A 45135-nucleotide genomic window follows, 5' to 3' on the forward strand; every position below is an offset into this window, starting at 1 on the left:
TCCACCGAGAATGACGACGGTCCACCCCATGACTTCGGGTGGATCAATCATGCGCATGCCACCTTCGTAGATCAGGTAGAAGCCGATCACGATCAGGGTGGTGTAGTTGATCAGGGCAGCGACGATTTCGACCCGGCCATAGCCGAAAGTCATGCGCTCATCGGCCGGGCGGCGCGCGATCTTGCGCGCGGCGAAGGCAATGACAAGCGAGGCCATATCGGAAAAGTTGTGCAGCGCATCGGCGATAAGTGCTAGACTGCCCGACAATATGCCCCCGACGATTTGCGCAACAGTAAGTAGCCCATTCGCCCAGATCGCGATCGCAACCCGTCGATCCCCAGAATTCGGATCGATATTCGCGTGCCCGTGATCATGCGGCATTGGCAGGCTCCTCATGCGCGTGTGTCGCGCGTCGGTCAGTCTTCAGGCGGCCGCTGCGGAAACCACGTACGCGCGCATTCATCCAGTGGCGTATTATATGACGGTAAAGGGCACCACGCAGCCTTCCAAAGGATTGCTCATGGGACAAATAGAAGGCGTCGGGCGTATCGTACACGCCGAAATCTTGCACGATGCCGGTTTTCTGAATGTAGGTATCTTCTCCGTTCCAGGCGACGGGAGGTGCGCCAAGGCAATCTGTGCCCGCGCCATAACCGCAGAGACTGTCCGTGTCCGAGAACGATCTTTGCAGGACTTCGAAGAAAGCGTCATCCAGGATGAAGCCTTCAAGGTTGATCCAGGCCCCTTGAAATTCGATCTCTACCCACGAATGGAGAATTTCCTCTGGAGCAAGCGGATACACCAACTCTGGGACAACACCGCGCTGCAAGCCTTTGTGGATCGTAAACCCATGCAACCGGCAACGAACGCCAACACCACGCAGCAGCGCCATTAAGAGCGTGCCTTTCGTATTGCACTGCCCGTAGCCGTCGGAAAGTACCTCGGATGCGGGGATGTCGTCAGCTCGATTGTATCCGAACGAGATTTCATTTCGAACGAAATCATAGGCAGCTCCGATCCGATCGTATTCGGATAAGTCGCGCCAGCTGCGGCTCTCTATTAGATGCGCAAGAGGCGCGGCATCAAAATCCAGTAGTTTGGTGGGTGCAAGTAGGGGGTTGGTTATCTGCAACGGAGTCGCTCCTCGAATCGTCTTGGAACAGACTAGTCTCTATAGTTACTGCAGCTTCAACCCCTTCTTTTAGAAACGATCTCTCGCAACTACTTGTCCGTGTGAACTGCTTTGTGGTGTTCACCGTGTGCGTCGCGTAGGATATTGACGCCGCCCCAGGCCGCGATCCCGGCGATAATCACACCGACGACTAGGTCGGGCCAGTTCGTTCCCAGCCAGGCAACGAGGCCACCTGCGACCACGATTCCGAGGTTTGCCGCAAAGTCGTTCCAGCTGAAAGTATTGGCCGCGCGGATGTTGACGTCCGGATCTTTGAGCCGAGCGAGCAACCAGACACAAACTGAGTTGATGGCCGCCGCGCTCAGCGCCATGACGATCATAACGGTGCCAAGGGGATCCGACCCACCGACATAGCGGCGCCAAGCATCATAAAGGATCCCGATGGCGAACACGATCAGCAAGCAGCCCGAGACATTCGCCGCACCACGTTTCCATTTCGCAGACCGCGACAATGCAAACAGACTGATTGCGTAGACCAAGCTGTCTGAAAGGTTGTCGAGCCCGTTTGCGATCAGGGCACTGGAATCCCCGAAGGCCCCGGTCGCAAAAAAGGCCATGGCAAGACCCACGTTTAGACCGAGAACAATCCAAAGGGTGCGTCTTTCGCTTGCTCCTTTTCCTGCAGTCATACTTCCCATTCCGCTTGGTCGACTATGATCCTTCAACCTCTCGGGCAGATCAGAGTTCCGGATTGATTAATAATGGTCAGTTCCATTTACGACCGCCGGGAGCTGTCAGTCAGGCGTCTCAACCAAAGTAGAGTATAGCCCTTTTTATGGGGCGATGAGATCGCGATTTGAGACGGTTTCAAGTTCAAACCATAAAGTTCAATTGGTTCATGGCGCGGCCAGTATTATAGCTGCGCCGAGCAAGCAAACGGCTGTGCCAAGCGTATCCCACCTGTCCGGTCTGTGACCCTCTGCAAGCCACATCCACAGTATCGAAGCCGCAATGTAGACTCCGCCATAGGCGGCAAACGCGCGGCCCGCAGCAACCGTTTCGACTTGCGCCAGAAGCCACCCGAATACCACCAAGGCTACAATACCGGGTACGAGCCAGGCCGCGGATGCGCCGAGGCGCCACCAACTCCAGATCGCGAAACACCCGGCGATCTCGGCCAAGGCCGCAAGCGGATAGGCAAGCGCGGCAGGCATCTCAGGCACCGATCTCGTCGTGTTCGGTCAAACATTCGGAATGATCCCGCAACACCTCAAGCACCTTGCAATCGGCGGTACGTCCACCGCTGCATTCGTGAACCATGCGTTTCAGTTCGGTGCGCAGCGCCTTCAGACGGGCCATGCGCTGCTCCACCTGCTTTAGCTGGCGACGCGCAATCGCGTCGACTTCTTCGCAGGGCCGATTGGGCTGGTCGCTGAGGTCGAGCAGCTCGCGGATCGCATCAAGCGAGAAGCCGAGTTGTCGCGAATGGCGGATGAAGGACAGTCGGTCGAGCTGTGCATTGTCATAGCGCCTCTGTCCGCCTTCAGTCCGGCCAGGTTCGGGCATGAGCCCGATCTGCTCGTAGTACCGAATGGTCTGCACCTTTGTGCCGGTCTTCTTTGACAGAGTGCCGATCGTGAGCATCTTCGCCTCCATGAAAAGTTACAGTCTGTGTAGGTTTTGCCGCCTCAATAGACAAGTGCCGGATTCACAGACGCGTGAGTTTAAGCCACAACGTGATTTCGCGCTTGAACCTCTAGTAGCTAGAGGATGTAAACGCGACAATAATCAAGAATCAAAATCAGGCGCGCAGGTTTGTCCCTTACATCGGCACAGAAATTTCTTTGGGTTTTGGCAGGCGTCGCGTCGCTTGCCTTCGTATGGCTTTTGCTCTGGTCGGACTATCGCGCTGACCGCGCCCGAACCGACAACGATCCAGCGTTTGTCGCTGCATTCGAATTGACGGACCACCAAGGTGTGGTTCGCACGGAAGAAGACTTTTCGGGGCGTTGGATGTTGGTATTTTTCGGCTTCAGCAACTGCCCCGATGTCTGCCCGACGACACTGTCTGAGGTCGCGGCGGTGATGGACGGTCTGGGCGACAATGCCGCGAGGGTCCAGCCGATTTTCATAACCATCGACCCCGAACGGGACACGCCCATGGCACTCGCCGAATTCGTTCCGCTGTTCGATGCGAACATCATCGGGCTGACAGGTACGCCCGAACAGATCGCCGCTACATCCGAAACGTTTCCGATCTTCTTTGAACGCATCGAAGAGGCTACAGCTCCGGATGGCTACACAATGGGCCACACGTCACATCTGTTTCTATTCGATCCCGAGGCAGGCTTTGCAGACTCATGGCCCTATGGCACGTCCGCTGAAGAGATTCTCGCCGATCTGGAAGAGAGGATCTGACCGACATGAACCGCGTACCCGCAGAAACCGCCCTCGGGCTGGCATGGATCGTTGCCCTCGTCGCCTCGCTTGCTGTACTTTTCATCGGCGAAGTGATGGGGCAGACACCCTGCGTGCTGTGCTGGTTCCAGCGCGCCTTCATGTTCCCGCTCGCGATCATTCTCGGCCTCGGCCTTTGGTGGCGAGACGGCAGCGTCGGGCGCTATGGCATCGCTCTGGCGCTTGGTGGTGGCGTGGTCGCCCTGTGGCACATGGGCCTCTACGCGGGCCTGATCCCCGAACGCATCCAGCCCTGCACGGCCACCGGCCCCTCTTGCACCGATGATAACCAATTGGTCTTCGGCATTCCGATCCCGCTGATGGCGCTGGTCGCCTTCGCACTGATCGGGTTCCTGTCGGCACTTTCATTGAAGGAAACACAAACATGAATCGACGCGGCTTAATCCTGTCCGTTCTCGCCCTCGGCGTTGCCGGTTTCGGCGGAGCCACTTGGTACGCGACTCGCCCCGGCCCCGCGGCCGAAGCAAAAACCGTTGCGCCGGAACTCGCGGACGCGATGATCCGCTCTTACTCGCCCATCCTCGGACCTGCCGACGCGCCCGTCACGATTGTCGAATTCTTTGACCCGGCCTGCGAGGCTTGCCGCGCCTTCCATCCGATCGTGAAGGACATCATGGCACAGCATGGAGATGCCGTCCGCGTCGTTGTCCGCTACACCGCGTTTCATGGCGAGGCATCCGAGGAAGCGATCCGCGTGCTCGAGGCAGCACGCATGCAAGGCGTTTACGAGCCGGTGCTCGAAGCCGTTCTGCGGGATCAGCCGAGATGGGCGTCGCACGGCGCGCCTGAGCCCGGTCTGATCCTCCAGATCGCCGCCACTGCCGGACTCGATGCAGAGGCCGCGCGCACGCAAATGCTGGCACCGGATGTCGTTGCGATCCTGAATCAGGATCGTGCGGACGTCGAAACCGTGGGAGTTCGCCAGACTCCTACTTTCTTTGTAAACGGCAAGTCGCTCGATCCATTCGGGGAGGCAGAACTGCGTCGATTAGTGGCCGCGGAAGTTGCCGCCGTGCAAAGCTGAATGGAAAAGGCAGGACCAAAACGATGAAAAAGATTATTATGACGGGCACACTGGCCGCGCTCTTGACCTTTGGAGGGCTCTCAGTACCCGCACTAGCCGGACCCGTGGATGTCGTCGTCGAAAGCGCCTGGTCCCGCGCCTCCATAGGGATGAACCGCCCCGGGGCCGTCTACATGACGATCCGCAACACTGGCGACGAGCCGGTGACGCTGATTGGTCTTTCAACACCCCTCGCGATGATGCCCGAGATCCACGAGACGAAGACCAATGCCGAAGGTGTGAGTTCCATGAGCGCGGCAGGTGAGATCGCGATCGCCCCGGGCGAGAGCGTCGCGCTTGAGCCGGGCGGCCTCCACGCGATGTTGATGCGGCTACAACAACCCATGACGGAAGGGGAAACCTTTCCGCTGACCCTACTTTTTGTCGACGGGGGCGAGGTGACAGTCGAGGTGCCGATCCTTGGCATCGCCGCACGCGGACCGGAAGACTAATGCGACGAAGGACGATCGCAGGATACGGCGCGGCCGGTGCCGGTGCAATTGCCTTGACGCTCTTCGTCGGTTGGTGGCGGGTCGACGGACCCGGTGCGCCCGAACCTATTGAGCAGCGGCCTATGGCTCTGACCGAGATGGATTTCCGCCTGACTGACCATGAAGGCAACGAGGTCGGGCCGGAAACCCTGATCGGGCGACCGACGATGGCGTTCTTCGGTTTCACTTACTGCCCCGATGTCTGCCCGACCACGCTCTCGGACATTTCAGGTTGGCTCGACGATTTAGGAGACGAAGCCAAACAGCTGAACGTGGTTTTCATCACGGTCGATCCCGAGCGCGATACCGTCGAGGCGATGGCAGAATATGTCAGTTATTTCCACCCAGCGATCCGCGGCTGGACGGGACCGGAGGGGCAGATTGCGCGCATCGCGGACGGCTTCCGCGCTGCCTACGAGCGGGTGCCCACGGAAGGCGGCGACTACACGATGAACCACACGGCCAGCGTCTTCCTGTTCGGTGCCGCTGGACGGTTCGTCACCATGATTGACTATCATGAACCGAGGGAATTCGCGGTACCGAAGATCCGCCGCGCGTTGGAAGAAGAAACGGAGGGAGCGACATGAGGCTCAGAACTTTTGCGGCAGGTGTCGCGCTTGCGGGGACCGTTTCGGGGGCGGCTATCGCATTCTTCGATGTTCTGTCGAAAGAACCCGTGCCGCCAGAACTTGCCCAGGCAGGTAGCTGGATGCCCCAGCGTCCTGAAGCTCCCCGGAGCCTGGATATTCCGTTGTCGCTGCCAGCTACGGCGTGGGCGGAAGATACACCCCGCCTCGGCCCCTTGCCCCTGCTGCAGGCCGCTGTTGTTGACAGGCCGATGCAGGCGATCGAACCGCCCCTGTTGACTTGGTCTCGCGACATATCTTCTGGTGAAACGCTCGACTCCTTGCTTTCCGAAGCCGGTCTTGCGGGAGCCGACCGGGCGGAAGTCGCCCTTGCGCTTGGCGCGGAATACGATCTGCGACGGTTGCGGCCGGGGAATTCGGTCACTGTTGTTTCGACTATGGATGGCAGCCCCCGCACCGTCTCGCTCGCCGTCGAGGACGGGGTGCGGATCGAGGTGCTTTTTGGCGAGCAGGTGTCCACGCAGGTCGTGGCGCCGGATCCGGAGATCGTAACCCTTGCTGGGGAGGCCGTGATCGACACCTCGATCTTCGCGGCACTCGACAATGCCGGCATCCCCGCCCGATTTGCCGTGGACCTTGCGCAAATGCTGGGTGGAACCGTGGATTTCCGCCGTGAGATGGCTGGAGGCGAGACACTAAGGCTTCTCTGGCGCGAGACGCGCGTCGGCGATGACAAGATCGGACAGCCGGACCTCGCCTTCGCCGCACTGGAAATCGGCGATTCGCTTTACGAGATCGTTTGGCCGGACGACGGCAGCGGTCAGGCGACGATCTACGTCGATGGCGAGGTGCTTCGCGTCTTTGCACAGCCGGTCGAGGGCGCGCGCCTCAGCTCGGTGTTCGGGCGCCGCACACATCCGGTCTACGGAAACGTCCGGATGCACACCGGCGTCGATTTTGCCGCGGCAAGCGGGACGCCGGTACGGACGACGGCACCGGGCCGGGTCAGCTTCATCGGCTGGCGAGGCGGCTATGGACGCGTGGTCGAAATCTCCCACGGCTCCGAGACCATGACGCGCTACGCGCATCTCAGCGCCGTGCCGGAGGGCCTATCACAGGGCCAACGCGTGGCGGCGGGAGATGTGATCGGCCGCGTTGGCGCAACCGGCACAGCGACAGGTCCCAACCTGCACTACGAAGTCCTCGTAGATGGGCGTCCGACTGACCCTCTCTCTGACGACCGGCTCGCAGAAGCCGCAGAGAAAGAGGTGGATGATACCGCCGCGCTGTTGCGTCTGACCGAGGCGCGCGCGCTTCTGACTGAAAACCTTGACAGCGAAATTGCCCAGACGACAACCGAAAGGCTCTGACCCATGAAACGCATGACCCAAGCTCTGACCATCGCGCTCGCCCTGTTCCCGGCGGCCCAGGCCCTCGCAGAGGCAACAGCGATAGACGTCCGCAAGACCAACGGATGCGGCTGCTGCCTGTCCTGGATGAACCATCTCGAGGAAAACGGATTCGCGCCGACGGGCGAGAACATGTTTGGCGGGTCGCTGGTTCGTTTCAAGCTCGACAACGGCGTGCCGCAGCGCATGGTCTCCTGCCATACCGCGCTCATAGAGGGCTACGTGATTGAAGGCCATGTCCCGGCCGCTGATATCCGCCGCCTTCTTGAGGAACGCCCGGACGCCGTCGGCCTCGCCGTTCCGGGAATGCCCTATGGCTCGCCCGGCATGGGGCCGGAAGAAAACCGTGAAGCTTATGATGTCTTCCTCATCCGCGAGGACGGGTCGACCGAAGTCTTTTCAAGCTACGCCGAAGGATAATCTGGCCCGCTTATGGAAAACCTGTCTCCGATAATGCTCGGCTTTCTCGGAAGCCTTGCCGCCGGATCGCTCACGGCAGTCGGAGCAATTCCCGTGCTGTTCGGGCGCATCCCGTCGCGGGCGACGCGCGATCTGTCGCTCGGCTTCGCTGCCGGCGTCATGCTCTCAGCCTCGTTCTTTTCTCTGATCATCCCGGCATTGGATGCGGCGGAGCCGATGTTCGAAAACGGCGCGATGCCTGCGGCCATCGTTTGCGTCTCGATCCTTTTGGGCATGGGGGCCGTTGCATTGATGAATGAAAGGCTGCCGCACGAGCATTTCAGAACGGGACGCGAAGGGCCCGAAGCGGCGTCCTTACGGCGGGTCTGGCTGTTCATCATCGCGATCACGATCCACAACTTCCCCGAAGGCCTCGCGGTCGGAGTTGGCTTCGGTTCCGGAGGTATGGAGGGCGGTCTGCCACTCGCTATCGGCATCGGACTTCAGAATGCGCCTGAAGGGCTGGCCGTCGCGGTATCCCTGTTGGGCGAAGGATATCCGAAGCTGCGCGCATGGGGCATCGCCGCGCTAACGGGCATGGTCGAGCCGATTGGCGGTTTGCTCGGGGCGGGCATCATCACACTGTCGGAACCGCTGCTGCCATGGGGCTTGGCCTTTGCCGCAGGCGCCATGCTCTATGTCATCAGCCACGAAATCATCCCCGAAACCCATCGCAGCGGCCATCAGAACAAGGCAACGCTCGGCTTGGCCGTCGGGCTCGTTTTGATGCTTTTTCTCGATGTTTGGTTGGGGTGACGCAATGCCAGTGCATAAACTATCTCCGGTGATCGGTATTTTTGCGGCGCTTACCGCTTTCGTAATCGATCAGATCACAAAAGCCATTGTTGTGGCGAATGCGGCCTCCTTAAGCACTGGAATCGCCGTGTTTCCAGGTTTTAACCTTGTCTTTTATCGCAATGATGGCGTCACTTTCGGACTACTTGGCGGCGCACCATGGTGGAGCCTCATAGCTCTCGCTCTTGCCATCTGCGGCTGGCTGGGGGTTATGCTGTTTCGCGCCGAAAATGCGGTTGAAACGCTCGCTTACGGAGCGATCATCGGTGGGGCCTTGGGCAATGTCTTTGATCGTGTGCGGTATCGGGCTGTAACGGACTTCCTGGATTTCTACATCAACTCAACGCATTGGCCTGCCTTCAACATGGCCGATGTGTTTGTCGTCAGTGGCGTGGGGCTCTTGCTCGCCGCACCCTGGATCAGTGCGCGGCGTCCGATCAAGTCGTGAAGCCGGTAATTCTGAACTGCTTCGCTCTGCGCAAACGTCTGCTCTCGCGGATGACGCTTGGTTTCGCCGCCGGGGCGCTGACCGTTCTAACCTTCCCGCCTTTCTCGATTCTCCTGCTTGTTCCCGTTGCCTATTCTGCGTTGTTTGTCGGTCTTCGCGACCTCTCCTTCGGGCGTGCTTTTCTCGTCGGCTGGGCGTTTGGTCTCGGCCAGTTCGGTTTCGGGATTTCGTGGATCGCGGAAAGTTTCTACGTCGAGGCCGAGCGTTTCGGGGCGCTGGCGATCCCGGCCGTCGCGGGATTGTCCGCAGGTCTCGCGATTTTCCCGGCCATTGCCGCCGTGCTCTTCGTCGAAATCGCGCGGCGCGGAGCCATGGGCAGTCTCCTGGCCTGCCTCCTGTTCGCGACCTCATGGACCGCGGCCGAGTGGTTGCGCGGTCACGTTCTGACAGGTTTTCCGTGGAACCTCGCCGGCTACGCTCTTGTTGATTACGCCGCCCTTCGCCAGCCCGCCGCCTGGGTGGGAAGTTATGGGCTAAGCTTTCTCACCGTGTTCGTAGCGGCACTCCCCGGCGCGGCTCTCATGGCGGTCGGGCGACAACGATTGATCATCTCGCTCATGCCGCTGGCCGGCATCGTAACGATGTGGGCCATCGGCACGCTTCGCCTCCAGTCGGATGCACCACAGCCACCGGATGTCGACCTGCGCATCGTTCAGGGCAACGTACCCCAAGAGGAGAAATGGGCGCCCGAGAACCGCGAGGCGACCTTCGCGCGCTATATCGAGCTTTCAACCCAGCCCGGCGATTTCGACGTTCTTCTCTGGCCGGAAACTGCCTTTCCCGGTTTCCTCGATGAGGATGCCCAGGCGCGATCCCGTATCGCGGCTGCGCTTCCGGACGGCAGCGTGCTGCTCACCGGAGTGCCGGACCGTGTACCGAGTGAGGATGGCACCCGATATTTCAACACCGTCCAGGCTTTTGACGATAACAGTGAGATCCTGACCGGATACGCGAAACACCATCTCGTGCCCTTTGGCGAATACACTCCATTCCGCGGCTGGTTGCCGATCGAGCGGCTGACAGCGGGGCTGGGCGATTTTACGCCTGGACCGGGCCTGCGAACGCTTGCGCTTCCGGGTGTGCCGCTGGTCGCCGTGGCGATCTGCTATGAGATCATCTTCCCAGGCCATGTGGTCGACGACCTGTTCCGACCCGACTGGATTTTTAACGCGACAAACGATGCCTGGTTTGGAACCAGCATCGGACCCGAGCAGCATCTGGCTTCCGCACGTATGCGCGCCGTAGAGGAAGGCCTTCCTGTCATCCGAGCCGCGAATACGGGCATCTCTGCCGTCATCGACGCGAACGGAGAGATCGTTGCGCGGCTCGATACCGGGGAAAGGGGCATAGTCGACGCTGATCTTCCCTCTGCGCGGCCGCCTACGCCATATGCGCTTTTTGGGGACTGGATGTTGCTGGCGCTCATCTTGGCTTCGTGGAGCTGGGCTCTGGCGGCCAATGCGACGGCTAACTACCGCCGCATGAGAAAGACCGTCATGCATAGATGTGGATAGGCGTTCCGTCCTTCACCATTGCATAGATGTCCTCGATCTGCCGATCTGTGACCGCGATGCAGCCAGCTGTCCAGTCGCGGATGTCCGTCGGGTCGATGCCGGGGCGTGGACCACCATGGATGAAGATGTCGCCGCCGGGGGAAAGGCCCTGCGCTTCGGCAAAGGCGATGTCGGCCTCATTCGGATAAGAGATGCCAACTGAAAGATGATACGTACTTTCAGGGTTGCGCTTATCGACTATGTAGGTGCCCTCCGGGGTCCGACCGTCTCCCTCGAATTGCTTGTGACCCTGAGGAGCGAAGCCCAGCCCGATCGGATAGGTTTGCAGCACGCGATCGGATCCGTCGAGAACAAGCAAACGCTGTCCCTTGTAGAGCCGAAGTCGCGTCACTTCGGGTCCGTCATAGCTGCGGAACTTGCCGGCACAGCCCGACAAAAAGGCCGCTAAGCCACCCAACAGGACGGCGCGGCGGGGAAATCGGATGGTTTTCACTGCTCGATGCCTCTTTCGTGAGGTCTGATATGGAAATAATGTTACCTTGCAAATGCCGCGTGATCAATGTCCGTGGGCAAGCGCGGCCTTTGCGATCTGTGGCCCAACCTGCTCGCCACCGGACGGCGGTGCCTTGGCCTCTTGGCTGTTGAGCAGGCGCAGGGCGTTCGCCACCACCAGCAATGACACACCCACGTCGGCTGCAATAGCGCCCCACATCGATGCCATTCCGAACGCGGTAGCGACAACGAAAACTCCCTTGGTCGCCAAGGAAATACCGATGTTCTGATGGATAATCGACATTGTCCGGCGCGAATGACCGATCAGCCAAGGCACCTTGCCGAGGTCGTCGGTCATAAGGGCAATGTCCGCCGTCTCGATTGCCGCGTCAGAACCAACCGCACCCATCGCGATGGCATAATGCGCGCGCGCCATTGCGGGTGCATCGTTCACCCCGTCGCCGATCATGGCAACCATGTCGTGAGTTTTGACCAGGTCTTCGATGGCTGTCACCTTGTCTTCGGGCAGAAGCTCAGCGCGCACCTCGTCGATACCGACCTCGGCGGCAACGGCGCGCGCTGTTCGCTCGTTGTCACCGGTCAGCATGACGATGGTCTTCACGCCCTGCGCGTGAAGTTGCGCCACGATGCCCTTGGCATCAGGGCGGATGCGATCGCGCAGTTCAAGAATGCCCGTCACACCGGATTCATCGCCGACAGCGACAAGGGTGCTGCCGGCGCCTTCGATCCGCTCCCGCAGATCCTTCGGAATGGCGTCGCCGAAACCCTTCTCCTCGGCAAACCGGTCCGACCCCAGCCAGATCGACCGTCCGTCAGTGCGTCCTTCAAGTCCCCTGCCGGGAATGGTGCGGGTATCCTCTGCGGCGGACACCTTGACGCCGTCGGCCTCCGCCCGCGCGAGAATGGCACGCGCCAAAGGGTGCGACGAACGTGCCTCCAGTCCTGCGGCGAGGGTCATCAGATCTTGCGCTGAAGCCCCGCCCAGCGGGTGCACCGCCGCCACTTCCGGCTGGCCCATGGTGATTGTGCCGGTCTTGTCCATGGCCAGCGCCGTCGTCCTGCCCGGCGCCTCTACATAGGCACCGCCCTTGATGAGGACGCCCGCCCGCGCCGAAGCGGTGAGCGCTGCGACGATGGAGACAGGGGTCGAGATGACCAGAGCACATGGGCAAGCGATCACCAGCAGCACGAGGGCATTGTAGAACCAGTAATCCCAGGCTCCGCCGAAGATAAGCGGCGGCAGTAGCGCAATTGCGACGGCGAGAGCCATGACGATAGGCGTGTAGATGCGGGCGAACTTTGCCACCCACTGTTCCACGGGCGCGCGGCGGGCATGAGCGTCGCCGACCATGCGGATGATCTTGGCCAAGACGGTATCCGAGGCGGCCTTCGTGGCGCGCACCGTTAGTGTACCTTCGCCGTTGATCGTGCCCGCATAGACCTCGTCTCCGGTCTCTTTGGGTATCAAAGCACTTTCGCCGGTGATCGGCGCCTGGTCGACCGCGCCCGCGCCACCCGTCACCAGGCCGTCGAGCGGGATACGGTCGCCACCGCGTACAATAAAGCTTGAGCCTACGGCGACTTGCGCCGCCGGCATGTCGGTCTCGCTTCCGTCATCGCGGATCACGCGCGCGGTGGGTGGCGCAAGATCCAGGAGCGCCGACACCGCGTTCCGCGCGCGCCCAACGCTCCAGCTTTCGAGAAAGAGGGACAGCGAAAAGAAAAAAGCCACTGTCGCTGCCTCGAAGAATTCACCGAGCCCGATGGCTCCGGCGACTGCGACAACCATCAGCAGGTTCATGTCGGGCGACAGCCGACGTGCGGACGACCATGCCTTCGGTGCCACAAGCCAAACGCCGAATAGGATAGCAACTGCAAAAAGCCCTGCCTCGGCCAGCGGCATCGGCGCTTCGCCGTGCCCCGCGAAGAGGCCGAGCGCCCCGCCCATACCTGTCTCGACGATGTGCCAGAGAAAACCCGCCGCCCAGAAGCCGCCGCTGAGAGCCGTAAACAGCCGCTGTCGTGCAAGATGGGCCGCTTGGTCGACCGACGCGTTCTCGGCATTCCACGGCTTCGCGGTCATGCCGGTGCTCGCGACAAGTTCCGCAACTTCGTCGTCCGATACACTCTTTGCGCTGTCGAGAATGGTCATCCTCCCGTTGATCACATCGAACGCGAGATGCTCGGCCCCGCCGATCTGCGGGCCGATTACCTTATTCAAGATCGCGACCTCCTCGGCGCAATCGAGGCCGGACACCTGAAAACTGCGCCCGCCGGTTGGGGCGGGCGTCGTCGGTGCGATGTCGCCGCACGTTCCGGCGCTACCACAGCAACTGCCGCCGCTTGCCTGGGCATCTTCGGCGTGATCGTGATCGTGGCGGTGGGTGTCGGACGGCATGAACGGACCTCTGGATTCGGGTGCTTTGTCATGACATAGCCCCTACAGTAGCTAGAGCTTCAAGAGAAAAGTTCGGTGGTATTTCCGTTTGTTTTCTTGCTAGACGGTCCGACGACAGCCTCAATCACGGCGTGAGGCATAAAGGGCCGATACTAAGAAAAACAGAAAGGAAAGGAAACTCGATGCAGGTTTTGATGCTGAAGCAAAAAATGATGGTTGCGGTGGCGCTTTTGCTCACGACAGGATGCGCCATCCAGCCGACAGGGCCGAACGACACGGCAGACCAGACGGGCAACGTTCCCGAAGCTGTGGTTGCGATGGCTGCTCCGGATCAGGATGTTGCAACCGCGCGCCTCGTGCCGGAAGACGGCTGCTATTGGTACGAACATAGCGGGCCGGTCGAAACGACGCTGCTGCCGTTGCGCACGGCGAACGGTAATCCGATCTGCGTGGCACGCGAAGCTTGAGGACGCGCCACACGTTGGATCAACGCGCCTCAGACCTACGCACCACACTCAACTTCGCGCGGTGACACTGTCCTCCGCCGAGTACAAATGTGCCGTCGATTCGATCTCAACGTTGGGATAAAGTTCGTTAATGTGAGCCATGACCATCCGCACGCAACCCGAACTGGCTCGACCGCCGATACTTCTCGGATAGGGCGTGCCGTGTATTCGAAGATAAGTGTCGCGGTCTCCGACGTACAGATAGATGGCTCGTGATCCCAAAGCGTTTTCGGGGCCGGGTTCCATCCCGTCGGCCCATCGTGCGTTTTCCGGATCCCGCTCGATCATGTTCTGGGTCGGTGTCCAATGCGGCCACCTCACCTTGCGTTTGATCGTGTAGACCCCAGGCTCATATAGGTTGCCCCGGGCAATGGCCACACCGTAGCGCATTGCGGTCCCGCTCTCCTCGATATGATAGAGATACCGCGCGACCGCATCGACATGGATGTCTCCTGGCACGAGTCCGGGTTTCGCGACCACGCGCTGGGGCAAAAAGCGCGGGTGTAGGCCCCAAGGGTTTGACGTGGCCGGATCGAATCCGGGCGGCGTGACTTGCGCGTCCCATTCAGCCTTCTGTGCCTCGGCGGGCCAGGTATCGGCCAACAGGGGGCTGGAAACAGACGCGGAGAATAGCGCCGTTGTTGTTTGAATGAAGTGTCGTCTTGTCAGCATGTCTTACCCTTTCGGTTCCCACCAGAATCTATGGCAAGAACGGTATCTGTTCACTTTGATTAGATAGGACTTCTAGTGGCTAGAGGTTCAAGGACATATTTTCGTGAAAACACACGATCCTTGTGATCCGCAATTTACCATCCGCTACTACGAAAAGATCGGCGCGCCGCCCAGCCTGACCCGGCCTGTTCCCGAGACCACGGTTGCTGCAGAGTCAGATCCTGTCGAAGCTGGCTATGGAGGAAGGCCATATCGCCCGCTTCGCCTGAGCAGCGAACGGCAGTGTGGTGAACTTTGACTTGCACGGTGACGGGGGCAGGCAAAGCAGCAACGACAAACAGGGCCGCGCAGTGTCCAAAATACCGGGCGTCTTGCTCGCCGCCTTCACCAGTCATCATAGATGGTGAAGGCACAACCGCACGGAAGCGCCGGCCACAGCGGCCTTGCGCACTGGCGAGGAGTATCTCCAAATTCGAGCACCTTGATTGCCAAGGTTCCGGCGGGCTTTGCCTCCTCCTACCGGAACTTTGGCCGACTGGCACGCACCCGTCAGGATACCGAGCGATGACGCTCATCTCTTAGGTCGTGGTGCGCCACATCCGGAACCGGCCCTGCCCGGTCACTTCGCAGATCAAACCCCGCGCTTCCATCCAGACGAGGTTGCGCTGGACGGCGGCGCGGCTGGCACCGGTCAGGGTCTCGGCCATTGGGGCGGAGACGAGGGGCCATTCGGCCAGCACGGCGCGCAATGCTGGTGGTGTCTTGCCAGAGAGCGGGGCCATCATGGTTTCCGCCCGAGCTGACCATGCCTGGATATCGTCGAGGTGTCGCATTGCTGTCAGGCATGCTGTTTCCATTCCCTCGAGCCAACGCTCTAAGCGCTCAGCCGATGGGCCACTGGCGCGCAGCCCCCCTGCCCCGCGTGTAGCCAGAGGCGCAAAGATGGCCCCCCCATTCGAACTCGGGCCTTCGCTGGCGGCAATGCGTGCGGCGGTAACCGCCGCTTCCATCCGGTCGCCCTGTTGCCCGAGGCCCGCAAGGCTCCAGAGGTGAAACCCCATGCAGGCGCGTGTGATCGGGTGCAGGTCGGCGGCTTGCGCCATCAGGTCAAGCCAACCGCCCGCGCGATCCGCAAAGGGCTCGGCTTCATCCGCCATGTTTTCGGGGTCACGGCGATCGAGGAAAGCGGACAGGTCCACCCCTGGGCCGGGACCGCCTGTCAGACGCCGCACTGCCCATCCGACACGCGCGAGCGCTGCGGTGTCGTCCTGCACGCCGGACAAGCGCATGGATATCCAGAGCGCCAGCCGATCCGGGCCAATTCGGTCGCCTGCAAACCAGCTGAGGTCTGCCGCCTCCATCAGCGCGAGCCTGTGCCGCCAGCCCTCCGGACCACGGTGCAGACGGTCATCCAGTGCGCCAATCCGGCCAGCCACACGGGCGAGATGGGCGGCATTGCCTGCCTCTGCCTTCCGCCAATCGTCGAGGACTGCGGTTTCACGCAGCTCTGCCCTCGGTCCGGGCGGCAGATATTCCGGCTCCACTTCCATCGGACCGGGCAGGAACCACAGGTCGTCCTCAGACGCCTCTTCGAGCCCCTCCGCATCCACTAGAGGGTCGTCAAAAATATCATACTGCGTGGAAACTTGAGGCTTCATATGTGCAAAATACGGCACTTTTGCATTTTACCAAAGTGTTTTGTCAGAGTGCGCCTGCATACCTTATATAGCACGCGCGCTCGGTGGTCTGCGAGATTTCTCTGATCGCGCTCAGCGTATGGAATCCAAGGGGTTTTTGATGAGCAGCACCACAGAGAGAGCGGTTGCATTCGTTTACAAACGGTCGTTTATTGGCGCTATATGAAACTGCAAAAAGACTGTTTTGATGCCATTGATAGGCTATGCGCGCGTATCCACAGAGGATCAAACCCCCCTGCCCCAGTCGCAGGCCCTGAAATCTGCGGGTTGCGCCGAAATCTATGAAGAGCACGCCTCAGGCGGCAATCGCGCGCGGCCGGTGCTTGGGCGTGTGCTCGAACGCATCCAGAGTGACGATACGCTGGTCGTCGTGAGGATCGACCGGCTTGCGCGGTCTCTGTCGCATCTGCTGGAAGTGATCGAGCGGCTGGAGGCCAGGGGTGCGTTCTTTCGCTCGATCCAGGACCCGATCGACACTGGATCCCCGCAGGGCAAGTTCACGCTGCAGGTCTTGGGCGCTGCGGCCGAGTTCGAGCGCGCCCTGATCCGGGAGCGCACCAAGGCCGGCCTCGCCAGTGCGCGCACAAAGGGCCGCGTGGGCGGAAACCCTGGACTGCGGGCCAAAGACCCTGCCGCTCTTCGCAAGGTGCGGCTAGCGCGACAGGACGGCTACATGGAGCGTCTGAACGAAACGGCACAAGATTGGGTGCCCCATGTGCGCCGGTTGCGCCCCGACTTGGCCTGGGAAGACGTGGTGCGCATCATCAACGGCCCCTTGCCCGAGGCGCGTCGCTGGACCCAAAGCCGTCTCTTGCGCGCCGTGAAGGCCTATGTCCGCGACGGCTTCCTGCCCGAGACAGTTTTGGCCCGCGCCGGCCGCCGCGAAACCGACGACCGCCTGCCCGCCATCGTCGCCGCCATCAAGGGCGCGGATCCCGGCATTACGCTCCAGGCGATCTGTGAACGGCTGGAATCTATGCGCGAACGCACACCACGTGGCCGAACGAGATGGCAGCCGTCGTCAGTCAAGATGCTGTTGGAGCGGGCGGAGAGGCTGGGGCTGCTTGAGTAGCCTAACAACCTTGCAAATCCTCCACTACAGGGAAGGATTACAAGGTTGTGGTCAGTTTCAGGCACAGAAGCCGTCCGCTCATGCAAAGGGGTTGACGATGCGAAGCTGGCCTTCCACCAGCAGGCCATCTTGCATGTCCTCGCTCCACAGCGTGGTACACCCCGCAACCAAAGCGCTGGCCACGATCATCGCGTCGTAGATCGAGAAGCCGTAGCGTTCCGCCAAAGCGCGGCCGACGTCATGGGTCTGCACGGAGAGATCTTCGACGGGACACAAGGCGCGCACGCCTTCGAGAAAGGCCGCTGCTTCCTCCCAACCGAGGCCAGCTTTGCGGCGGCAGTTCACCAGTGACTCGTTTAGAACCTGAACGCTGATCCGGGGCCCCTGCCCCAGGATGACCTCGGCGCGATCGGCCTTTGGGCCATCGTCGAGCAGGTAAAGAACGACATTCGTGTCCGCGAACTCAGCGCTCATGTGCGTCGTCGCGGCTCAGACGTTCTGCTGCGGACAACTTGCCCCGGAAGCGGCGCAGGCCGGTAAGTACCTCATCCGCACGAGCAAGGCGACGGACTCTGACCCGACCGTCGTCCTTGACCAGGTCGATCTGATCACCCTCCTTGAGACCAAGCTCTCGGACGAGCTCCGCGGGCAAACGGACGGCCAGCGAGTTACCCCATTTTGCGACCTGCATCGTGACCTCCCATGCGGATATACGTCTTGTAATGTATATCCGAAAGGTTCCTAAGACAAGCCTGCCGCAAACCCTAGCTACTCTTGTGCATGACGCAGCGACTGACACCAAATCTAGAAAGAGCTTGCACGAATCTGATAGCTCGGGCAATAGTCTCGATAAATAACGCGCGATCACATAAAAAACGCGCCCACGAATCGAGGCAGAGATGAGCGAAGCTGAGCAGGACCTGGACATTGCCATCGGGCACTACGCAGAGCTTCTTGCGTCCAATCTTCATGCGCAACGTGCTGCCCACTTCCCTCCCGACGCCAAAAAAGTCATGCGCAGCCTGACCAGCGGCGAGGCGGCCGAGTTGCTTGGCGTCGATCATACCTACCTTCGCAAGCTTCATCGAGAAGGAAAGATCGCTGACGTCGAAACCACTGCGGGCAGCCACCGGCGATATACCCTCGATGATATCTGGGAGATTCGCCACGCTCTTGAGGCAAACGCGAAGAAGCCTGGAACCTACGTTCCGGGGCGTCGTGCCGGTGACGAGCTTCAGATTGTTTCTGTTGTGAACTTCAAAGGCGGGTCCGGGAAAACGACAACATCCGCTCACCTTGCACAGCGCTTGGCTCTCAAGGGATATCGTGTCCTTGCGATCGATCTGGACCCCCAGGCATCCCTTTCCGCGCTGCATGGCATCCAGCCTGAGCTGGACCTGATGGAGGGTGGCACGCTGTATGATGCGGTTCGCTACGATGAACCGGTCCCGATCTCGGACGTGATCCGCAAGACCTACATCCGTGGTCTTGACCTGATTCCCGGGAACCTCGAGCTCATGGAATTCGAACATGAGACACCGGCAGCCATTCAGCGTGGCGGCGCCCGCGCATTCTTTGCCCGTGTGCGCGACGCGCTCGACAGTGTCGAAGCGGACTATGACGTCGTCGTCATCGACTGTCCGCCGCAGCTTGGTTTTTTAACCATGTCCGCCCTTTCAGCATCTTCAGGGGTGCTTGTTACCGTTCACCCCCAAATGCTCGATCTGATGTCCATGTCGCAGTTTCTGCGAATGACCGCTGATCTGCTTGGCGTCATCCGGGATGCTGGCGCAAACCTTCGCTTCGACTGGCTGCGCTTTCTGCCGACCCGCTACAAGGTGGGTGATGCCCCGCAGACCGAGGTCATTGCTTTCATCCGGGGTCTGTTCGGCAGGTCAGTCCTGACCAACCACATGGTTGAGTCTACTGCGATCTCTGATGCAGGGCTGACGAAGCAGACGCTCTACGAGGCCGACAAGAAGGACTTCACGCGTCAGACTTTCGATCGTGCAATCGAATCCATGAACGCCGTCAACGACGAGATCGCGGCGATCATCCAGAACACGTGGGGACGCAATGGCAAGAAAGCCTAAACTGGGACTGCCACTGCAGACCCTGCGCAACGCGCCCGACGCTCTTGAAGGGCGCAGGCTGCGCGGCGGCGTTTTCGAAATCGAGCCTGACCAAATCGAAATCACAGGTCGGCTCGATGACAGGCTGCAGATTGAGACTGCGGGCCTCAAGGCGTCAATTTCCAAGAACGGACAGCGAGTACCAATCCTCGTCCGGCCGCTTGATGGTGATCGCTACAGCCTGATCTATGGCCGTCGTCGACTGGAAGCTTGCAGAGAACTTGGGATCAAGGTCCGCGCCATTGTCACAGAGATGGAGGGCGATCAGGCACTTCGTGATCAGCTGTTAGAGAACCAAGAGCGGCGGGATCTAAGCTTCATCGAACGAGCGCTTGTTGCCGCAGCCTTGCTCGACGGTGACCATCTGAGCGCATCCGAACGCACTAACAAGGGTGTCGCCGAGGTTCTCAATCTGACCGAGGCAGGAGTGTCGCAGCTGTTAAGCGTGGTCCGCACCGTTGGGGAGGACCTGGTCCTCGCCATCGGTGCCGCTCCGGGCATTGGTCGGCCCAGGTGGGAAGAGCTCAAGAAGTTGCTGGGGGCTACGGATGCCGATCGCGAACTGCTTGCAGCTTTGGCGGGTGAGGCCAAAACATCCTACCAAGGCGGTATTGACGAGAAATCCGATCATGCATTTTTGGCCGTCCTCTCTGCTGCAGGGAAGCCCGAACAGACCACATCCTCGTCTCGCCCTCGCGGGCGGCCCGGCACGGTGATTCCGGGGGTCGGTGCCGCCACTGTCACGACCGGACGTCGTGGAAAGCAACTCAAGCTCGAGTTGAAGGCCGAGGAGAGCGATTTTGTCAGCTGGCTTGAGGGCAACGCCCCGCAGCTGATCGCCGAGCTTCACGAGCGCTGGAAGCGTTCGGAAGACTGAGGAAGAGCAACAATCAAAAAGGAGGCACGAGACAGGCAGAAAAGAAAAAGGCCCCGAGAAGCAAGCTTCACGAGACCTTTCTTAGGTTTCGCACGGGACCAGCCCGCTACAAAACTTCAGTTTTCGCACCTCTGAATGTAGCGATCTGGCCCCTTTCCCGCAAGCGCAAAGCGATTCGCGGGCCAGGGAAATTTTGCCTTCGTGAATGACATCATGGATTACACACCGATTTCGCCGTTTATGCGGCCGATATCGCACGCCCATCTGCGCGTGGTCGAGCGTCCTGAGGCGTCTGTTCCCGGCAGGCCCGTCAACAAGTGGGAGCTCCTCCGCGAGCTGTCCAAGGCACAGGCGGCCTTTGGGGTTTCCGAGCGCGATCTGACCGTTCTTCAGGGGCTTCTCAGCTTCTTTCCGGACGATGCGCTTGGCGGGAACACCGAAATGGTCGTCTTCCCATCCAACAAGGCGATCTGCGAGCGGCTGAACGGCATGCCTTGCTCGACGATGCGCCGTCACCTCGCCCGGTTGGTAGAGGCACGCTTGCTCATGCGGCGCGATAGCCCCAATGGGAAGCGGTATGTGCGCAAGCGTGGCGAAGATCGGGTGGCCTTCGGCTTTGATCTCTCCCCGCTCTATTGCCGGGCCGAGGATATTGCACGGGCTGCAGAGGCTGTGCGTGAGGCCGAGGACCGTGTGCGGCGACTGAGGGAGGTAGTGAGCCTTATGCGTCGCGACTTGGCCGCTCTGGCGGAGTTCGGCGAGGAGATCCAGCCCGGGCTTGGCCTGTGGGACCAGCTCCGCGACAAGGCAGCCCTCACCGCCCGCGCTCTTCGCCGCAAACTCTCGCTTGAGGATCTGTCGGCATTTCGGACTGAACTGGAGACCCTTCTTGACCAGGCGCGTAATGTGATTGACGGTCCTGAAACAGAAGAAATGAACACCAATGATGCCCAATGTGAGCGTCACCATCATAATTCAAATAAAGAATCTATAGATCTTGAACCTGCCTTAGAAAAAGGCGGGGCGGCGGGACGCGCGCCTGATGATGATACGGGTGAGCCCGTGGCTGACCTTGAAGAGCCTGACACGAGGCGGGTGCCGAAAATCCCTCTCCACCTGGTAATCGCCGGCTGTCCCTCGCTCAAGACTTTCTATCAGGGCGACATTCGACACTGGCACCAACTTTTCGACGCGGCTTGTCATGTAAGGCCGGCCATGGGGATCAGTGTTTCTGCGTGGGAAGAAGCGCAACGCTGCATGGGACCAGAGCAAGCCTCGATCGTCGTCGTGGCCATGCTGGAACGTTTCTCTGACATCAGATCACCGGGTGGATACTTGCGGGCGCTGACGTCCAAGGCCGCGGCGGGCGAATTCTCTTGCGGTCCGATGGTCATGGCTTTGATCGGTCGGCGAAGTGCGGCTTAACAGCTGTTAAGTTTCAACGCCGCGGTGCTCAGTTGGCATGACTTAACAGCTGTTAAGTCGCCTCTTGGCAACCATACGATCATCGAGAGGCAAAGGAGTGTTGGTTTGAGGGTGACGGGAAATGAGATCGGGAGAGTGGCTTCCGGCGCCCGTCGTGGAGAAGATCTGATGACGAAAGCTGTCCAGAAAATCACCCTGTCCCCGTCCCGGGATATCCCTTTTGACAAACTGGTGTTGAGTCAGTCCAACGTGCGGCGCATCAAGGCTGGCGTGTCCGTCAAGGAACTGGCCGAAGACAGCGCCCGCCGCGGCCTCTTGCAGAGCCTGAGCGTGCGGCCCGTGTTGGCTGACGATGGCACCGAGACCGGCAAGTCGAGATCCCGGCCGGTGGCCGTCGGTTCCAAGCATTGTCCCTGCTGGTGAAGCATAAGTGTTTGGCAAAGACCACGCCCATTCCCTGCATCGTGCGCGATGCTGCGTCCGACATCCTGGCCGAGGATGATTCCCTTGCAGAAAACATGCATCGCGTCGCCCTGCACCCGCTCGACCAGTTCCGCGCGTTTGTGGCGCTGCGGGATAAGGGCCAGAGCGATGCAGAGATTGCTGCCGCCTTCACCGTGAACCCCGATCACGCGCGTCAGGTTCAGGTCTGGGATGTGATCCATTCATCCTGGAACAAGGAGCCATTCCAGATCCGGCGCATGCTGACCGAGACCTCGGTCCGAGCGTCCGACCGGCGCGCGGTCTTTGTGGGTGTTGAGGCCTACGAAGAGGCGGGCGGCACGATGCTGCATGACCTCTTTCAGGGCGATGACGATGGCTGGCTCGAGGACCCTGCCCTGCTCGATCGGCTGGTGACGGAAAAACTCCAGGCCGAGGCTGAGACGGTTGCGGTTGAGGGCTGGAAGTGGATCGAAGTCGCGCTTGACCTGCCCTACGGCTACAGCTACAGGCTGCGGTCCCTATCCGGCGATCCGGCACCGATGACGGATGAGGAAGGTGCGGCCCATGCCAAGCTGCTCGCCGAGTATCGGGCGCTGGAAGAGGAATACGCGGGTCAGGATGAGATCCCCGACAAGGTCGACACGCGGCTTGGCGTATTGGAAGCGGAGATGGAAAGGATCGAGACCCGGCCGTTGATCTTCGACGCGGAGGAGATCGGGCGGGCAGGGGCGTTCGTCACGCTCGACCGCTACGGCGCGCTGGCCGTCTATCGCGGCTATGTGCGGTCAGAGGATGAGCCTGTTGAGGAGGCAGCGGTCCAGGATGATACTGATCCTGCGGTGGCGGGGCAGGGTGCTGATCGTGATCTCACCGATGGCCATGGCAGTGCCGCTCCTGGCGGAACCATCATTATGTCGGGTGGCCAGCCTATCGGAGCTGACTTCCCGGAGGATGAGGATGACGGAGCGCTGAAGCCACTGCCCGAGCGGCTCGTAATCGAGTTGACGGCACACCGGACGCTGGCGCTGCGTGAAGCGATCGGGCGCTCGCCCGACGTGGCGTTGATTCTGCTGCTGCTGAAGATTGTGACGGACACCTTCCGCACTTCCTCTGCTTCGGGAAGCTGTCTCGAAGCCTCAGTGCGTCACATCTACATGCCGGCGCAGGCGAGCGATCTGAAGGACAGCGTGGTGGCAAAGCTGGTCGACGAGCGTCATGCGCCGGAACGATCTCGTGGCGCTGGACGATGAGGACCATGCCGAAGGGCAGGGGGCGGATGCCGAAGCGGCTGACAGCGTCAGTGAAGCTGACCTTCCTGCATTTCTGACGGATGACCTGCCTGCTGAAGGCGCGTCGATGCTGGCCTCGGAATAACGTGATCCAGCGGGGGGCGGAGATTCCGCCCCCAATCACCCTATAGTGTAATAATATCAATGGGATGAGTGCGATTACTCGCATTCAGAATGAAGAATCATGTCTACAACAACCATCATCGACACCGCACCCCTCGGGGCGCTGCGACGTGAGACTTCAAGGCCAATGCTCCCGATCTTTCACATGGGCATTTGGAGCATCCGTTGGCAATCTGACGGATGCCTGAAATCCAGAAGTTTCACCGGGACGTGGTGACTGGAGCAAGAGAGAGGTTTCGATCCGTTCTGCGATGGCTGAGACGATAGCGAGGCCAAGCCCGCTACCATCAGTTTTTGCATCTGCCCTCTCGAAGCGCCCTGTCAGGCGTTCGAGTGTTTGGGTTGCTACCGCGGGGCCCTCGTTCGCCACGATCAACTGCCCGTCGCTCGTGAGTGTAACCTCGACTGGGGCATTCTGCGCCCCGTGGCGTAGGGCGTTTTCCACCAGATTCCGGCACAGAATTCCCAATGCGTCGGGGTCGATATCAGACAAGACAGGCGTGTCCGGCAAGTTCAACATAAGGCGCCCGTTCTCTGTGCTGCGCGCAATATCTTCCACCACGACCCGAGTGATGGTTCTGACATCAGCGCTCTGGTCCATCCGAAGTCTACCGCCTTCCGCCCGCGCAAGCTGCAGGAGACGTTCGGACAGCCGAGCGAGACGCTTGAGCGTCGCCTCGATCTCGGCGGCGCGCGCGTCGATGGTCGGATCTTTGGTCTCTGACCGCAGTCGCTGCGCCTGGGCGATAGCGCCCGCCAATGGTGTCCTTAGTTCATGAGCCGCATTGGCTGCAAAACTTCGCTCAGCCTCGAACGCGTCGCGCAACCGAGCCAAAAGGCTGTTCAAGGTTGCAGCCAGCGGGCCGATTTCCGTCGGCAGGTCGGCCGCGGGTACTTCTGACAGGTCGCGCACGCCGCGCGCTTCAAGCCGCGTACGGAACCGATGGAGAGGGGCGAGGCTAAAGCGCACAGCGAGAATAATCGACGCGAGCGCCAACGGCAGCACAACCAGCAGCGGCAGGCCAAGGCTCATCTGGATTTCCCGAGCAACCGAAGCGCGATGCGCCAACGGTTCGGCCACGGTGATGCTGATCGTCCCCTGGAGCGCCGCGTCGCTGTAGAGGCGATGTGTGGCGTTCTGCCCAAATCCCGGACCATCGTATGGAGGAAACACGGCAGGGTCCGCCGCATGGGATTGCAGCAAAATGCGTCCCTCGGCATCGCGTACGATGTAGGTGAAGAACTCGTCATGCTCCCGGATCGGCGCGAGGCGCTGCGTCACACCCTGATCTTCTCGCCCGACGATGTCGGTCACGGCCAGCGGCAGGATGCGCTCGGCGGTTTCGCGTAGGGCGCTGTCGAAGACCTCATCCATCTCGCCCCGAACGATCACCGCGGTAACCGTGGCGGCGGCGAGCCAGAGGATCGTCAGCACAAGGCCGAGTGACAAGCCGAGCCGTACCTGAAGGCTGGATGGCCACATCATGGCTTGCCCAGCCGGTAACCCATGCCGCGCTCGGTCTCGATGATGGCGCTCCCCAGTTTCTTGCGCAGGCGGCTCACGTGCACCTCGATGGTGTTGCTCTCGACTTCGGCGTCGAAAGCGTAGAGCTTCTCCTCCAACTGCGCCTTGGACAGGAGCTGCCCGGGACGCGCCAGGAAGGCCTCGAAGAGCGCCCATTCCCGCGCCGTCAGCGGCACATGTCTGCCATCCCGATGGACGCTGCGCGCGGCAAGGTCGATGTCGAGCGGTCCGTGGGTCAGGATCGGGTTGGGGTTGCCGCTGTAGCGCCGCGCGACCGATCCGATCCGTGCCGACAGTTCCGACAGGTCGAAGGGCTTCACAAGATAGTCGTCAGCGCCCGCATTGAGGCCTTCGATCCTATCGGACACCTGGTCGAGCGCCGTCAGGATGATGACCGGCGTCACGTCTCCACGCGTCCTGAGGCCCTTGAGGAACCCGATACCACGTCCGTCTGGCAGCATGAGGTCGAGCAGGAGCAGGTCGTAGGAGGTTGCGCTCATCGCGTCTGCCGCCGCGTCTAGCCGCGTGACCCAGTCTACTGACTGGCCATCAGCTGCGATCTGGTCGCGCACGGCAGCGCCAAGAGTCGTGTCGTCCTCGATCAGCAATATGCGCATGGTCGTACCCGTCCTTTCCTGATGTCCCTCCATGATCCGTCTGGCTGACACGAAGCTGAAGCTTGTGGGTCGAGCCCCTTCAGGCTGCCGTCAGCTTCGCGGCGCATGAATGGCATCAAGAGGCGAGCCACTAGGAGTGTGCCCCATGAAGAAGACATTGACAATTATCGGCTTTCTCGCGGTCTTTCCGGTCGGCGCGGCGCTGGCTGACGACGATTGCTTCGTGCCGATGGCCGACTGGCAGCCGCGCGATGCTGTTGCCATGCTGGCTGAGGAAAATGGTTGGACGGTGCGCCGGATCAAGATCGATGACGGCTGCTACGAGATCGATGGGAGGGATGCCGAGGGGCGTGCGATCGAGGTGACTGTCCACCCGGCCACGCTGGAGATAATCGAGTTCGAATACGAGGACGACGAGGATGATCGCCGCGAGCGGGATCACGAGAGACGCGACGATGACTGATGCAGCGCGTCGCGACGGTAATGTCCCGGTGCCGGGCCTGCCGCCACTCTCCCGGCTTTCCCTAAACTCTCCTCTAGCTCTGACGGGCCCGGTGCTGGTTGCGTTGCCATGCCTGCTGGCGGCACTGATCGGGTTCAACACCTATGCGCCCTATGGCGCGGATGCAGCACTTGGCATTGCCGTCGGGGCCGCGGCAGTTGTCGCGATGGCACAGACCCTGATCCTCGCCGCACGGCCGCCGCTGGTGGAACCATTGTTCGGCGGTCTCGATCGCATGTACCGTTTCCACAAGTGGCTTGGTATTTCCGCAATGCTCCTGATGATCCTGCACCAGCAGATCGAGCCGGATTTCGAGCGTTTGGTGCGTGAAACCTCTCTTGGTGAACTTGGTGAAGAGGCGGGCGAACTTGCCTTCAACGCGCTTCTCGCCCTGGTTGCTGTCAGCTGGTTCCGGAGATTGCCCTTCACCCCACTGGAAATCCCCTATCAGATCTGGCGGTTCAGCCATCGTTTCATGGGGGCCCTTTTTGCAATCGTGGTCTTTCACCAGTTCTTCGTCGACCTGCCGACAGAGGTAGATCCATCGCTCTCGGTGCTTCTAAACACATTTGGCATCGCGGGAGTGATCGCGTGGATATTCACCGAGCTGGTCGCCCCGTACCTGCGGCGTAGAGAATTCACCGTCACAGAGATCAGCCAGACCAAGGACACCACCACGCTAACCCTCCGCCCCGAGGGGCGGGCAATGCGGTGGCGGCCGGGGCAATTCGCCTTCTTCCGCGCGCCAGAGGCAGGACTGTCCGAGCCGCACCCCTTCACGATCGCCAGCGCCCCGCGCCCTGACGGCACCCTGACGTTCTCCATCCGGGGCTTGGGTGGCTGGACACGAAGCCTGCTCGCCATCTTGCGGACCGGAACGCGCGTGCAGGTCGAAGGGCCATATGGACGGTTCAATTTCCGCAAGGGCGGTGCGCGCCAGATATGGCTGGCGGGCGGCATCGGTATCACGCCGTTCCTCGCCTGGGCCGAAAGCCTGAGCGAAGCGGATAGCCGCGACATTCACCTCATCCACTGCGTTCGGACACAAGAGGAGGCGATTGGGGTAGAGACGCTGCGCGCTGCGGCTGCCCGCAACCCGAGGTTCAGTTTCGAGGTGGTCGTTACGACGCGCGATGGCAGGCTCACGGCCGAGCGCCTGATTGGCGCGGTCCCTTTCGCGATCCGGCAAGCCGATTTGTGGTTCTGCGGCCCAACCGGTCTGAAGGACGGGATTCTCAAGGGCTTGAAAGCACAAGGCCAAACGCCTCGCCGTGTCCGCTTCGAGCAGTTCGAATTCACCTGAACGCGGGGCAGGGCGCATAGCCATGCCAGCCCTGTAGCCTGCGCTCGCATCTTTTTTTGGCCCCGCCCTCATCGGCGGGGCCATTTTCCTGACGGCAAGCTGAAGCAGGAATCGCTGGGGCGTCAGGATGCCCTCAGGTCGGGGTGCCAGATTGGTCTCATCAAACGAAAGGACTCCTTGCCATGAAAAAGACCCTGACCGCCCTTGCCCTGATCGCACTTTTGCCCGCCGGCGCTGCGCTGGCCGACGACGATGATTGCAATGCGCCCCGTGACCAGTGGCAGCCGCGCGAGGCCGCCATGCAGATGGCCGAACAGAACGGTTGGACGGTGCGCGACTTCGAGATCGACGACGGCTGCTACGAAATCGAAGGCCGAGACCAGGATGGTCGCGAGATCGAGGTGAAGCTCGATCCGGCGACGCTGCAGATCGTCGAGATGGACTACGAGGATGATGACGACGACCGCGGTGGCGCCCGCAATCCCGCGCCCGCTGGAACGGTCGCTCCTCCGCAGAACGGCCTCTTCGGAAACGGCGCCCCTCCGCAGGTTCAGGTGAACTGAACAGCTCCGAAGCACCCTGAACAAGGATCATTCCCATGAAATCACTTCTCGCAACGCTCGCGCTTACCACCGCACTCACGCTTCCCGGCCTCGCTATGGCACGGCCCGTGACGCTCACAACCACCCTTAACAACTATGGCGGCGACGGCGCTTACCTCGCGCTTTACGTAACCGACGCCTCGGGCGCCTATGTCGGCAGTCTCTGGATGGCCGGCGACAAGTCCAAGTACTACGAGCATCTTAGCGACTGGTACCGTGCCACGGGCGGCGATACCGCGGAGGTAAACGGCATCACCGGCGCCAGCGTCGGCGCGGGCCGCAGTCTCGAAATCACGCTTGATCTGGCCGATGCGCTGTTCGATGCGGGCTACACGCTGCACATCGACGCGGCGGTCGAGGATATGCGCGACAGCCCGAACGAGGTGGCCGTGCCGCTGACGACGGCGGGCGCGGGCACTCCGGTGACCGGGCGGCGCTACATCGCCAACTTCTCCTACGACATGTGAGGGGCAGGGCCATGATCCGTATACTCCATCGCTGGCCGGGTCTTCTGGCACTCGCGCTCGTCACGATCCTGAGCCTGAGCGGCGCTGCGCTCTCGGTCTTTCCGGCAGTCGAGCGCATCACCGCGCCGCAGGTGGAGACTGGCCTGACAGTCGCCACCCTCGCGGACCGCATCCAGGTCGTCTATCCGGGCGTCGAGCAGATCCGGCGGTCGCCCTCCGGTCGGATCACCGCCTATTGGTTCGATCAGGGCGCGCCGGGTGCTGCCGTGATCGACCCGGCGACGGGCGCGGGCGTGGCCTCGGCCGACCCGAACCAGGCCCTTCGCTGGCTCACCAACTTTCATCGCTCGCTCTTCCTCGGAGATGGCGGGCGTATCGCCATGGCCGCCGGGGCCGCGGCGATGCTGGTCCTCTCGCTCTCGGGTGCTATGCTGGTCGCGCGACGGGCGGGCGGATGGCGGCACTGGTTCGCGTCCTTGCGCGGTCCGTTCGCGGGCAGGCTGCATGTCGAGATCGCCCGGATCGCCGTCATCGGCCTCGTTCTGTCCTCCACCACCGCCCTCTGGATGACAGCCTCCACCTTCGATCTTCTGCCGGACGGTAGCGTCCTGCCGGCTGATCCCACCGAAGTGAGCGGAGAAATTGGGTTCGCTCTCGATCAGATGGCCACGCTGCTGCAGGCCCCCGTCGCCGAGCTGCGCGAACTGAGCTTTCCCTATCCCGGCGACGCGACGGACGTGTTCACACTGAAGACCGACCGGGGCACCGGCTATCTTGACCAGGGAACCGGCGCGCTCGTGGCATGGGCCGACCTGACCGGGTGGGAGCGCGTCTCGGAAACCATTTACATGCTGCACACGGGGCAGGGGGCCGCGACGCTCGGCCTTGTGCTCGGGATGATGGCGCTCGGAGTGCCGGCGATGGGCGTGACCGGCGTCTTGATCTGGCTTGCCGGGCGGCGCGGGCGGCCGCGCATCCGGGGCAACCAGCCCGCGGGCCGTGCCGAGACGATCATTCTTGTCGGCAGCGAGGGTGGCAGCACCTGGGGCTTCGCCGCGACCCTGCATGCCGCGCTGACGGCAGCGGGGCAGGGCGTCCATGTTGGCCCGATGTCGGGCTTCGCGCCAGAGCGCTACGCCCGTGCCGAGCGCATCATCCTGCTCGCCGCGACCTATGGCGATGGTGCCGCTCCGTCCTCGGCGAAGGGCTTTCTCGACCGGCTGAACGCGTCGGCCCCTGTGCCTGATATCCAGATGGCCGTGCTCGGCTTCGGCGACCGCAGCTTTCCGGCCTATTGCGCCTTCGCCAACGCCGTTGCGGCAGCGGCGCAGGCGAAGGGCTGGGCCGAACTCATGCCGCTGGACACGATCGACCGCCAATCGCCACAGGATTTCGCGCGCTGGGGCCGCGCTCTTGGCGAGGCGCTTAGCATCTCTCTCGAGCTTTTTCACCAGCCCGTCTCGCCGCGCACCGAAACATTGACCCTCGTCTCGCGGCGCAACTACGGGGCCGAGATGCAGGCGGGGGCCGCGATCCTGCGCTTCGCCCTGCCGCGCGCAACGCCGTGGCAGCGGCTGACGGGCACGGGCTTCGCACGGTTCCAGGCGGGCGACCTGATCGGCGTCCTGCCGCAGGGCAGCCCGGTGCCGCGCCTCTATTCGCTGGCCTCGGGCCGGCGCGACGGGTTCGTCGAGATCGTGGTGCGCAAGCATCCGGGCGGTCTGGCCTCGGGCCAGCTGACCGCGCTGGAACCGGGCGATACGGTCCGGGCCTTTCTGCGGCGCAATCCCGGCTTTCACGCCGGTCGCGGTCGCACCCCGCTGATCCTGATCGGGGCGGGCACCGGCATCGGGCCGCTGGCGGGCTTCATCCGCGGCAATGCGCGGCACAGGCCCGTGCACCTGTTCTTCGGCATGCGGCATGCGGACAGCGATTTCTTCTATGGCGAGGAGATGGCCGGCTGGCAGGCAGAGGGGCGGTTGACCCGGCTTGTCACGGCCGTCTCGCGCGGGACGCTTCCGCATTACGTGCAGGACGCGCTGCGTGGAGAGGCCACCGAAGTTGCGCGTTTGCTTCGCAACGGGGCCCGCGTGATGGTCTGCGGCGGGCGCGACATGGCCATGGGTGTGACCGATGCGCTGGCCGAAATTCTCTCACCATTCGGGTTGACGCCCGCAGTTCTGAAGGCGGAGGGGCGGTATGTCGAAGATGTCTACTGAGCGCGCGCGCATCGTCCTGAACGGCCCCACCATGGGCACGCGCTGGTCGGCCCTGTTCTTCGCGGATCGGGGCCGCGACACGGATGCAATCCGTGCCGCCCTTCAGGCGGTTGTCGACGAGGTGGACACGCAGATGTCGACGTGGAACGCGGAGAGCGCGCTCATGCGGATCAACGCGGCGCCGGTGGGCGATTGGGTGGTGGTGCCGGAGCAACTGCGGGCGGTCCTGCGCCTCGGGCTCGAGATCGGGCGCGCCTCGGGCGGGGCCTTCGATATCGGAATGGGCGATGCGGTGACGGCCTGGGGCTTCGGGCCCGGGGCCGCCGCGCCCGAGGGTATCCGCGCCGCGATGGACGCCCCCCGCCGCCCGGCGCAGGAGGTGCTGGAGATCGAGGGGATGCAGTTGCGCAAGACCGCGCCCATTGCGCTGGATCTGAACGGCATCGCCAAGGGCTATGGCGTCGACCAGCTCGCCGAGACCTTGCGCGATCATGGGATTGCCGACGCCCTTGTCGGCATCGACGGTGAGATGCGTGCCATGGGCCTGCGCCCCGATGGCGAGGCATGGATCATCGCGGTAGAAGCGCCGGACCCTGATCGCCGGACGCCGCAATCGGTTCTGGCGCTGCAGGACGCCGCCGTCGCGACATCCGGTGACTACCGCCATTGGGTGGAGGTTCAGGGGTGCCGCCTGTCGCATACCATGGATCCGAGACGTGGCGCGCCGCTGATCGCGCCGCCCGCCTCCGTCACCGTCGTGGCCCGCACCTGTGCCGAGGCCGATGCTTGGGCGACGGCGCTGATGGTGCTCGGTGCGGAGAGGGGTGCGGACCTCGCAAGACAACGTGGACTCGACGCCCTGTTTCTTCTGTGCGATGATGAAGGCAATGCAATGGGCGTGGGAGTCGGGCGTCTTTTTTCCGAAGAACCAGCGGCAATCGCCTCAGCCGGGGGAAGATGAGCCGCATGGAACAGACCCGTACCGATCGCTTCAAGACCGCACTCCTGCTGATGGCCGCAACCGGGCTGATCGTGGGACTCGCATTCTACCTTGCGGGCCAACCAGAGATCGCGACCCTGATCTGGATTGCAGGAGTTGTTCCCGCGCTGGCAGCGCTTGTGGTCGAAATCGTCCGGAGCATTGGGCGCGGCGAGGTGGGCCTCGATATCGTTGCCGCGCTGTCGATGTCGGCGGCGCTTGTCTTCGGCGAGACCTTGGCTGCGGCTGTCGTCGCAGTCATGTATTCTGGAGGCACTTTCCTCGAAGCCTTCGCTGAGGGCCGTGCACGTCGTTCGATGAAGGATCTTTTATCCCGCGTACCCCGGACCGCGACGCGGCACCGGAACGGCGGTCTTGAGGATGTGCCTCTCGAGGAGATCGCACCGGGCGATCGCCTGCTGATCCGGCAGGGTGATGTCGTTCCCGTGGACGGCACGGTGGCGTCCGACACCGCCTTCCTCGACACCGCGGCGCTGACGGGTGAGTCCCTGCCAGTCCGGCTGGCGCGCGGGGCCGACGCCATGAGCGGATCGACCAACGCGGGCGAGGCCTTCGACCTGACGGCGACGCGCGAGGCCAAGGACAGCACCTATGCCGGGATCGTTCGTCTAGTGGAGGAAGCGCAGGCGTCCAAAGCGCCGATGTCCCGGCTGGCCGACCGCTGGTCGCTGGGCTTTCTGGTCGTCACCGTCAGTATCGCCTTCGCGGCCTGGTGGTTCACAGGCGATCCGATCCGCGCGGTCGCCGTGCTGGTGGTCGCCACGCCCTGTCCGCTGATCCTTGCCGTGCCGGTCGCACTGGTCGCGGGTCTCTCGCGTGCGGCGCATTTTGGCGTTTTGATCAAGGGCGCAGGGCCGCTCGAGACAATGGCGCGCATCCGTACGCTGATCCTCGACAAGACGGGGACGCTGACAGATGGCCGTCCGCAGATCATCTCGATCGACAGCCACGATGGCATGACCGAGGACGACATCCTCCGCCTTGCCGCCGCGCTCGATCAGGCATCGAAACACCCTGTGGCGCAGGCCATCGTCGCTGCCGCAAAGGCGCGGGCCTTCACACTGCCCGTTCCGACAGAAGTGGCTGAGATCCCGGGCGAAGGGGTCTTGGGTCGTGTGGAGGACCGCGAGGTGATCGTCGGCGGCGACGGCTTCGTGGCGTCCCGTGTCGGGCGGATGGTGGGCGATCACCCCGCCAAGGGCGCCGGATCGGTCCTTGTCGCAGTGGCAGTTGACGGTCACATGGCCGGGCACCTCGTCATGTCCGACCCGCTGCGCGAGGGAGCGGGTGCCATGCTGGACGGTCTGCGCCGTCAAGGGATCGCGCGCATCCTTCTGGCTACTGGCGACCGCGCGGACGTGGCCGAGCGCGTGACCGAGGGGCTGGGCCTCGACGGGCTGCGGGCCGGTCTGACGCCGGATCAAAAGGTGTTACTGGTGCTTTCCGAGCATAAACACGGGCCGGTGATGATGGTGGGTGATGGTGTCAACGACGCGCCCGCCCTGGCCGCAGCCGATGTAGGCGTGGCAATGGGGGCACGGGGCGCCGCGGCCTCGGCCGAGGCCGCCGACGTGGTGCTGCTCGTCGACCGGATCGACCGGCTGGGGCCCGGCATCGAGATCGCGCGGGCCTCGCGGCGGATAGCGGTCGAAAGCGTTGTCGCCGGGATCGGCCTGTCTGTCATGGGCATGATCGCGGCCGCTTTCGGCTACCTCACGCCGGTCCAGGGCGCGCTCCTGCAAGAAGTGATCGACGTTGCCGTGATCCTGAACGCCCTGCGCGCGCTGCGCATCGCGCCGCAGGAGCCAGCTACGGGCAAACCACAGGCCATCACGTCAGAGCAAGGTGACATCGTTCAAGGAGCCACGCCATGAGCCGTCTATCACATTCTGAAATCCATATGGTGCATCGCATCGGCTGGTTGCGGGCCGCCGTTCTCGGAGCCAACGATGGTCTTGTCTCGACCGCGAGCCTCGTCGTCGGCGTCGCGGCCGCAGGCTCCGGCAAGCCCGAGGTCATGATCGCCGGGCTGGCCGGGCTTATGGCTGGTGCGATGTCGATGGCGGCGGGGGAGTATGTCTCGGTCAGCTCGCAAACTGACGCCGAACAGGCGGACCTCGCCCGAGAGAGCCGTGAACTCGAGGAAACGCCCGAGGCCGAGCTCGAGGAACTAACCCTGATTTATGTTGAAAGGGGGCTGGACCGCGACCTGGCGAAAAAGGTTGCCGTGCAACTGACTGAACGCGACGCGCTCGGATCGCATGCGCGCGACGAGCTCGGCATTTCGGAAACCTTTACCGCCCGCCCTATCCAGGCGGCTCTGGTGTCCGCACTGACCTTCGCCGTTGGGGCGGTGCTGCCCCTGATCGTCGTGCTGCTGGTCTCGGAGGCGCAGATCGCTCCCCTGGTGGCGGGATCGACGATCCTTGGCCTTGCGGTTCTTGGCGGATTGGGCGCTTCGGCCGGCGGCGCAGGCGTCGTCCGTGGGGCCACGCGGGTCACGCTATGGGGAGCGCTTGCAATGGCGGCGACAGCCGGGGTCGGTGCGCTGTTCGGGGTCGCCGTAGGCTAGAGTCAATGGGGTGTACCCGAACCCCGCTCCGGCTGCTTGTTGCGGCAACGCTCGTCAACATCGTGCTGATCATCGAGGTGCCACAGATCGAGTCGCAGCGCGTGGGGTCAGAAACCCATGTCCGCAAATGGGTCATGCTGGACGAGATCAACACCGATATTCTGGAGCGGTCCTATGTCTGGGAGGACCGCACGCCCATCGGCACGTTCAGTTCCGTCTTCACATCCAAAATCCAGTCCAGCCTGATCGCGCTTGCCAGGTCGGGCGGGGCATCGATTGTTGATCGGCTTAAGTAGTCTCAATCACCGCAGGGGCTACCCAGCTTCATTTGTTCCCATCGATCCATTTTGACATCAGCCCCTTGTCGCGGAAACACTCATCCGGGACGGCGCGGCGTTTGATCCGGGCGAGACGCTCGGCGAAGGCGACCTGCTTCGATGTCGGGCGGCTGTCCTGCGCGCCCGGGTTCAACTTGGCTTGTGCGTCGATCCAGGCGCTCAGGGACCGCCGATCTTGCTGAACCTCCCACGGCAAAAGCGTCTGGGTGCGCAAGGCCAGCGCGCGCGCATAGGCGATCTGCTTGGGCGTCGCGGGCAGGGCGTAAGTGGTGCTTTCCATCGGGGATCTCCCTTCTTAGCGTGGTCCTTAAAATAGAACATAACAGGAACAAAATCAAGCCACCTGCGGAAATCATGGGGTTTGAGAGGAAGAGGAGGGCCGGGGGAGGTCAGGCCTGAGGATGCCCGAAAGAGGGTGCCCGGGCCTGATCCTGTTCCTCATTGGGGTCTGATGCCGGAAAGTGCAGGATTCTGCGTTCTCATGAGCTTCGCATTTAACAATCTCCGGCATCAGATCCCTAAAGAGTGAAAGTGTCCTTCGGGTTTTGTGACTGATGGATGAGGGCCTTCGGGGTCCCTCAGATGGGTCCGGGCCGGGTTCCGGTCTGCCGTTCCTGATGAAGGGCATTCCCATGCAAACAGGTGTCTTGCGCGTGTTGCGCGCGACCGCCGCCTCCTGGTGGCGGCATAGAGATCTGCGCCGAACTGGCCAGACGTTGCTGGCACAGCGGCTCGAACGCCAGACCGTCCTGCGTGATCTCGGCTATCTCAGGCAGGCGGCGAAGCTGCCGAATGCCCATGTGATCTGCGGAGAGGGCGGGACATTCATCCACCTCGGCTTGACCACCGTGTCGAGTTTCGCACCGATCGAGCGCTTTCCCTTGGCCGCTTTTGCGGTCGCACGTGGCACGCCGTTCATCGATATCCGACCCGTCACCGATGTCATCGCCTTCGCGAACCTGCCGCGGGTTGCGCGGAACGGATCGGTCGACCCTGACTCTTCGGGTCCCGGCAAGTCCGTGTCGCTGACCACCTACATCCACATGGTCGAAGCCCTCGGTGCCAGGATCGCCAACGATCCGCGCCCCTGTCGGTCAACCTAGTCACCACTCCCTCTCACCAAAACTCGAAAAGGAGGCCAACCATGGCCCGATCCCGTACGCCCAAATTCGATGCCTCAGAGGTCATCACAAACGAAATCATCCGCATCATCGAGCGCGGCGTCCTGCCGTGGCGCAAGCCCTGGACCGCAGGTGGCAGCTCTCGTCCCCTGCGCGTGGGCGGAGAACCCTACCAGGGAGTGAACAACTTCCTGCTGACGATGCGGACCGTGATGGCGGGCCACAGCTCTCCCTTCTGGATGACGCTGCCGCAGGCCAATGCGTTGGACGCAAAGGTCCGCAAGGGCGAGAAGTCCTCTGTCGTCGTTTACTACGGTCAAAGCCGGAGAGACGCCGGCGATGAGCATGTTCACAGCGACGGGGATGATCACTCCGAGGAAGCCCGTATCTTCCGCTTCCAGAAATCCTACCGTGTGTTCAATGCCTGCCAGATCGAGGGCTTGCCCGACAGCTTCTACCCTGACCCGGAGCCCGTGCCCGAGCATCCGCAGTCCGAGCCCATCCCGCACATGCAAGCGTTTTTCGATGCCATCGACATCACAACCGTCTTCACGGGCACGGAGGCGTACTATTTGCCCCCCGTGGACAAGGTCTACATGCCATCCATCACGCGGTTTCAGGACCCGCGCAATTTCTACGGGGTCTGGGCCCATGAGCTGGCCCATGCCACAAAAGCCCCCCATCGGCTGAACCGCGATTTCGGGTTCTCGAAGTTTGGCAACACGTCCTATGCGCGCGAGGAGATCGTCGCAGAATTGACCTCGGTGTTCCTGGGTCAGACGCTCGGCTTCACGGCGCATACGCTCGAGATGAATGCCGCCTACCTCCACAATTGGTTGCGCGTTCTTCGGTCGGACAAGGGTGCGATCTTCAAGCACGCCGCAGATGCACAGCGCGCTTGCGACTACTTGATCGCCAGATCGGAGGCGGGCAGGGCAGGGCGCAGCGCCAAAGCGGCCTGACCACACGGAGAACGGAGACTTCCATGTCATGCAAGGAACCCAAGACGCTGCGGGTGGCCTGCTTCAAAGATGGCCGCCGCAAGATCATCACCTTCAAACGCGGCGCCTATTGGTGGAGCTCGTCCGAGGGCGCGTATCCGCTTTCGGCAGCGCTCGAGGCCATCACGGACCAAGGCGGCTGGGTCGAGACCATCCCGAACCCGAATTACAGACCCAAGGGAATGTTCGGGTAGGGCACCTTCTCCTTCGGTCCTGCCGCCAAGCAGAAAAGAAAAAGCGGGCTTTGAGAAGGGTGTTTCAACTTCTCAAAGGAGATCCCCATGTCCATGACCGTTCAACCCCTGCCAGACCGTCCGAATCCGACCGTGATCGCGGCGCAGAACGACGCGTTTCGCAAGCTCGCATGCCTCGGAGTGCCGCCCGCGCAGCCCATCCAGGGCCGGATGCATGTCACCCGCGCGCTTATGGAGGCCGCCGATGGCTTCATGGCCGAGGCGGTGAAGGCGACCGGTGAGTTTGCCACATTTGAGCCTGAGAATGATCCCGAGGGATGGCACGACTTCGGGGCAGTCGAGATCCGGGGCGAGACCGTGTTCTGGAAAATCGATCTCTATGAGGCGGATTCGGACTTCCGCTACGGGGCTGAGACCCCGGACAATCCTGCCACCACCATGCGCGTGCTGACCATCATGCTGGCGCGCGACTGGTAGGGCAGGGGACTCCTCCCCCTGACATCTGAGACGATGAAGGCCCGCTGACCCCTCAAAGGGAAAGTGGGCCTTTTGTCGTGATGATCCCTGAAGCCGGGGATTGGTCACGCGCGTGAGCGCGCGGGCCACACCTCACCCTCCTGGAAGGATATCCCATGACCACAAGCTTTGCTCCTCTCACCGTCGCCATCGGCGATCTGGTCCCGCATCCTGCCAATGTGCGCAGCAACGCGCCGGAAACCTATGATCCCGAGAACATCGCGCATCTGAAGGCCAGCATCGCTGTGCTGGGCCTGCTCCAGCCGCTCTTGGTCCAGAAGCTTGACGGCAAATATGCTGTCCTCGCCGGTGGCCGACGCCATGCTGCGCTGAAGGAGCTGGTCGCCGACAAGGCCACCAAGGGGTTCACAGCGAAGACCAAGGTGGACTGCCGCCTCGTGCCGGAAAATTGCGATGTCACCACGGCGTTGTCTCTTGCCGAGAACATCACCCAGGCACCGATGAACGCAATCGACGAGTTTGAGGCTTTCGCGCGGATGATGGAGGTCGACGGCCAGACGCCCGAGACCATCGCAAAGACCTTCGGTACCACGGTGGCCGCCGTGAAAGGCCGGTTGCGCTATGGCCTTATCCACCCCGACATCCGCGCCGCGGCCCGGGGTAAGGTGATCACGCTCGACACGATGAAGGCCTTTGCCGAGCACCCGAGCCAGAAGGCGCAGCGCGAGGTCTTCGAGGCGCTCACGAAGGACGGCGGCTATCTGCAGGCCTATACCGTCCGTCAGGCCCTCAAATCCCGCGGCGTGCAGGTCAGTGACGATATCGGGGCTTTCGTGCGCGTGGACTACGAGGCGCGTGGCGGCGCCGTCGCGGCTGACCTTCTTGAAGAGCATTCCGTGCTTGAGGATGCGGCGCTGGTCGAGACCATCTTGCTCGAAAAGCTCGGTGCCGCTGCCGAAGAGGCCCGTATGAGGCTGGGGTTTGCCTGGGCCGATGCGATGGTGCGCTATGATTACGCGACCATGGCCGACTATGGCCGCGTCTATCCCGGCCCGATCGAGCCGGATGAGGCTGCCCAGAAGCGCATCGATGAGATCACCGCTGAGCTTGAGAAACTGCAGTTCGAGATGGAGGATGAGGGGCTCGAGGACGGTGCCTACAATGCCCTTTACGAGCGCGTGGACGCCTTGGAAGAGGAAGCCCGCGACCTGCAGGAGGCCTACAGCGCCGAGGACCTCGCGCGGTCTGGGGTGATAGCGTCGTGGCAGGGTGGGCAGGTGACCCTCCATGTGGGCCTCGTCCGCCCGGAAGACACCGTGAAAGTGGAAGGCGCGCGCGGCTCGTCGGCTGACCCGACGGGGGAGGAGGCCCCGGACCCGGGTGAAATCACTTATCCAGCCTCGCTGGCAGAGGACCTCAAGACCGAGCGAGCCATGGCGCTTGGGGCCGCGATGGCGCTGCATCCGGAAGCCACGCTCGATCTGACGCTCTTCAAGCTGGTCAGTGACGTTCTGGCCAGCGGCATGAGTGTCACGCAGGCGATCAAGATCGATGCCCGCAAGGAATACCGCAACCACGCCAAGATGGACGAGATCGACGAGACCTCGCTCGAGCAGGTGGCGGCGGCGCATGATGCGCTTGATTTGTCCTGGCTCGATGACAGCCGCGCGCCCGCCGATCAGTTTGCGGCGTTTCGCGCGCTGAAGGCCGGCGAGAAGGCCAAGCTCGTCGCCTATGCCACCGCCAGCACCACGCAGTCCTGCTTCGCGCGGGATCGATCGCGCGACAGCCTGATGCATGCGTTCGAGATCGAGATCATGCCCGATATCCGCGCCCACTGGACGCCGAACGCGGCGCTCTTCAACCGCTTCAAGAAGGCCTGGCTCCTGAAGATCCTCGGCGAAGATCTGGGTCTTGCCCAGGAGGCGGTGACGCTCGCCTCATCGAGCAAGAAGGAGATCGTCGCCTTCTGCGACAAGCTCTTTGCTGAACCCTTCGCCACACTGACGGACGCGCAGCGCGCTGCCGTCGCCGCCTGGTGCCCGCCGATGATGCAGACCGCCGGTATCGCCTGTGATGAGGCGGAGCCCACTGCTGAAACCCCCGAGCCTGACAGCGAGGTCGCGCAAGCGGCCTGAGCCATCACGCGACCCGCGCGTGGATCTTGCACCCGCGCGGGTCGACCCTTCCAAACCGAACAGAAAGACATCCCCATGGCTATTCTCAAGTTCTCTGCCTCCGCTGTTGCGGCGCAGATCGCCCATGCACGCGCCTGCAAAACCTTCTTGCCCAACTGGAACGGGCCCGTGGACAGGCCCGCCCTGATCCTCATCGTCGGCAATGGTGTGCATCTGCGCTCGAACGGCATCGATGGCACGACCACCCGTATCGTCACCACCGAGCAGGCCGATCCGTCCTTTGCCTTCGCCGACGGCATGAACCCGTTTCGGGATACCGACTGGATGGCGCAGCGCCGCATGGCGTTTCGCGATCTGACCGGCCAGTTCTATACCGACATCCTGGATGACGTGCAGGTGCTCATCGACCGGGGGCGGGGGGCGATCCGGCTCGCCACCGATGGCCACAGCATCCGCGTCTTCGTGCGCCGGGCCTCGGATTATCTCATCGGCGGGACCTACGAGGTGCCGTCAGGCCTCGGCGGCACCTTCCGGGTCATCCTCAAGGATGCCTGCGACACCTTCGCGATCGTGCAGAACTGCGGCAATTGCGAGGATTTCGACGCCATGCAGCCCTACCGCGTGCCGCTCGATGCCCTAATGGAAATCGATGACCGGAGGGCGGCGTGATGGGTTGGCTCTTCTATACCGACGGCCGCGTCCAGACCTACGCGGATGAGAAAGCGGAAATCGCCCGGCTCTGCACCTCTCATGGCGACACGCGCAAGACGGAACTGGTCAAGGCCTGCAAGGTGGGCTCCACCTGGTATGCGGCGGCAAAGGTCACCAATCTCGACGGCACCCCTGTCGAAGACACGACCTATGTCACCGATGCGGATGGCTCCATCACTTTCGGGGCTGTCTTCCTCACCCGATACGATGACGGCTGCTGGGGCTACAAGGACATGGAGGAAAGTGCTGGCCCGAACGAATCTCGTGCTCCGCTTGGGCTGATCGAGCTTCTCTCCGACCTGAAAGACCCGGACAGCTACGCCCAGGACTGGCGTCAGCGCTGCCGGAATTGGGCTGCGATCCCGGACTACGAGGAAGGCGACAAGATCAGGCTCGCCACGCCCGTGACGCTCACCGATGGCAGTACATGCCGGATCGTCACCGCGACGCACTACAGGCGTGGGCGGCAAAAACGCCGCTGCTACCGCATCGAGGAAACCGGTGGGCTCGTACGCCTGTCGAAGGCCTCGCTTGCGGGCTCGGAGCTGCTCAGCTCCGCAAAAGGCGAGGCCAGTCCTGTGCTGGCGGAGTTCCTGGCGGGGCAGGGTGGCTGAGTTTCCCGCTGAGACAACACCACGGGACCACGCGCGCACATATTGCCGACTTGAAAACGTATCTCAAATGAGATACATCATTCCCATCAACTGGAGGACCATCCATGCCTGCCCAAACATCCATGCTTCATGTCCGTGTTGACGATCAGCTGAAAGCACAGGCTTCGGACGCACTTGCGGGCGTCGGTCTGACGCTCTCCGACGCGGTGCGTATTCTTTTGACCCGCGTGGCCGCAGAAGGCGGCTTGCCTGCCGGATTGACCGCTGACCCGGATGCCTATGACGCCTGGTTCCGGGCGAAGGTACAGGAAGCGCTGGACGATCCAAGGCCCACAACGCCCCATGCCAAGGCGATGCAAGACGCCCAGGCATTGATTGACGGGAAGCGCCTTGCCAAATCTTGAATGGAAAGCCACGGCCATAACCGACTTGCTGGCAATCATTGACTACATCTCTGACGACAATCCGGATGCCGCCCAAGTTCTCAAAGAGGCTCTGCCTCACTTTGTGTGGCGGAACGGTAGCATTCTCGCCCGCAACAATTCTGGACCGGCTCGGCCGTACATGGCGCGCTTGAGGGTCTTCAGACGATTGATCTGACCTTCGGCCTGGCCGTTGCTCCAGGGCATCTCGATGGCGTTTTTGACCGCATCGAGGTCCCGATTCAAGGTGCGGGCAAAGCGCACGATTGGCGCCAAGTCGGTTTCAATCGCGTCGTCAATCCATGCAGGGAGCGGGTCTGCCACGCGACCTCGCAGGATGCCATTGAACCGCATGGCGAGGCTGCGCATCGTTGCGAAGGCCGGAGAGCCGGTCTTGAGCGCGTCGACTTTCCGCGCCTGATCCGCGGTGAGCTTGCCGCGAGGTTTGATGCACAGCGCGGCCGCAATGACCGGGGAGATCGCGTGCCCAGTTTCGGGGTCCCGGACTGGCTTAAGGATTTCGTGCTCTACCTTGGGGTCGCTCGCTTGCTGTTCGGCTCTGCGCCAACCCGCCAGCAGCCGCTGCAAATGCGACTGACTCCCCTCGTAACCACGCTCTTGGATCATACGGAACAGGGCGCTGCCAGTTCGAATGCCCTCCTTCCAGCTTTGGCTCAGGAACCCTTCAAAGTACCACGGCGAAGTCGGTTTCAAAGCTGCCCGCTTGCGGTCCGGTGGTGTCTCGAACTGCAGCCATTTCGCGATGCTGCGACGCGGGAACCCTGTTCGCCGCCCGATCTCGCTGCAGGAAAGCCCCTGATTTCGGAGCGCATGGATGGTGGTGAAAATCTCTTCCCGAGACGTCCTGTGCGCAAGGCGGGACTTCAGAAGGCTTCCGGCTGCGGTAATGTTGTCAGCGTCGGACAACAGCGCTCTGCCGGTCGCACGGCCGTGAAGGTTCATTTGCTCCTCGATGGCCTGCCGCAGGTTCTGCACGATATGGAACCGATCAGCGACCTGCTTCGCCTGCGGTGCCCCTTGCCGTGCAGCCTGGGCGTAGAGGCCGCACCGATCTCTGCTGATCACTTCCACATCGGGGTGTCGCTTCAGCCAGTTGGTGCAAGTGACGACATCTCGATCCTCGAGAACATCGATGACCACGCGACGCTCCAGGTCCACAATGATCGTGCCGTAGGTTTGCGACTTCCGCCAGCTCCAGTCGTCGATCCCGATGACTGTTGGCGGCTCGGCGGTGCCTTGAGCACGCTTCTTCAGATGCCTGAGCACCGTGTCATCGCTGACCCCAAGTCCCAATCGGTGCAAGAGCCGCTCGGCAGGTCGCCCGCCTGCCGCATGCCCAAGATGGCTGACAATCTCCCCGACACGCGACGTACGACGTGCAAAAGGACGCGCAATCCATGCGATCTGGTCCGAGAAAGTCCGACGTGGGCAAGCGGGTGCCTGACATCGCCAACGGCAAACCGCGAGATCAACCGTTACCTCGTCTCCATGGGCGGGATAATCCTGCAGCCGCCGACGCCGCCAACCGTGACGACGTCGCGAATGCAATCCACAGTCTGGGCAGATGCCGCTTGGTGTCAGACTGCCCGATACAATCCACCCGCCGGATTCACTTCGATCAACGCTTTGAACGGCAACATCGCTCCCGGGCGACCAGTGCTTCTTCGAAATCACAACTATCCCTCCTGAATTTTCCAGTTTCAGGATAGTTCCGCCACACAAAGTGAGGCAGAGCCCAATTAAGGGCTACGCGACACCTCGTGGCCGTCCGCCGTTCCCGAGGTGGGCGTTTTTGATCCTGCTCGAAGAGCTCTTGAAGCCGCGTGTCAAATCCATCGCACAGCTTATGCCGGGCCGGTGGCGCTTGCCGCTGATAGCTTGGCGGGCTCGCATCCTTCAGATACTTCTTGATCGTGTTCCGCGACAAACCGGTTGCCCGCGCCACAGATCGGATACTGCGACCTTCAACCAAAATCCAACGACGGATCTTCGATACACTTTCCATCAATATCACCTGCTCATTCCTCCGCGCTATTCGGCGCGGATGCTAACGTCGCAGGTGGGTCAATTTTACTCGCTCATAACCCACCTAAGTGGATCAATTTTGCATGCTGATTCACATTCTGAAGTCCCGCCTCGCGCACAGGACGTCTCGGGACGAGATTTTCACCACCATCCATGCGCTCCGAAATCAGGGGCTTACCCTGCAGCGAGATCGGGCAGCGAACAGGGTTCCCGCGTCGCAGCATCGCGAAATTGCTGCAGTTTGAGACGCCGCCCGACCGCAGGCGGGCAGCTTTGAAACCGACTTCGCCGTGGTACTTTGAAGAGTTCCTGAGCCAAAGTTGGAAGGACGGCATTCGAACTGGAAGCGCCCTTTTCCGTCTCAGCCAAGAGCGTGGTTACGACGGGAGCCTGACGCATTTACAGCGGCTGCTGGCGGGCTGGCGCCGAGCCGAACAGCAAACGAAGGCCCCCTCCTCGGAGCACCAGATCTTGAAGCCGGATAGGGACCCGGAAACCGCGCACGCGATCTCCCCGGTCATCGCGGCCGCGCTTTGTATCAAACCCCGCGGAAAGCTCACCTCGGATCAGGCCCGGAAAGTCGACACTCTCAAGGCCGGCTCTCCCGCCTTCACAACGATGCGCAGCCTCACCATGCGGTTCAACGGTATCATGCGTGGCCGCCAAGCAGACCCGCTCCCTGCATGGATCGACGACGCGATCGAAACCGACCTGGCGCCCATCGTGTGCTTTGCCCGTACCTTGAACCGGGACTACAATGCCGTCAAAAACGCAATCGTGTCTTGGAGCAACGGCCAGGCGGAAGGTCAGATCAACCGCCTGAAAACCCTCAAACGCGCAATGTAAGGCCGGGCTGGTCCCTAATTGTTGCGGGCGAGAATGCTACCCTTCCGCCACACAAGGTGAGGCAGAGCCCATTTAAGGGCTACGCGACATATCTGTTTGGAGGCCAGATGCACTTGGACGGGCGGGCGATCGACCAAAAGAGCGCACCAATCAAAACCAGACCGGACAGCAGGCCTACGACCACTAGTATGCCTTGGGCAATCGTCATGAGCGGTGTCCGAACACCTGCGCCTCCTGATGCGCATTGTCGGTCGCTTCGAATTCAAGCGTGGAATGCTCGATTGAGAAACGTTCATGCAGCACCGATTTGACGTTTTCTTTAATTTTGTCGGCCTCACCCATCCGGTCGCGTTCGACAACAATATGGCAGTCCAATGCCGCAGTGTTCTCCTGCATTTGCCACAGGTGGACATGATGCACGTTCACAACGCCATCGACACTCTGGATCGCTCTGACCACGTCATTTCCATCAATATCTGGTGGGCTCCCAAGCATCAGGGTTCGAATTGGGCCCCCTATTTCGGTGAAGGACAGATACAGGATGTAGAGCGCGATGCCGATGGTGATGGCCGGATCCACCCAACGCATATCATAAAGTATAATGAGCGTCCCGCCGACTATGACGGCCACTGAAGCCAACGCGTCCGAAAGGTTGTGGAGAAACAGCGCGCGGATGTTCACGCTCCCCTTCTGCATCGAATAGGTCAGCATTGCGGTCAGCGTGTCGACCACAAGCGCAATTCCACCGAGAATGACGACGGTCCACCCCATGACTTCGGGTGGATCAATCATGCGCATGCCACCTTCGTAGATCAGGTAGAAGCCGATCACGATCA

General features: G+C 61.9%; 52 protein-coding genes and 2 pseudogenes. 37 read left to right on the forward strand and 17 right to left on the reverse strand.

The annotated features are described in order from the left end of the window. From BW970_RS18600 to BW970_RS18620, 5 genes are all read right to left on the reverse strand, one after another. On the reverse strand, positions 1-381 hold a 381-nt coding region (locus tag BW970_RS18600; protein WP_144039024.1), incomplete at its 3' end, for a cation diffusion facilitator family transporter. After that, positions 371-1126, reverse strand: coding sequence for a transglutaminase-like domain-containing protein (locus BW970_RS18605; protein WP_027240784.1), 756 nt, complete (start codon positions 1124-1126; stop codon positions 371-373). The genes BW970_RS18600 and BW970_RS18605, both read right to left, overlap by 11 nt. Before the next feature lie 95 nt (positions 1127-1221). Continuing rightward, positions 1222-1821, reverse strand: a complete 600-nt coding sequence (locus tag BW970_RS18610; RefSeq protein ID WP_027238636.1) for a cation efflux transmembrane domain-containing protein — start codon at positions 1819-1821, stop codon at positions 1222-1224. A gap of 207 nt (positions 1822-2028) precedes the next feature. Further along, positions 2029-2346, reverse strand: coding sequence for a YnfA family protein (locus tag BW970_RS18615; RefSeq protein ID WP_027238635.1), 318 nt, complete (start codon positions 2344-2346; stop codon positions 2029-2031). 1 nt (position 2347) lies between these two features. Then, positions 2348-2776, reverse strand: coding sequence for a MerR family transcriptional regulator (locus BW970_RS18620; protein ID WP_027238634.1), 429 nt, complete (start codon positions 2774-2776; stop codon positions 2348-2350). A gap of 171 nt (positions 2777-2947) precedes the next feature. Here BW970_RS18620 and BW970_RS18625 point away from each other — a divergent pair, with 171 nt between their 5' ends. Genes BW970_RS18625 through lnt form a run of 10 tightly spaced genes read left to right on the forward strand, consistent with a single transcriptional unit; the run spans position 2948 to position 10436 of the window. Beyond that, entirely contained in the window at positions 2948-3550 is a 603-nt protein-coding gene (locus tag BW970_RS18625) for an SCO family protein (RefSeq protein WP_232617642.1), read from the forward strand. 5 nt (positions 3551-3555) lie between these two features. Next, positions 3556-3978, forward strand: coding sequence for a disulfide bond formation protein B (locus BW970_RS18630; protein WP_009807981.1), 423 nt, complete (start codon positions 3556-3558; stop codon positions 3976-3978). Next, positions 3975-4634, forward strand: coding sequence for a DsbA family protein (locus BW970_RS18635; RefSeq protein WP_027238632.1), 660 nt, complete (start codon positions 3975-3977; stop codon positions 4632-4634). Before BW970_RS18630 ends, BW970_RS18635 begins: the two co-directional genes overlap by 4 nt. A 23-nt stretch (positions 4635-4657) precedes the next feature. Continuing rightward, on the forward strand, positions 4658-5125 hold the full coding sequence (locus tag BW970_RS18640) for a copper chaperone PCu(A)C (protein WP_027238631.1): 468 nt from the start codon (positions 4658-4660) through the stop codon (positions 5123-5125). After that, on the forward strand, positions 5125-5751 hold the full coding sequence (locus tag BW970_RS18645) for an SCO family protein (RefSeq protein ID WP_009807978.1): 627 nt from the start codon (positions 5125-5127) through the stop codon (positions 5749-5751). Before BW970_RS18640 ends, BW970_RS18645 begins: the two co-directional genes overlap by 1 nt. After that, a complete protein-coding gene (locus tag BW970_RS18650) occupies positions 5748-7121 on the forward strand; it encodes a M23 family metallopeptidase (protein ID WP_040182544.1) in 1374 nt (457 codons plus the stop codon). Before BW970_RS18645 ends, BW970_RS18650 begins: the two co-directional genes overlap by 4 nt. Before the next feature lie 3 nt (positions 7122-7124). Beyond that, entirely contained in the window at positions 7125-7580 is a 456-nt protein-coding gene (locus tag BW970_RS18655; protein ID WP_009807976.1) for a DUF411 domain-containing protein, read from the forward strand. A 12-nt stretch (positions 7581-7592) separates the two neighbouring features. Beyond that, positions 7593-8375 carry a ZIP family metal transporter gene (locus BW970_RS18660; RefSeq protein ID WP_027238629.1) on the forward strand — a complete coding sequence of 261 codons (783 nt, stop codon included), beginning with the start codon at positions 7593-7595 and terminating at the stop codon, positions 8373-8375. Positions 8376-8403: 28 nt separating this feature from the next. Continuing rightward, on the forward strand, positions 8404-8862 hold the full coding sequence (lspA, locus tag BW970_RS18665) for a signal peptidase II (protein WP_027238628.1): 459 nt from the start codon (positions 8404-8406) through the stop codon (positions 8860-8862). A gap of 50 nt (positions 8863-8912) precedes the next feature. Beyond that, a complete protein-coding gene (lnt, locus tag BW970_RS18670; protein ID WP_197540520.1) occupies positions 8913-10436 on the forward strand; it encodes an apolipoprotein N-acyltransferase in 1524 nt (507 codons plus the stop codon). Here the strand turns inward: lnt and BW970_RS18675 are convergent. Both BW970_RS18675 and BW970_RS18680 read right to left on the reverse strand, forming a co-directional pair. Further along, positions 10417-10929, reverse strand: a complete 513-nt coding sequence (locus tag BW970_RS18675; RefSeq protein WP_036783996.1) for a L,D-transpeptidase family protein — start codon at positions 10927-10929, stop codon at positions 10417-10419. The two genes, lnt and BW970_RS18675, sit on opposite strands and share 20 nt — an antisense overlap. Before the next feature lie 63 nt (positions 10930-10992). Next, positions 10993-13347 carry a heavy metal translocating P-type ATPase gene (locus tag BW970_RS18680; RefSeq protein ID WP_076534275.1) on the reverse strand — a complete coding sequence of 785 codons (2355 nt, stop codon included), beginning with the start codon at positions 13345-13347 and terminating at the stop codon, positions 10993-10995. A 182-nt stretch (positions 13348-13529) separates the two neighbouring features. Here BW970_RS18680 and BW970_RS18685 point away from each other — a divergent pair, with 182 nt between their 5' ends. Continuing rightward, complete coding sequence (locus BW970_RS18685) at positions 13530-13814, forward strand: hypothetical protein (RefSeq protein WP_040182668.1); 285 nt, start codon at positions 13530-13532, stop codon at positions 13812-13814. 48 nt (positions 13815-13862) lie between these two features. Here the strand turns inward: BW970_RS18685 and BW970_RS18690 are convergent, their stop codons facing one another. Beyond that, positions 13863-14525: a L,D-transpeptidase gene (locus BW970_RS18690; protein ID WP_027238623.1), complete on the reverse strand. Its 663-nt coding sequence runs from the start codon at positions 14523-14525 to the stop codon at positions 13863-13865. A gap of 103 nt (positions 14526-14628) precedes the next feature. On the opposite strand from BW970_RS18690, the gene BW970_RS20640 reads away from it, so the two are divergent. Further along, positions 14629-14823, forward strand: a complete 195-nt coding sequence (locus BW970_RS20640; protein ID WP_123618725.1) for a hypothetical protein — start codon at positions 14629-14631, stop codon at positions 14821-14823. A gap of 280 nt (positions 14824-15103) precedes the next feature. Here the strand turns inward: BW970_RS20640 and BW970_RS18695 are convergent, their stop codons facing one another. Continuing rightward, the gene (locus BW970_RS18695) at positions 15104-16183 is read right to left on the reverse strand and encodes a hypothetical protein (protein WP_040182667.1); all 1080 of its coding nucleotides are present in this window, start codon (positions 16181-16183) and stop codon (positions 15104-15106) included. Positions 16184-16409: 226 nt separating this feature from the next. Between BW970_RS18695 and BW970_RS18700 the strand changes: the two genes are divergently transcribed. Then, positions 16410-17294 (forward strand): recombinase family protein, encoded by an 885-nt coding sequence (locus tag BW970_RS18700; protein WP_009503864.1) that lies wholly within the window; start codon positions 16410-16412, stop codon positions 17292-17294. Positions 17295-17372: 78 nt separating this feature from the next. Here BW970_RS18700 and BW970_RS18705 read toward each other — a convergent pair whose 3' ends face one another. Further along, the gene (locus BW970_RS18705) at positions 17373-17768 is read right to left on the reverse strand and encodes a PIN domain-containing protein (RefSeq protein ID WP_009503865.1); all 396 of its coding nucleotides are present in this window, start codon (positions 17766-17768) and stop codon (positions 17373-17375) included. Next, positions 17758-17985 carry an AbrB/MazE/SpoVT family DNA-binding domain-containing protein gene (locus tag BW970_RS18710; protein ID WP_009503866.1) on the reverse strand — a complete coding sequence of 76 codons (228 nt, stop codon included), beginning with the start codon at positions 17983-17985 and terminating at the stop codon, positions 17758-17760. The genes BW970_RS18705 and BW970_RS18710 overlap by 11 nt, the downstream gene beginning before the upstream one ends. A 208-nt stretch (positions 17986-18193) precedes the next feature. Here BW970_RS18710 and repA point away from each other — a divergent pair, with 208 nt between their 5' ends. From repA to BW970_RS21180, 6 genes are all read left to right on the forward strand, one after another. Continuing rightward, the gene (gene repA, locus BW970_RS18715; RefSeq protein WP_009503867.1) at positions 18194-19387 is read left to right on the forward strand and encodes a plasmid partitioning protein RepA; all 1194 of its coding nucleotides are present in this window, start codon (positions 18194-18196) and stop codon (positions 19385-19387) included. Beyond that, positions 19371-20303: a plasmid partitioning protein RepB gene (gene repB / locus BW970_RS18720; RefSeq protein ID WP_009503868.1), complete on the forward strand. Its 933-nt coding sequence runs from the start codon at positions 19371-19373 to the stop codon at positions 20301-20303. Before repA ends, repB begins: the two co-directional genes overlap by 17 nt. Before the next feature lie 213 nt (positions 20304-20516). Beyond that, positions 20517-21728 carry a plasmid replication protein RepC gene (gene repC, locus BW970_RS18725; RefSeq protein WP_009503869.1) on the forward strand — a complete coding sequence of 404 codons (1212 nt, stop codon included), beginning with the start codon at positions 20517-20519 and terminating at the stop codon, positions 21726-21728. 168 nt (positions 21729-21896) lie between these two features. Further along, the gene (locus BW970_RS21175) at positions 21897-22151 is read left to right on the forward strand and encodes a hypothetical protein (protein WP_233128168.1); all 255 of its coding nucleotides are present in this window, start codon (positions 21897-21899) and stop codon (positions 22149-22151) included. Between the two features lie 11 nt (positions 22152-22162). Beyond that, entirely contained in the window at positions 22163-23422 is a 1260-nt protein-coding gene (locus BW970_RS18730; RefSeq protein WP_234978506.1) for a hypothetical protein, read from the forward strand. Beyond that, positions 23406-23546 (forward strand): hypothetical protein, encoded by a 141-nt coding sequence (locus tag BW970_RS21180; protein ID WP_009503871.1) that lies wholly within the window; start codon positions 23406-23408, stop codon positions 23544-23546. The genes BW970_RS18730 and BW970_RS21180 overlap by 17 nt, the downstream gene beginning before the upstream one ends. A 156-nt stretch (positions 23547-23702) precedes the next feature. Here BW970_RS21180 and BW970_RS18735 read toward each other — a convergent pair whose 3' ends face one another. Next, positions 23703-25070, reverse strand: coding sequence for a sensor histidine kinase (locus tag BW970_RS18735; protein ID WP_009503872.1), 1368 nt, complete (start codon positions 25068-25070; stop codon positions 23703-23705). Beyond that, complete coding sequence (locus BW970_RS18740; RefSeq protein WP_009503873.1) at positions 25067-25726, reverse strand: response regulator transcription factor; 660 nt, start codon at positions 25724-25726, stop codon at positions 25067-25069. Before BW970_RS18740 ends, BW970_RS18735 begins: the two co-directional genes overlap by 4 nt. Positions 25727-25871: 145 nt before the next feature. On the opposite strand from BW970_RS18740, the gene BW970_RS18745 reads away from it, so the two are divergent. The 9 genes from BW970_RS18745 (at position 25872) to BW970_RS18785 (ending at position 34687) form a co-directional block, all read left to right on the forward strand. Then, on the forward strand, positions 25872-26189 hold the full coding sequence (locus tag BW970_RS18745; RefSeq protein WP_009503874.1) for a PepSY domain-containing protein: 318 nt from the start codon (positions 25872-25874) through the stop codon (positions 26187-26189). Further along, a complete protein-coding gene (locus BW970_RS18750) occupies positions 26182-27531 on the forward strand; it encodes a ferredoxin reductase family protein (protein ID WP_234978507.1) in 1350 nt (449 codons plus the stop codon). Before BW970_RS18745 ends, BW970_RS18750 begins: the two co-directional genes overlap by 8 nt. 182 nt (positions 27532-27713) lie before the next feature. After that, positions 27714-28094, forward strand: coding sequence for a PepSY domain-containing protein (locus tag BW970_RS18755; protein ID WP_009503876.1), 381 nt, complete (start codon positions 27714-27716; stop codon positions 28092-28094). A gap of 35 nt (positions 28095-28129) precedes the next feature. Next, positions 28130-28600 (forward strand): DUF2271 domain-containing protein, encoded by a 471-nt coding sequence (locus BW970_RS18760; protein WP_009503877.1) that lies wholly within the window; start codon positions 28130-28132, stop codon positions 28598-28600. Positions 28601-28611: 11 nt separating this feature from the next. Continuing rightward, a complete protein-coding gene (locus BW970_RS18765) occupies positions 28612-30819 on the forward strand; it encodes a PepSY domain-containing protein (protein WP_009503878.1) in 2208 nt (735 codons plus the stop codon). Then, complete coding sequence (locus BW970_RS18770) at positions 30800-31780, forward strand: FAD:protein FMN transferase (RefSeq protein WP_009503879.1); 981 nt, start codon at positions 30800-30802, stop codon at positions 31778-31780. The genes BW970_RS18765 and BW970_RS18770 overlap by 20 nt, the downstream gene beginning before the upstream one ends. Before the next feature lie 5 nt (positions 31781-31785). Further along, the gene (locus tag BW970_RS18775; RefSeq protein ID WP_009503880.1) at positions 31786-33693 is read left to right on the forward strand and encodes a heavy metal translocating P-type ATPase; all 1908 of its coding nucleotides are present in this window, start codon (positions 31786-31788) and stop codon (positions 33691-33693) included. Further along, positions 33690-34391 (forward strand): VIT1/CCC1 transporter family protein, encoded by a 702-nt coding sequence (locus BW970_RS18780; protein WP_009503881.1) that lies wholly within the window; start codon positions 33690-33692, stop codon positions 34389-34391. The genes BW970_RS18775 and BW970_RS18780 overlap by 4 nt, the downstream gene beginning before the upstream one ends. A gap of 5 nt (positions 34392-34396) precedes the next feature. Then, the gene (locus BW970_RS18785) at positions 34397-34687 is read left to right on the forward strand and encodes a hypothetical protein (protein ID WP_009503882.1); all 291 of its coding nucleotides are present in this window, start codon (positions 34397-34399) and stop codon (positions 34685-34687) included. 28 nt (positions 34688-34715) lie between these two features. Here the strand turns inward: BW970_RS18785 and BW970_RS18790 are convergent, their stop codons facing one another. Then, positions 34716-35009, reverse strand: coding sequence for a hypothetical protein (locus tag BW970_RS18790; protein WP_009503883.1), 294 nt, complete (start codon positions 35007-35009; stop codon positions 34716-34718). A gap of 337 nt (positions 35010-35346) precedes the next feature. Here BW970_RS18790 and BW970_RS18795 point away from each other — a divergent pair, with 337 nt between their 5' ends. The 8 genes from BW970_RS18795 to BW970_RS18830 all read left to right on the forward strand — a co-directional run bounded on the left by BW970_RS18795 (position 35347) and on the right by BW970_RS18830 (position 41389). Next, the gene (locus BW970_RS18795) at positions 35347-35832 is read left to right on the forward strand and encodes a hypothetical protein (protein WP_034452064.1); all 486 of its coding nucleotides are present in this window, start codon (positions 35347-35349) and stop codon (positions 35830-35832) included. 41 nt (positions 35833-35873) lie between these two features. Next, positions 35874-36812 (forward strand): ArdC family protein, encoded by a 939-nt coding sequence (locus BW970_RS18800; protein ID WP_076534279.1) that lies wholly within the window; start codon positions 35874-35876, stop codon positions 36810-36812. 23 nt (positions 36813-36835) lie between these two features. Continuing rightward, positions 36836-37045: a DUF6330 family protein gene (locus tag BW970_RS18805; RefSeq protein ID WP_076534281.1), complete on the forward strand. Its 210-nt coding sequence runs from the start codon at positions 36836-36838 to the stop codon at positions 37043-37045. An 87-nt stretch (positions 37046-37132) separates the two neighbouring features. Continuing rightward, positions 37133-37522, forward strand: coding sequence for a DUF3768 domain-containing protein (locus tag BW970_RS18810; protein ID WP_076534283.1), 390 nt, complete (start codon positions 37133-37135; stop codon positions 37520-37522). A gap of 155 nt (positions 37523-37677) precedes the next feature. After that, complete coding sequence (locus BW970_RS18815; RefSeq protein WP_076534285.1) at positions 37678-39660, forward strand: ParB/RepB/Spo0J family partition protein; 1983 nt, start codon at positions 37678-37680, stop codon at positions 39658-39660. Positions 39661-39735: 75 nt separating this feature from the next. Next, positions 39736-40329 (forward strand): hypothetical protein, encoded by a 594-nt coding sequence (locus tag BW970_RS18820; RefSeq protein ID WP_025042408.1) that lies wholly within the window; start codon positions 39736-39738, stop codon positions 40327-40329. After that, on the forward strand, positions 40329-40985 hold the full coding sequence (locus tag BW970_RS18825; RefSeq protein WP_076534287.1) for a DUF6927 domain-containing protein: 657 nt from the start codon (positions 40329-40331) through the stop codon (positions 40983-40985). Before BW970_RS18820 ends, BW970_RS18825 begins: the two co-directional genes overlap by 1 nt. 104 nt (positions 40986-41089) lie before the next feature. Further along, positions 41090-41389, forward strand: coding sequence for a type II toxin-antitoxin system RelB/DinJ family antitoxin (locus tag BW970_RS18830; protein WP_044353023.1), 300 nt, complete (start codon positions 41090-41092; stop codon positions 41387-41389). Positions 41390-41485: 96 nt separating this feature from the next. On the opposite strand, the gene BW970_RS18840 is transcribed toward BW970_RS18830, so the two are convergent. Both BW970_RS18840 and BW970_RS21355 read right to left on the reverse strand, forming a co-directional pair. Next, complete coding sequence (locus BW970_RS18840) at positions 41486-43102, reverse strand: ISL3 family transposase (protein ID WP_076534289.1); 1617 nt, start codon at positions 43100-43102, stop codon at positions 41486-41488. A 220-nt stretch (positions 43103-43322) separates the two neighbouring features. Next, positions 43323-43433 (reverse strand): annotated as a pseudogene (locus BW970_RS21355) (helix-turn-helix domain-containing protein); the annotation flags it as partial. A gap of 112 nt (positions 43434-43545) precedes the next feature. Here BW970_RS21355 and BW970_RS20375 point away from each other — a divergent pair. Next, a pseudogene (locus BW970_RS20375) lies at positions 43546-44299 on the forward strand (transposase); the annotation flags it as partial. A 204-nt stretch (positions 44300-44503) separates the two neighbouring features. Here the strand turns inward: BW970_RS20375 and BW970_RS18855 are convergent. Next, a partial coding sequence (locus BW970_RS18855; RefSeq protein WP_076534291.1) for a cation diffusion facilitator family transporter occupies positions 44504-45135 on the reverse strand: 632 nt, incomplete at its 5' end.

It is taken from the genome of Gemmobacter megaterium (assembly GCF_900156815.1).
Lineage (GTDB): Bacteria > Pseudomonadota > Alphaproteobacteria > Rhodobacterales > Rhodobacteraceae > Wagnerdoeblera > Wagnerdoeblera megaterium.

Excerpts from the sequence above, each read along its gene's own strand:
- BW970_RS18610 (WP_027238636.1), bottom strand. The coding sequence starts at position 1,821 with ATGACTGCAGGAAAAGGAGCAAGCGAAAGACGCACCCTTTGGATTGTT.
- BW970_RS18615 (WP_027238635.1), bottom strand. The coding sequence starts at position 2,346 with ATGCCTGCCGCGCTTGCCTATCCGCTTGCGGCCTTGGCCGAGATCGCC.
- BW970_RS18620 (WP_027238634.1), bottom strand. The coding sequence starts at position 2,776 with ATGCTCACGATCGGCACTCTGTCAAAGAAGACCGGCACAAAGGTGCAG.
- BW970_RS18630 (WP_009807981.1), top strand. The coding sequence starts at position 3,556 with ATGAACCGCGTACCCGCAGAAACCGCCCTCGGGCTGGCATGGATCGTT.
- BW970_RS18635 (WP_027238632.1), top strand. The coding sequence starts at position 3,975 with ATGAATCGACGCGGCTTAATCCTGTCCGTTCTCGCCCTCGGCGTTGCC.
- BW970_RS18640 (WP_027238631.1), top strand. The coding sequence starts at position 4,658 with ATGAAAAAGATTATTATGACGGGCACACTGGCCGCGCTCTTGACCTTT.
- BW970_RS18645 (WP_009807978.1), top strand. The coding sequence starts at position 5,125 with ATGCGACGAAGGACGATCGCAGGATACGGCGCGGCCGGTGCCGGTGCA.
- BW970_RS18650 (WP_040182544.1), top strand. The coding sequence starts at position 5,748 with ATGAGGCTCAGAACTTTTGCGGCAGGTGTCGCGCTTGCGGGGACCGTT.
- BW970_RS18655 (WP_009807976.1), top strand. The coding sequence starts at position 7,125 with ATGAAACGCATGACCCAAGCTCTGACCATCGCGCTCGCCCTGTTCCCG.
- BW970_RS18660 (WP_027238629.1), top strand. The coding sequence starts at position 7,593 with ATGGAAAACCTGTCTCCGATAATGCTCGGCTTTCTCGGAAGCCTTGCC.
- lnt (WP_197540520.1), top strand. The coding sequence starts at position 8,913 with ATGACGCTTGGTTTCGCCGCCGGGGCGCTGACCGTTCTAACCTTCCCG.
- BW970_RS18680 (WP_076534275.1), bottom strand. The coding sequence starts at position 13,347 with ATGCCGTCCGACACCCACCGCCACGATCACGATCACGCCGAAGATGCC.
- BW970_RS18685 (WP_040182668.1), top strand. The coding sequence starts at position 13,530 with ATGCAGGTTTTGATGCTGAAGCAAAAAATGATGGTTGCGGTGGCGCTT.
- BW970_RS18690 (WP_027238623.1), bottom strand. The coding sequence starts at position 14,525 with ATGCTGACAAGACGACACTTCATTCAAACAACAACGGCGCTATTCTCC.
- BW970_RS18695 (WP_040182667.1), bottom strand. The coding sequence starts at position 16,183 with ATGAAGCCTCAAGTTTCCACGCAGTATGATATTTTTGACGACCCTCTA.
- BW970_RS18700 (WP_009503864.1), top strand. The coding sequence starts at position 16,410 with ATGCCATTGATAGGCTATGCGCGCGTATCCACAGAGGATCAAACCCCC.
- BW970_RS18705 (WP_009503865.1), bottom strand. The coding sequence starts at position 17,768 with ATGAGCGCTGAGTTCGCGGACACGAATGTCGTTCTTTACCTGCTCGAC.
- BW970_RS18710 (WP_009503866.1), bottom strand. The coding sequence starts at position 17,985 with ATGCAGGTCGCAAAATGGGGTAACTCGCTGGCCGTCCGTTTGCCCGCG.
- repA (WP_009503867.1), top strand. The coding sequence starts at position 18,194 with ATGAGCGAAGCTGAGCAGGACCTGGACATTGCCATCGGGCACTACGCA.
- repB (WP_009503868.1), top strand. The coding sequence starts at position 19,371 with ATGGCAAGAAAGCCTAAACTGGGACTGCCACTGCAGACCCTGCGCAAC.
- repC (WP_009503869.1), top strand. The coding sequence starts at position 20,517 with ATGGATTACACACCGATTTCGCCGTTTATGCGGCCGATATCGCACGCC.
- BW970_RS21175 (WP_233128168.1), top strand. The coding sequence starts at position 21,897 with ATGACGAAAGCTGTCCAGAAAATCACCCTGTCCCCGTCCCGGGATATC.
- BW970_RS18735 (WP_009503872.1), bottom strand. The coding sequence starts at position 25,070 with ATGATGTGGCCATCCAGCCTTCAGGTACGGCTCGGCTTGTCACTCGGC.
- BW970_RS18740 (WP_009503873.1), bottom strand. The coding sequence starts at position 25,726 with ATGCGCATATTGCTGATCGAGGACGACACGACTCTTGGCGCTGCCGTG.
- BW970_RS18745 (WP_009503874.1), top strand. The coding sequence starts at position 25,872 with ATGAAGAAGACATTGACAATTATCGGCTTTCTCGCGGTCTTTCCGGTC.
- BW970_RS18750 (WP_234978507.1), top strand. The coding sequence starts at position 26,182 with ATGACTGATGCAGCGCGTCGCGACGGTAATGTCCCGGTGCCGGGCCTG.
- BW970_RS18755 (WP_009503876.1), top strand. The coding sequence starts at position 27,714 with ATGAAAAAGACCCTGACCGCCCTTGCCCTGATCGCACTTTTGCCCGCC.
- BW970_RS18760 (WP_009503877.1), top strand. The coding sequence starts at position 28,130 with ATGAAATCACTTCTCGCAACGCTCGCGCTTACCACCGCACTCACGCTT.
- BW970_RS18765 (WP_009503878.1), top strand. The coding sequence starts at position 28,612 with ATGATCCGTATACTCCATCGCTGGCCGGGTCTTCTGGCACTCGCGCTC.
- BW970_RS18770 (WP_009503879.1), top strand. The coding sequence starts at position 30,800 with ATGTCGAAGATGTCTACTGAGCGCGCGCGCATCGTCCTGAACGGCCCC.
- BW970_RS18775 (WP_009503880.1), top strand. The coding sequence starts at position 31,786 with ATGGAACAGACCCGTACCGATCGCTTCAAGACCGCACTCCTGCTGATG.
- BW970_RS18780 (WP_009503881.1), top strand. The coding sequence starts at position 33,690 with ATGAGCCGTCTATCACATTCTGAAATCCATATGGTGCATCGCATCGGC.
- BW970_RS18785 (WP_009503882.1), top strand. The coding sequence starts at position 34,397 with ATGGGGTGTACCCGAACCCCGCTCCGGCTGCTTGTTGCGGCAACGCTC.
- BW970_RS18790 (WP_009503883.1), bottom strand. The coding sequence starts at position 35,009 with ATGGAAAGCACCACTTACGCCCTGCCCGCGACGCCCAAGCAGATCGCC.
- BW970_RS18795 (WP_034452064.1), top strand. The coding sequence starts at position 35,347 with ATGAAGGGCATTCCCATGCAAACAGGTGTCTTGCGCGTGTTGCGCGCG.
- BW970_RS18800 (WP_076534279.1), top strand. The coding sequence starts at position 35,874 with ATGGCCCGATCCCGTACGCCCAAATTCGATGCCTCAGAGGTCATCACA.
- BW970_RS18805 (WP_076534281.1), top strand. The coding sequence starts at position 36,836 with ATGTCATGCAAGGAACCCAAGACGCTGCGGGTGGCCTGCTTCAAAGAT.
- BW970_RS18810 (WP_076534283.1), top strand. The coding sequence starts at position 37,133 with ATGTCCATGACCGTTCAACCCCTGCCAGACCGTCCGAATCCGACCGTG.
- BW970_RS18815 (WP_076534285.1), top strand. The coding sequence starts at position 37,678 with ATGACCACAAGCTTTGCTCCTCTCACCGTCGCCATCGGCGATCTGGTC.
- BW970_RS18820 (WP_025042408.1), top strand. The coding sequence starts at position 39,736 with ATGGCTATTCTCAAGTTCTCTGCCTCCGCTGTTGCGGCGCAGATCGCC.
- BW970_RS18825 (WP_076534287.1), top strand. The coding sequence starts at position 40,329 with ATGGGTTGGCTCTTCTATACCGACGGCCGCGTCCAGACCTACGCGGAT.
- BW970_RS18830 (WP_044353023.1), top strand. The coding sequence starts at position 41,090 with ATGCCTGCCCAAACATCCATGCTTCATGTCCGTGTTGACGATCAGCTG.